At 39.8% G+C, this 49,945-nt stretch carries 47 protein-coding genes, 1 tRNA gene and 1 pseudogene; 20 read left to right on the forward strand and 29 right to left on the reverse strand.

What is annotated here, in order from left to right:
* Both V6W77_RS09825 and V6W77_RS09830 read right to left on the reverse strand, forming a co-directional pair.
* Positions 1–358 (reverse strand): annotated as a pseudogene (locus V6W77_RS09825) (factor H binding protein domain-containing protein); the annotation flags it as partial.
* A gap of 156 nt (positions 359–514) precedes the next feature.
* A complete protein-coding gene (locus V6W77_RS09830; protein ID WP_334254530.1) occupies positions 515–1,195 on the reverse strand; it encodes a CPBP family intramembrane glutamic endopeptidase in 681 nt (226 codons plus the stop codon).
* A gap of 304 nt (positions 1,196–1,499) precedes the next feature.
* Here V6W77_RS09830 and cpdA point away from each other — a divergent pair, with 304 nt between their 5' ends.
* Entirely contained in the window at positions 1,500–2,336 is an 837-nt protein-coding gene (cpdA, locus tag V6W77_RS09835) for a 3',5'-cyclic-AMP phosphodiesterase (protein ID WP_334254531.1), read from the forward strand.
* A gap of 49 nt (positions 2,337–2,385) precedes the next feature.
* Here the strand turns inward: cpdA and V6W77_RS09840 are convergent, their stop codons facing one another.
* The 7 genes from V6W77_RS09840 to napF form a co-directional block, all read right to left on the reverse strand.
* A complete protein-coding gene (locus V6W77_RS09840; RefSeq protein ID WP_025236815.1) occupies positions 2,386–2,994 on the reverse strand; it encodes a NapC/NirT family cytochrome c in 609 nt (202 codons plus the stop codon).
* Between the two features lie 10 nt (positions 2,995–3,004).
* The gene (locus V6W77_RS09845) at positions 3,005–3,433 is read right to left on the reverse strand and encodes a nitrate reductase cytochrome c-type subunit (protein WP_025236816.1); all 429 of its coding nucleotides are present in this window, start codon (positions 3,431–3,433) and stop codon (positions 3,005–3,007) included.
* 46 nt (positions 3,434–3,479) lie between these two features.
* Complete coding sequence (gene napH / locus V6W77_RS09850; protein WP_334235268.1) at positions 3,480–4,358, reverse strand: quinol dehydrogenase ferredoxin subunit NapH; 879 nt, start codon at positions 4,356–4,358, stop codon at positions 3,480–3,482.
* A complete protein-coding gene (gene napG / locus V6W77_RS09855) occupies positions 4,358–5,263 on the reverse strand; it encodes a ferredoxin-type protein NapG (RefSeq protein ID WP_334254532.1) in 906 nt (301 codons plus the stop codon). The genes napH and napG overlap by 1 nt, the downstream gene beginning before the upstream one ends.
* Before the next feature lie 204 nt (positions 5,264–5,467).
* Positions 5,468–7,966: a nitrate reductase catalytic subunit NapA gene (gene napA / locus V6W77_RS09860; protein ID WP_334254533.1), complete on the reverse strand. Its 2,499-nt coding sequence runs from the start codon at positions 7,964–7,966 to the stop codon at positions 5,468–5,470.
* Positions 7,967–8,000: 34 nt separating this feature from the next.
* The gene (locus V6W77_RS09865) at positions 8,001–8,267 is read right to left on the reverse strand and encodes a chaperone NapD (RefSeq protein WP_025236820.1); all 267 of its coding nucleotides are present in this window, start codon (positions 8,265–8,267) and stop codon (positions 8,001–8,003) included.
* On the reverse strand, positions 8,264–8,797 hold the full coding sequence (napF, locus tag V6W77_RS09870; RefSeq protein WP_334254556.1) for a ferredoxin-type protein NapF: 534 nt from the start codon (positions 8,795–8,797) through the stop codon (positions 8,264–8,266). Before napF ends, V6W77_RS09865 begins: the two co-directional genes overlap by 4 nt.
* A 173-nt stretch (positions 8,798–8,970) precedes the next feature.
* On the opposite strand from napF, the gene V6W77_RS09875 reads away from it, so the two are divergent.
* On the forward strand, positions 8,971–9,543 hold the full coding sequence (locus tag V6W77_RS09875) for an NAD(P)H-dependent oxidoreductase (protein WP_334254534.1): 573 nt from the start codon (positions 8,971–8,973) through the stop codon (positions 9,541–9,543).
* An 88-nt stretch (positions 9,544–9,631) separates the two neighbouring features.
* On the opposite strand, the gene ddc is transcribed toward V6W77_RS09875, so the two are convergent.
* The 5 genes from ddc to radC form a co-directional block, all read right to left on the reverse strand.
* Positions 9,632–11,167, reverse strand: a complete 1,536-nt coding sequence (ddc, locus tag V6W77_RS09880) for an L-2,4-diaminobutyrate decarboxylase (protein ID WP_334254535.1) — start codon at positions 11,165–11,167, stop codon at positions 9,632–9,634.
* An 89-nt stretch (positions 11,168–11,256) separates the two neighbouring features.
* A complete protein-coding gene (locus V6W77_RS09885; protein WP_334254536.1) occupies positions 11,257–12,621 on the reverse strand; it encodes a diaminobutyrate--2-oxoglutarate transaminase in 1,365 nt (454 codons plus the stop codon).
* A 310-nt stretch (positions 12,622–12,931) separates the two neighbouring features.
* Positions 12,932–13,102: a 50S ribosomal protein L33 gene (gene rpmG, locus V6W77_RS09890; RefSeq protein WP_005613503.1), complete on the reverse strand. Its 171-nt coding sequence runs from the start codon at positions 13,100–13,102 to the stop codon at positions 12,932–12,934.
* 11 nt (positions 13,103–13,113) lie between these two features.
* Positions 13,114–13,350, reverse strand: a complete 237-nt coding sequence (gene rpmB, locus V6W77_RS09895; protein ID WP_006251446.1) for a 50S ribosomal protein L28 — start codon at positions 13,348–13,350, stop codon at positions 13,114–13,116.
* A gap of 261 nt (positions 13,351–13,611) precedes the next feature.
* Positions 13,612–14,310 (reverse strand): RadC family protein, encoded by a 699-nt coding sequence (gene radC / locus V6W77_RS09900; RefSeq protein WP_283386766.1) that lies wholly within the window; start codon positions 14,308–14,310, stop codon positions 13,612–13,614.
* Positions 14,311–14,467: 157 nt separating this feature from the next.
* On the opposite strand from radC, the gene coaBC reads away from it, so the two are divergent.
* From coaBC to V6W77_RS09945, 9 genes are all read left to right on the forward strand, one after another.
* A complete protein-coding gene (gene coaBC / locus V6W77_RS09905) occupies positions 14,468–15,670 on the forward strand; it encodes a bifunctional phosphopantothenoylcysteine decarboxylase/phosphopantothenate--cysteine ligase CoaBC (RefSeq protein ID WP_334254537.1) in 1,203 nt (400 codons plus the stop codon).
* 67 nt (positions 15,671–15,737) lie between these two features.
* Positions 15,738–16,304: a hypothetical protein gene (locus V6W77_RS09910; RefSeq protein ID WP_334254538.1), complete on the forward strand. Its 567-nt coding sequence runs from the start codon at positions 15,738–15,740 to the stop codon at positions 16,302–16,304.
* Between the two features lie 24 nt (positions 16,305–16,328).
* The gene (locus V6W77_RS09915) at positions 16,329–17,072 is read left to right on the forward strand and encodes a hypothetical protein (protein WP_334229577.1); all 744 of its coding nucleotides are present in this window, start codon (positions 16,329–16,331) and stop codon (positions 17,070–17,072) included.
* Positions 17,073–17,131: 59 nt separating this feature from the next.
* Positions 17,132–17,587, forward strand: a complete 456-nt coding sequence (gene dut / locus V6W77_RS09920; RefSeq protein ID WP_334254539.1) for a dUTP diphosphatase — start codon at positions 17,132–17,134, stop codon at positions 17,585–17,587.
* 15 nt (positions 17,588–17,602) lie between these two features.
* Positions 17,603–18,208 (forward strand): nucleoid occlusion factor SlmA, encoded by a 606-nt coding sequence (slmA, locus tag V6W77_RS09925; protein WP_025236832.1) that lies wholly within the window; start codon positions 17,603–17,605, stop codon positions 18,206–18,208.
* Between the two features lie 2 nt (positions 18,209–18,210).
* Complete coding sequence (locus tag V6W77_RS09930) at positions 18,211–18,429, forward strand: YheU family protein (protein ID WP_334254540.1); 219 nt, start codon at positions 18,211–18,213, stop codon at positions 18,427–18,429.
* A gap of 62 nt (positions 18,430–18,491) precedes the next feature.
* Positions 18,492–19,166, forward strand: coding sequence for a cAMP-activated global transcriptional regulator CRP (gene crp, locus V6W77_RS09935; RefSeq protein ID WP_025236834.1), 675 nt, complete (start codon positions 18,492–18,494; stop codon positions 19,164–19,166).
* Positions 19,167–19,269: 103 nt separating this feature from the next.
* Entirely contained in the window at positions 19,270–20,301 is a 1,032-nt protein-coding gene (murB, locus tag V6W77_RS09940) for a UDP-N-acetylmuramate dehydrogenase (protein WP_334254541.1), read from the forward strand.
* An 11-nt stretch (positions 20,302–20,312) separates the two neighbouring features.
* Positions 20,313–21,074, forward strand: coding sequence for a biotin--[acetyl-CoA-carboxylase] ligase (locus V6W77_RS09945; protein ID WP_334254542.1), 762 nt, complete (start codon positions 20,313–20,315; stop codon positions 21,072–21,074).
* 67 nt (positions 21,075–21,141) lie between these two features.
* Here V6W77_RS09945 and V6W77_RS09950 read toward each other — a convergent pair whose 3' ends face one another.
* Both V6W77_RS09950 and V6W77_RS09955 read right to left on the reverse strand, forming a co-directional pair.
* A complete protein-coding gene (locus V6W77_RS09950; protein WP_025236837.1) occupies positions 21,142–21,453 on the reverse strand; it encodes a helix-turn-helix domain-containing protein in 312 nt (103 codons plus the stop codon).
* Positions 21,443–21,832 carry a type II toxin-antitoxin system RelE/ParE family toxin gene (locus tag V6W77_RS09955; protein ID WP_025236838.1) on the reverse strand — a complete coding sequence of 130 codons (390 nt, stop codon included), beginning with the start codon at positions 21,830–21,832 and terminating at the stop codon, positions 21,443–21,445. Before V6W77_RS09955 ends, V6W77_RS09950 begins: the two co-directional genes overlap by 11 nt.
* Before the next feature lie 224 nt (positions 21,833–22,056).
* Between V6W77_RS09955 and V6W77_RS09960 the strand changes: the two genes are divergently transcribed.
* Positions 22,057–23,703, forward strand: coding sequence for an ABC transporter substrate-binding protein (locus V6W77_RS09960; RefSeq protein ID WP_334237906.1), 1,647 nt, complete (start codon positions 22,057–22,059; stop codon positions 23,701–23,703).
* Between the two features lie 47 nt (positions 23,704–23,750).
* Here V6W77_RS09960 and ptrA read toward each other — a convergent pair whose 3' ends face one another.
* The 8 genes from ptrA to V6W77_RS10000 all read right to left on the reverse strand — a co-directional run bounded on the left by ptrA (position 23,751) and on the right by V6W77_RS10000 (position 34,665).
* Complete coding sequence (gene ptrA / locus V6W77_RS09965; RefSeq protein ID WP_334254543.1) at positions 23,751–26,702, reverse strand: pitrilysin; 2,952 nt, start codon at positions 26,700–26,702, stop codon at positions 23,751–23,753.
* 99 nt (positions 26,703–26,801) lie between these two features.
* A complete protein-coding gene (gene recC, locus V6W77_RS09970; protein WP_334254544.1) occupies positions 26,802–30,086 on the reverse strand; it encodes an exodeoxyribonuclease V subunit gamma in 3,285 nt (1,094 codons plus the stop codon).
* 47 nt (positions 30,087–30,133) lie between these two features.
* Positions 30,134–30,427: a DUF5374 domain-containing protein gene (locus V6W77_RS09975; protein ID WP_283386758.1), complete on the reverse strand. Its 294-nt coding sequence runs from the start codon at positions 30,425–30,427 to the stop codon at positions 30,134–30,136.
* Complete coding sequence (locus tag V6W77_RS09980) at positions 30,420–31,103, reverse strand: DUF2572 family protein (protein WP_334254545.1); 684 nt, start codon at positions 31,101–31,103, stop codon at positions 30,420–30,422. Before V6W77_RS09980 ends, V6W77_RS09975 begins: the two co-directional genes overlap by 8 nt.
* An 8-nt stretch (positions 31,104–31,111) precedes the next feature.
* Positions 31,112–31,804 carry a PulJ/GspJ family protein gene (locus V6W77_RS09985; RefSeq protein ID WP_334254546.1) on the reverse strand — a complete coding sequence of 231 codons (693 nt, stop codon included), beginning with the start codon at positions 31,802–31,804 and terminating at the stop codon, positions 31,112–31,114.
* Positions 31,764–32,285, reverse strand: a complete 522-nt coding sequence (locus tag V6W77_RS09990) for a pilus assembly FimT family protein (protein WP_334254547.1) — start codon at positions 32,283–32,285, stop codon at positions 31,764–31,766. The genes V6W77_RS09985 and V6W77_RS09990 overlap by 41 nt, the downstream gene beginning before the upstream one ends.
* Positions 32,286–32,384: 99 nt before the next feature.
* A complete protein-coding gene (gene fabA / locus V6W77_RS09995) occupies positions 32,385–32,915 on the reverse strand; it encodes a bifunctional 3-hydroxydecanoyl-ACP dehydratase/trans-2-decenoyl-ACP isomerase (protein ID WP_025236845.1) in 531 nt (176 codons plus the stop codon).
* Positions 32,916–33,027: 112 nt separating this feature from the next.
* Positions 33,028–34,665 carry an AAA family ATPase gene (locus tag V6W77_RS10000; protein WP_334254548.1) on the reverse strand — a complete coding sequence of 546 codons (1,638 nt, stop codon included), beginning with the start codon at positions 34,663–34,665 and terminating at the stop codon, positions 33,028–33,030.
* Positions 34,666–34,758: 93 nt separating this feature from the next.
* Here V6W77_RS10000 and matP point away from each other — a divergent pair, with 93 nt between their 5' ends.
* The gene (gene matP / locus V6W77_RS10005; protein ID WP_334235283.1) at positions 34,759–35,205 is read left to right on the forward strand and encodes a macrodomain Ter protein MatP; all 447 of its coding nucleotides are present in this window, start codon (positions 34,759–34,761) and stop codon (positions 35,203–35,205) included.
* Between the two features lie 63 nt (positions 35,206–35,268).
* Here the strand turns inward: matP and ompA (V6W77_RS10010) are convergent, their stop codons facing one another.
* Together ompA (V6W77_RS10010) and ompA (V6W77_RS10015) are read right to left on the reverse strand one after the other, a co-directional pair.
* Entirely contained in the window at positions 35,269–36,351 is a 1,083-nt protein-coding gene (ompA, locus tag V6W77_RS10010) for a porin OmpA (RefSeq protein ID WP_334254549.1), read from the reverse strand.
* Positions 36,352–36,568: 217 nt separating this feature from the next.
* Complete coding sequence (gene ompA / locus V6W77_RS10015; protein WP_334229563.1) at positions 36,569–37,648, reverse strand: porin OmpA; 1,080 nt, start codon at positions 37,646–37,648, stop codon at positions 36,569–36,571.
* Between the two features lie 420 nt (positions 37,649–38,068).
* Between ompA (V6W77_RS10015) and ydiJ the strand changes: the two genes are divergently transcribed.
* The 3 genes from ydiJ to yidC all read left to right on the forward strand — a co-directional run bounded on the left by ydiJ (position 38,069) and on the right by yidC (position 43,704).
* The gene (ydiJ, locus tag V6W77_RS10020; protein WP_334254550.1) at positions 38,069–41,161 is read left to right on the forward strand and encodes a D-2-hydroxyglutarate dehydrogenase YdiJ; all 3,093 of its coding nucleotides are present in this window, start codon (positions 38,069–38,071) and stop codon (positions 41,159–41,161) included.
* A gap of 336 nt (positions 41,162–41,497) precedes the next feature.
* Positions 41,498–41,923: a hotdog fold thioesterase gene (locus V6W77_RS10025; protein ID WP_025236850.1), complete on the forward strand. Its 426-nt coding sequence runs from the start codon at positions 41,498–41,500 to the stop codon at positions 41,921–41,923.
* 152 nt (positions 41,924–42,075) lie between these two features.
* A complete protein-coding gene (gene yidC / locus V6W77_RS10030) occupies positions 42,076–43,704 on the forward strand; it encodes a membrane protein insertase YidC (RefSeq protein ID WP_025218174.1) in 1,629 nt (542 codons plus the stop codon).
* A gap of 137 nt (positions 43,705–43,841) precedes the next feature.
* Here the strand turns inward: yidC and tpx are convergent, their stop codons facing one another.
* Positions 43,842–44,339, reverse strand: a complete 498-nt coding sequence (gene tpx / locus V6W77_RS10035; RefSeq protein WP_334254551.1) for a thiol peroxidase — start codon at positions 44,337–44,339, stop codon at positions 43,842–43,844.
* 146 nt (positions 44,340–44,485) lie between these two features.
* Here tpx and V6W77_RS10040 point away from each other — a divergent pair, with 146 nt between their 5' ends.
* From V6W77_RS10040 to accA, 3 genes are read left to right on the forward strand one after another with little or no spacing between them, the layout of a single operon-like run.
* A complete protein-coding gene (locus V6W77_RS10040; protein WP_334237878.1) occupies positions 44,486–45,217 on the forward strand; it encodes a 1-acylglycerol-3-phosphate O-acyltransferase in 732 nt (243 codons plus the stop codon).
* Position 45,218: 1 nt separating this feature from the next.
* Positions 45,219–46,643: a multicopper oxidase domain-containing protein gene (locus V6W77_RS10045; RefSeq protein ID WP_334254552.1), complete on the forward strand. Its 1,425-nt coding sequence runs from the start codon at positions 45,219–45,221 to the stop codon at positions 46,641–46,643.
* Positions 46,644–46,696: 53 nt separating this feature from the next.
* Entirely contained in the window at positions 46,697–47,650 is a 954-nt protein-coding gene (accA, locus tag V6W77_RS10050) for an acetyl-CoA carboxylase carboxyl transferase subunit alpha (protein ID WP_334254553.1), read from the forward strand.
* Positions 47,651–47,748: 98 nt separating this feature from the next.
* Here accA and V6W77_RS10055 read toward each other — a convergent pair.
* Positions 47,749–47,824: transfer RNA gene (locus V6W77_RS10055), tRNA-Thr, on the reverse strand.
* A gap of 115 nt (positions 47,825–47,939) precedes the next feature.
* Here V6W77_RS10055 and pdxY point away from each other — a divergent pair.
* Positions 47,940–48,800, forward strand: coding sequence for a pyridoxal kinase PdxY (gene pdxY, locus V6W77_RS10060; protein ID WP_334254554.1), 861 nt, complete (start codon positions 47,940–47,942; stop codon positions 48,798–48,800).
* Positions 48,801–48,985: 185 nt separating this feature from the next.
* Here pdxY and tuf read toward each other — a convergent pair.
* Positions 48,986–49,945, reverse strand: a 960-nt coding sequence (gene tuf / locus V6W77_RS10065) for an elongation factor Tu (protein WP_334254555.1), incomplete at its 5' end; no start/stop codon positions are given.

The following is a 49,945-nucleotide window of genomic DNA, read 5'->3' on the forward strand; positions in this document are numbered from 1 at the left end:
CCTTTTCCTTCGCTAAACGTTCTGCTTCCATTTTCGCTTTTTCTGCTTCTTTTGCCAAACGCTCTGCTTCAGCCTTCGCTTTTTCTGCTTTTTCTTGTGCTAAACGTTCCGCTTCTGTTTTTGCTTTTTCAGCCTCTTTTGCCAGACTTTCTGCTTTTTCTTTTGCTTTTTCAGCTTGTTTCTTCAAGCGTTCCGCTTCCACTTTTGCTGTATCAGCTTTATCTTTTAGCTGTTGCTTTTGTTCCGTAATCTTCTGCTCAGGCGATTTATGATTTGAACCACTACCTGAACCACCGCTACCACAAGCTGTTAAACCAATTAAGATCAAACTTGCTAAGGTTAATTTTTTAATACTCATAATTTGTTCCCTTTAATTAAACAAAAATTTAACAAAAATAACTTTCAGTTATATAGAATAACCATAAGTTATATTATAAACCCAAAAATACATTTCCATATAAAAAATAATGTTTTTTAGACATCTGGTACAATGAGTTTAAATAGGGTAATTCACTTAAAAATATGCTATCACGCTTAGCCCAAACACATCAGCGATACTGTGGGCTACCCAAAACGGAAATAGATTTTTCTCTTTTGAGCGGGAGTAGAGGAGATAAATAATTAAACCAAGCCAAATTCCTAATCCTAAGGCGGTTTCTAATCCTTGATATGTGTGAAAACTGACACGAATAATAAGTGAGTAAAGTACCGCCCACTTCAAATAATTAGGCTTAACCGCAAGGCAGATACCTAGAAAAAATATCTCTTCATAAAAGCCGTTCAGTATGGCATACAATACCGTTGAAAATCGAACCTCTCTTAATACATTTAAAAATGAGACAGAATTATCAGAAACGTAAAATCCATAAATTACAGCATAATAAAGATCCATTGCGAGTGATAGTAAGATAAATAACCCAACACCTTGTAAAACCGATTTTAAAGATGGCTCAATATGCCATGGGCTAAAGTTAAAATTCCGCCATTTTAAATAGCAAAATGCAGCTATTAATAATCCAAGTTGGGTTATAAATGCTTGATAATTTTGTGCATTCGAAAAAGTTAAATTCTCTTCTAACGTAACTGTTTCTTGACTTAGCAATAAATATTGTGAAAAAGAAGTATAAATTGCTAATCCGAAAAAGATGATGGTTAGAACAACGAGATCCAATATATTTAAGTACGCTCTTTTCATTTTTTTCTTGTTCTCCTTTGTAAATTTTTCATAAAAAAAGACCGCTTGTTAAGCAATCAGCCTTATCATCTAATGCCTCCACATAACTAATAAGAGGTAATTATCGTCCTTAAGATTTTATTAGTCAAAAATAGAAACATTAAAAAAAGTATGGATATTATACATTCAATACGCTAATTATGAAAAACTTCAAAATTTAGCTTACTTTTTTTCAAAAATGTGGCATAAACCACATTTTTCATTTTCGCTTACTGGTAAAATTTAGTGAGTTAAAATTTATGAAAATTTGAATAGGCACATAAGAATGAGCGAACAGTTTGAGTTGCCGAAAAATGGCACAGTTCGGTTATTGCAGATAACCGATCCGCATCTCTTTTCTCACACAGAGGAAACTCTGCTCAATGTTAAAACGGTTAAAAGTTTCTCAGCGGTCATTGAGCAGATACAAAAACAAATTGAGCAAACGCAACAAGGTTTTGATTTAGTTCTTTCAACGGGGGATTTAATTCAAGATCATAATATCGCTGGCTATCACTATTTTGCTCAGCTGACCGAGCCCTTGAAAACGCCAATTGTTTGGTTAGAGGGTAATCACGATGTTCAGCCAAATATGACCGAAATTTTGGGTGAATATTCACATATTTTGCCACATAAGCAAATTTTAATCGGCGAGAAATGGCAGCTTCTTCTATTAAATACACAAGTTGCCGGTATGCCTTATGGTGAACTTTGTTACCATCAACTGAAATGGTTAGAAGAAAAATTGAATGAATACCCTGAACGTTTTACTTTAATCGCATTGCATCACAATATTCTGCCAACAAATTCCGCTTGGCTTGATCAGCACAGCCTAAAAAATAGTGATGAATTAGCAAAAATTTTACAGCCGTTTAATAATATCAAAGGGATTGTACACGGACATATTCATCAACAGGTAGATGATATTTGGAATGGTATTCCTATTTATGCAACGCCTTCAACTTGCATTCAATTCAAGCCGAATTGTGATCAGTTTACCTTAGATTTATTGCCTCAAGGCTGGCGAGAAATTATACTCCACGAAAATGGTGCGATAGAAACCACCGTCAAGCGGTTAAATTCCAATGATTTTTTACCAAATCTAAATGCTCTTGGTTACTAAAAAATAATAGCCCTCAATGTTGATTTGAGGGCTATTTTCTTTTCAGAAGTTATTTTTTCTCTTCTGTTTTTTTCATTAAGTCATCAGGGATAAAGCCTTTTTGAACCGCTTCCATATGTGGAAGATTGTGAGCGATCCCTTTGTGGCAGTCGATACAGGTTTTATTTTGCTCTTGTGCCAATGCGTGCATTTGCTGTGCCACTGTTTTTTGTTGAGTGAAATCCATATCTTCAAAGTTATGGCAATTACGACACTCTTGTGAATTATTCGCTTTCAAACGCTCCCATTCACGGGCAGCCATTTCACCACGATGTGCTTCAAATTTCTCTTTGGTATCCACTTTACCGGTGTAGTGAGCATATACTTCTTTAGCTGCAATAATTTTACGTTTCCATTTCGGGAAAAATTCGTGTGGAACGTGGCAGTCTGAACAAATCGCTTTCACACCACTGCGGTTTGAGTAGTGAGCCGATGCACGGTATTCCGGCACAACATCATTCATATGGCAGCTTGAGCAAAACTCTTCCGTATTTGTGTAAGCAAGCCCTGCATTAAAGCCACTCCACGCAAAAATACCACCTAATGCAGAAAGTAGAATTACTAAGCCAATTGCCATTCTACTTGGGCGACGTAACCAGTTAAAAAATCTTCTTATCATTGCTTACTCCTTATTTACCTTGCGTTTGTCGTACAGACTCAAATTTATTTTGAACAATCGGGTTTACGTTTGTTTGTTGCACGTGGCATTGTAAACAGAAGTAACGACTTGGCGATTCAGTTTGGAGTGCCTTACCATCACGGTTAGTAAAGTGGCTCTTAGGTAATGGTGTTGCACCTGTTACTTTTGAAGGCTCAACTGCGTGGCACGCCAAACATTGGTTCACATTTTTACTCACTTGTAAGCCACGAATGCTATGTGGAACAAGTGGTGGTTGGAATGGGAAAGTGGTTGGAATATTTCCTACATCTTTTTGTGGGTTATGAAACCCGGGGGCAACACTTTCAGTTGTATCATCAATAGAGCCAGACAACTTCGGTGCTTCTGCCATTGCAAAGCCGGTCATTGCGGCTAAAATTAGGGCAAGATATTTTCTCATTTGAGGTTCACTCCATTAAAATGCTTGTTTTCAAACAAAGCTAAATTTAAATATTCTTTACATCAATACTGCCTTGAAAACGTGTTCCAAAGGCAAAAACTTTTTCGGCACAAACGTCAATACAACGTCCGCAGGTAATGCAATCTTTCGATAAAATAACAGTGCTATCTTCCGGTTTACCGTGTAACGGCACTCGAAGCACTTGTGGCTCAGGGCAAACGTTATAGCAATCCATACAATTATCACAACGATTACGATCAACCACCTTGACCTTGATTAGGCTTTTTGCACCAATTAGCGCATAAGTTGCACCAATCGGGCAAAGGTGTCCGCACCAACCGTGTTCAACCACTAATAAGTCGAATAAGAACACCACTAACACCAACCAAAGTGTTGCTCCTAAACCAAACACAAATACTCGACCTAATGCTGCTACAGGGTTAATCCACTCCCATAATAGCGTGCCGGAAATCGCACTACCGATTAAAATCACAGCTAAAATGATATAGCGTAAACCGCGTGGTAATTTTGCACTTTGGCGAATCCCTAATTTACGTCTTAGCCAAGCAGCTGCATCAGTTACCATATTCATCGGACAAACCCAGCTACAAAACAGTTTGCTACCGACAATCGCATAGAATACAACAATAATTAATGCACCAATCAGCACCGTCCATTCAGGTTGATATCCTGTTGCCAGCACTTGTGCGGTCATTAGCGGATCTGTCATCGGTACGGTATCGAGCAATAAACTGCCACTGTAGTTACCTTTTAAAATCCAAAAATTCCAAAGCGGACCACTCATAAACATTAAAATAATGCCAAGCTGAGTTAATCGTCTTAAAATCAAGAACCGATAAGCGTGCCACCAACCTAATTTCTGACGAGCTTCTAAGCCGGCATCTCTTGGTGAATTTGCTGCCATTATTTCACCCCCTTCAGATTTAAGTCTAAGTCAGGGAAATGCTCAGGTGCATCAACCGTCGTTGAATTTGGCACATAATCCTGAGTTGCACGGCTTGGCGTTGCAACTCTTGCACCCGGCTTAACTTCCATATGTTGATAAACCGGCTCGTGTAAACCTTCCGGCATTCTCGCATCGTAAGCTGGGCGTAAACCGTCCGGGTGTACATCTTCAATCAAAGATTTACCGGCATTTTGTTTTTCTTGCCAGCCTAAACGGTAATGACGACCAAGTAATCCTTTCGCTAAATCCATCGGTAATACTTTAATAGCCGCTTCTTCTAATACGCAAGCCTGTTCACATTTGCCACAACCTGTGCAAGCATCCGAATGCACGGTTGGAATTAATTTTGCGTGGATGGAGGTTCTGTCGTTATGTATTTTTTCAAGTGTAATCGCTTTATCAATTAAAGGACAAACTCGATAGCACACATCACAACGCAAACCTTGCCAGTTCAAGCAAGTTTCGTGGTCTAGCAATACGGCTAAGCCCATTCTTGCATCATCAATATCTTTAAGCTCTTCGCTCAAAGCTCCGGTCGGACACGCCTTCATACACGGAATATCGACACACATTTCGCACGGTTTATCACGTGCAATGAAATATGGTGTGCCGGCTTCCACAGGGGAAATTAATGACGCTAAATGCAGCATATCGTAAGGACACGCCTGCACACACTGCCCACAACGGGTACAAGCACTTAAGAAATCTTGCTCTGCCAATGCTCCCGGTGGACGTAATGCTACACCTTGACGAGCAAAACTTTGCTGTTGTTGCAGCCCTAAAATCACCCCAACACCACACACACCTGCTGCGGTGCGGGTAACATTTTTTAAGAACTGACGGCGATTTGGATCCAGTTTCATCGTGGGTTTCCTCTTAATTCAAGCGGTTGGTTTTCGACAATTTTTTGCAAATTTGACGATTTCTGTAGGGACTAATTGCAATTAGCCCCTACGCTAAACTTGAAATTTTGCAAATTTTTATGAAAATTTAACCGCTTGTGATGGACAAATAATAATTTGTCCCTACGGGGTATAATGTCGGGCGAAAGAATTCGCCCATTCACATTAAGCCTTAACCACTTTAACCGCACATTTTTTGAAGTCGGTTTCAAATGAAATTGGGTCTGTTGCATCAAGGGTTACTTTGTTAATTAACTGACCTGCATCGAAGAAGGTTGAGTAAATTAACCCTTCTGGACATTTATTACGACCACGCGTATCTAAGTTCGATACATACTCACCACGACGAGAAATCACTTTTACTTTGTCGCCATGACGTAAACCACGTTTTTTCGCATCTTCTGGGTGCATCCACACAAGATTGGTTGGGAATGCTTTGTGAAGTTCTGGAACACGACGGGTCATTGTGCCTGTGTGCCAGTGTTCAAGCACACGACCGGTACAGAACCATAAATCGTATTCTTCATCCGGTGCTTCCGCAGGAGCTTCATAAGGCACACCTAAAATAATCGCTTTACCATCCGGCTGACCATAGAAGTTCACGCCTTCGCCTGCTTTTACATACGGGTCATAGCCTTCACGGTAACGCCATAAGGTTTCTTTGTATTCGCCTGTTTTTTCGTCTTTCACTACAGGCCAACGTAAACCACGCACTTTATGGTACGTCTCGAAGTCTGCCAAGTCGTGTCCGTGTCCGCGTCCAAATTGAGCATACTCTTCAAATAGCCCTTTTTGAATGTAGTAACCGAAGTGATCTGCTTCATCGTTCATATAGCCCGGAATATTGGTTGGCACTTGGTAGCTATCTACTTTACCGTTGGTGTAAAGGATTTCGTATAACGTTTTGCCACGTAATTCAGGGGCTTTAGCAAGTAACTCTTCCGGCCATACTTCTTCTACTTTGAAATATTTAGAGAATTCTACAAGTTGCCAAGTATCAGAACGTGCATTTGCCGGTCCTTTCACTTGCTGACGCCAGAATTGGGTGCGGCGTTCTGCATTACCGTAAGCACCTTCTTTTTCTACCCACATACAGGTTGGAAGAATTAGGTCTGCCGCAACGGCTGAAACTGATGGGTACGGATCTGAAACCACAATAAAGGTTTCAGGATTACGCCAGCCCGGGAAGATCTCTTCGTTGATATTCGGACCACCCTGCATATTGTTCGTACACATCTGCCATAAGAATTTCATTTTGCCATCTTTTAATGCACGGCTTTGTGCAGTAGCGTGATAGCCCGGCACATCCGGAATTACACCTGCCGGCAATTTCCACGCTTTCTCAACAATTTCACGATGTTTAGGGTTTGTTACCACCATATCTGCTGGTAAACGATGGATAAATGTACCTACTTCACGAGCTGTACCACAAGCTGATGGCTGACCTGTTAGAGAGAATGGTCCACAGCCTTCTAATGAAATTTTACCTGTTAATAAGTGTACGTTGTACATCATATGGTTTACCCACACACCACGAGTATGTTGGTTAAAGCCCATTGTCCAGAATGAAACAATTTTTCTGTTTGGATCAGCATACATTTCCGCTAAGGCTTGTAACTGTTCTTTCGGCACACCCGAAATACGGTGAGCTTCATCTAATGTATAGGGTGCAACGATTTTCTTAAATTCTTCAAAATCGCTGTCATACATTTTGCCCGCTGTTTTAGCGTTAGTATTTTGCTGTAATTTATGTTCAGGACGTAAACCATAACCGATATTGGTTTCACCACGTTTGAATTTAGTGTGTTTATTTACGAAATCCCAATTTACTTTATCGTTTTGGATAATATAGTTAGCGATGTAGTTTAAAATTGCTAAGTCTGAGTGTGGTTTAAAGATAATCGGCGTATCTGCTAACTCAAATGAACGATGCTCGTAAGTAGACATCACCACTACACGCACGTTGTCATTTGATAAGCGACGATCTGATAAACGGCTCCATAAAATCGGGTGCATTTCCGCCATATTTGAACCCCAAAGCACAAACGCATCGGTTTTTTCAATATCGTTATAGCAACCCATCGGTTCATCCATACCGAAAGTACGCATAAAGGCAACCGCAGCTGATGCCATACAGTGGCGTGCATTCGGGTCAATCGTATTAGAACGGAAACCACCTTTCCAGAGTTTAACTTTTGCATAACCTTCAAAAATGGTTGTTTGACCTGATGAGAACATACCTACTGCATTCGGACCATCACTTTTAATGGTAGCTTTGATTTTATCTGCCATTACCGTAAATGCTTGTTCCCAAGAAACCGGCGTGAAATCGCCGTTCTTATCAAATTTACCGTCTTTCATACGAAGCATAGGTTCTTGCATACGGTCTGCACCGTACATCATTTTTGATAAGAAATAACCTTTAATACAGTTCAAACCACGATTTACTTCTGCATCCGGGTCGCCTTGTGTCGCAACCACTTTGCCATCTTTTGTACCCACAAGTACACTACAACCTGTACCGCAATAACGGCAAGGGGCTTTATCCCAACGAATACCGCTATCATCAGCTTGAACGCTTTTCACAGGAATCATAATCCCTGCCGCAGCAGCTGCAGCTACCGCTGCATTTGCCTTCATAAAATCTCTACGATTCAGTTCCATAATACTGTCCCACGTTTGCTTCAAAAATAACTTGTTACTGTTCATCGATATAGTTTGAGATTAAAGAGACCACAATCACACCTTTAATATCTCTTACTTGATCGATACGATCGGAAAGGGCTAAATGCACATCACTTTCGATCGTTACGACTAATTTGCCTTCTTCCGGTTTTTCCCCGTGAATTTCGGTATACGGAATATTCAGAATTTCGGCTTTAACGTCTTCCAATTTTTCCGGCTTTGCTTGCACTACTAAACTACAAACATACCAGTTTTCGTTTTCAGATAATTTTTCACTCATACTTCATTTACTTGTTGAATATGGATGGCACTTGTCGGACAAATACTCAAACAAGCCCCACAACCGTTACAGCTTTCTAAATTTAATACCATTTGAGCAATACCGCCTAAACTTGGGCGGAAGCGGATCACTCGCATTTCACAACTGTCGCCACAACTTCGGCATTCTGTTCCCAGTTTCAATAAGCAACTGTCTTGAATTTCAATTTTGTGGCTCCAAGCCTGCTCCGAAACAACTCGGAAAATATCGGCTTCGCAAGATTGCACACACTTTTCACAAAACGTACACTCGCCTTTACTAAAATCGACTTCAGGATAACCGCCCGCCCCTTTTATAATAATGTTTGTTTCACAAGCCTTAATGCAGTTATCACAAGCGGTGCATTTTTCTAAAAAATTTGCTAAATTAGCCCACGGTGGACGAATTGGTTCATAACCTTGCCGGCTGACTTTTTCACTTTTTAGTGAATCCAAAAATTGCCCTTGTAAAAAGCTACGGCGAGGAAGTGATTGATTAGGATTATTGGTCAAGAAAACACCATTTTTAATGCCATTATCATAGGCTAAATTATCCAATGTTCACTGGTTATCGTTCATTCCTCAAATGGGGTATTTGCTTAAGTATTCACCAAAACATTGATTTCCATCAAAGAAATTTTCATTGAGATCCTCTATTAGCCACTAAAAAGATAAAAGGTAAGAAAATGAAACATCTCATTATCTATGCTCACCCCAACCCGAACAGTTTTAACCACGCAATTTTAGAAAAAGCGGTTGAAGCCTCACCAAATAATGTGATAGTGCGAGATCTCTATCAGCTTAATTTTCAACCTAATTTAAGTTGGCAGGAATTTCACCAAAGCATTTCGCAGCAATACGCTGAAGATGTAACAAAAGAGCATCAATATTGGCGAGAGGCGGATGTTATCACCTTAATTTATCCGCTTTGGTGGATGGGGTTTCCGGCAATTTTAAAAGGCTATTTGGATCGGGTTTTAAGTTATGACTTTGCCTATCGTAACGGCGACATTGAAAGCATCGGCTTGCTTACAGACAAGAAAATGCAACAATTTGTAACGCTCGGTAATCCGAATGAAAAATATGAAAGAAAAGGCTTTTTGGCTGCCTTTGAACACACTTTGGGGAAAGGGTTATTTGAGTTCTGCGGCATTAGTGAAGTACAAATGCACTATTTTGGTGATGTTGGCTTGAAAGAAACCGATTATGCCGCCATCTTGCAAGAAGTGGAGCAATCTTGCAGGGAAATATTGAAATAAACTTGCAAAAAATAAGATAAAAATAACCGCTTGCAGGCTGATTTGAGGCTTACAAGCGGTCGAATTTCAAAGAAATTTTGCCAATTGTTTAATCAATCGGCGGAACGTAAGTCCCGTTCACAATGGAATCTTTAATGCGATCTGCCTCTGCTAACACCTGACCTAACAACGCTTTCACGTTCTCGAGAGTGGCAATCGGGCTTAAGGTCGTCATTTTTAACGATTGATTATTGCCGACTTTGGTTACGCCAATATTCGCCTCACCACGAGCAAACAGCTCATCAGCCACGTTTTGGTTCAATGTATCCACAAATTCTGCCGGATAGCCTTTCGGCACAACACGGAATAAGACTGAGGCAAATTGTGCCGGTACAAGCATTTCCAAGCCTTCGGTTGCGGTGATGTACGCTTCCACCTCTTTTGATAAATACACTCCGTGATCGATCATTGAGGCATAAAGATCTTCGCCTAATGCTTCCACCGTAAACCACAGTTTCAACGCATCAAAACGGCGAGTGGTTTGCAGTGATTTCGCCACTAAGTTCGGTACGCCGTGTTCTTCGTCATATTCTGAGTTGAGGTAATCTGCTTTGTAATCAATAAAGCGATAGTTCGCTTGATCTTTTAACAAGAACGCCCCACAGGAAATCGATTGGAAGAAATGCTTGTGGAAATCGAGCGTGATTGAGTCTGTTAATTCGATGCCATCAAGGAAATGACGGAAATCTTTCGATAATAATAACGCTCCGCCCCAAGCGGCATCAACGTGTAACCACGCTTGGTATTCGTCCGCCAATTTGCGGATCGCTTTCAAGTCATCAATCGCACCGGCATCGGTTGTACCTGCGGTCGCCACGATGCAAGCCACGATTTTGCCATCAGCTTTCAAGTCTGCTAAGGTTTTGGCTAACGCCTCTAAGTCCATTTGAGCATTAGCATTTGACGGCACAGTGACTACCGATTGGAAGCCCATTCCCATCATCGCCATATTTTTTTGTACCGAGAAGTGTGCATTTTCCGAGCAAACTACTTTCACATTTTTCATTGCCTCAGCAGGAATACCATTCGCTTGCACCGACCACTCAGAGCCATCTTCGTTTTTCCAACGGTTCGCAATCGCCCAATCACGAGCCAACAACACGCCCATTAAATTCGACTGCGTACCGCCAGAAGTAAACACTCCAGCAGTACCTTCGCCATAGCCGACTTTTTGGCGTAACCAGTCAATTAAATGCTCTTCCATAATCGACCCAGCCGGGCTTTGATCCCAAGAGTCCATTGATTGGTTGGTCGCATTAATCAACACTTCGGCAATTTGGCTGGTAACCATTGTCGGGCAATGCAAGTGAGCCAGCGAGTGTGGGTGGTGAACTTTAAGGCTTGGGTTGAGGAAAATCTCCACTAAATGCTCAAGAGATTTTTGCACCCCCACGCCCTCTTTAGTAGGCTTGAAGCCGTCAATCAAGGCTCGCATTTGCTTGATCGAACCGCCGGTGTACATTTTTTCATTTTTTAGCCAATTTGAAACCGCTTGCACCGCATTGTTCATTGCGGTTTCATAATCCGCAATAGATTGTGGATCGCTACAAAATAGCGATTGTCTGTGTTTGGAAATATCTGTCATTTTTATTATCTCATTCAATGCTATATACAATTCAAGCGGTCAAAATTCGCAAATTTTTTGCAAAATATGACCGCTTGCATTATCAAAAATTAACCACGTACCGCTTTCACAGCTTCGGCTACAGATTGTTTGAAGCGTTTGATAAACTCTTCACATTCTGCTTGGGTAATATTTACCGCACAAAGCACACGCACAACATTACCACCACGTCCGCCACGTTCTAGTAATAGACGGTTTTTGAAACAGTATTTTTGAATCGCTACCGCTAAATCACAATCACGTGGGTAAGCACCTGTTGCATCTTTTGACTGGCGTTCATCAACAATATCGATCCCCATCATTAAACCTTTGCCACGTACATTGCCGATACAAGGGAATTCTTGGCTTAATTCACGTAAGGCTTGGGTTAAGTATTCGCCTCTCTCTTTCGCATTTTGAGCAAGGTTTTCTTCACGCATAATTTTTAACGATACATAACCGGTCGCCATCGCTAATTGATTACCTCGGAATGTTCCCGTGTGCCCTGCCGGCTGCCACGCATCAAACTCTTTTTTGATCGCTAATACCGCTAATGGCAAACTACCACCAATCGCTTTTGACATCACCACGATATCCGGCTCAATGCCTGCGTGTTCAAAGGCGAACATTTTACCTGAACGGCAGAAACCGGCTTGAACTTCGTCCACAATCATTAAAATGCCGTGTTTTTTCGTTACTTCACGTACTTTTTGTAAGAAGCTGATTGGAGCAGGCACTACTCCACCTTCACCTTGAATAGCTTCAAGAATTACGGCTGCCGGTTTTACCACACCACTTTCAACATCTTCGATGAAATTTTCAAAATAGTGCTCAACTGCTTTTGCACCTGCTTCACCGCCAATACCAAACGGGCAGCGGTATTCGTGCGGATACGGCATAAACTGTACGCCCGGCATTAAGCCTTGCACTGCATTTTTCGCACTTAAATTACCGGTTAAAGATAATGCACCATGTGTCATACCGTGGAAACCACCAGAGAAAGCAATCACGTTGCCACGACCGGTGTAGGTTTTTGCTAATTTGATTGCCGCTTCGTTAGCATCAGCTCCTGTTGGACCGGTGAATTGCAGGATATATTGATCTTTCGGGAAAAATGAAAGTAATTCTTCCGTGAAAGCATCTTTTAATGGTGTAGTAATATCTAAAGAGTGTAAAGGTAAACCACTGTCTAAAACATCTTTAATCGCTTGGATTAATTTAGGGTGGTTATGCCCTAATGCAAGCGTTCCTGCACCTGCTAAAAAATCGAGGTATTCATTGCCTTCAACATCGGTTACCCAAACGCCCTGTGCTTTTTGGTAAGCAAACGGCAATTTACGTGGGTAACTACGCACATTTGATTCCATTGCATCTTGGCGATCTAAAAAGTACTGATTTGAAGCCAGAACGGCTTGAATAGGAGTTTTAATTGTCATTGAAATAAACCTTCTAAAAGAGGTGAAAAAAATAAGTCGGGTGCCTTGCGGAGGAAGCCTAAGCTCTCGAATCCTGAAAGACTCGGTGCCTTGGGGCATTTGACTCGCTACTTATTAAAAAAAGCGTTTCAGCTTTTTTGTTTTTACCCTATATACCCGAAAGAAAGGATGGGATAGGTTGGAAACAGACTTAAAATGTAGGGCTACATTTAAGAGGCGTAATAATACCTTTTTTTTCTGAAAAGGGAAGGTATTTTTCTCTAAAAGTAAAAAACCCAGCATTCGCTGGGTTTTAAATCTTAAAGCAAAATTATTTGATTTTTGCTTCTTTGTAGATAACGTGTTTACGCACAACTGGATCAAATTTTTTGATTTCCATTTTTTCAGGCATATTACGTTTGTTTTTATCTGTTGTGTAGAAATGACCTGTTTCTGCTGTAGAAACTAAACGGATTTTTTCACGAGCACCTTTAGCTGCCATTTGTTAGCTCCTTAGATTTTTTCGCCACGAGCACGGATTTCAGCTAATACTGCATCAATGCCTTTTTTATCAATAATACGCATACCTTTCGCTGTTAAGCGTAAAGTTACGAAACGGTTTTCGCTCTCAACCCAGAAACGGTGAGTGTGAAGGTTTGGTAAGAAACGACGTTTAGTCGCGTTCATTGCGTGTGAGCGGTTGTTACCAACTGCTGGACGCTTGCCGGTTACTTGGCAAACTCTTGACATTTGAATTTCTCCAATAATTTTAAGCTTAAAAATGGTTCGGGCTATCTCACAAAAGGCGTTGCTCAACCAACCCCTCCGATTTTGATTGCCTCGTCAGGCATTAACCCGACCACAGTCTATGTAATAAAGACTGCGGATTATACAGTCTTCATTTGTTATATTCAAGCAGAATTTATATGCGTATCTTTTTACTATATTCAGAAAAAATGTTCAAGTTCGAACAAAACAAGCGGTAATTTTGTAACAAAATTTTGCAAAAACTTAATGAGTTTGAATATCTAACTTTTCTTCCTCGAACGAAAAATAATCCCCTTTACCCACAATAATATGATCCACAAAACGAATATCGACCAGCTCACACGCCATTTTTATCTTTTTGGTTAAACTTCTATCCGACTCGCTAGGTAAACAAGAACCAGAAGGGTGATTATGTGCCACAATAATTGCCGCTGCATTATATTTCAAAGCTCTTTTAATAATTTCTCGCGGGTGAACCGCTGTTTGGTTGATCGTACCAAAAAACATCTTTTCTTTATAAATCAAACGATTTTGATTATCCAAAAACAATACCATAAACACTTCACGCTCTTCTTCCTCCAATTCCGTTTGAAAATACATTATTGCCATATAAGGGGCTTGAATCATCTCACTAAATTCCATTTGTTGAGCCAAATAGCGTTTAGTCATTTCTTTGGAAGCTTGTAACTGAATATATTTCGTTTTACCTAATCCATAAATTTTACAAAATTCATCAATATCGGCATTGAGTAATTGACGCAATGAACCAAACACCATTAATACGCTTTCTGCCAATGTCATTACAGGAACATCTTTTGTACCTGTCCGTAGGAAAATTGCTAATAATTCCGCATCTGTTAAAGCTGCTGCCCCGTGAGTTAATAATTTCTCACGCGGCATTATCGTTGGCTCTTGAGAATCTTCATCAAAAAAATCGTTCATTTTTTCCTCCATCAATTTCGTTAAGCATAAAAGAGCCAACCTTTACAGACAAAAGGATTTATTCAATTTTTCGAGCCAGATCGCAAAAATAGTTTTGTTGTGAGCAATTACTTATTCCGTTAAAATAGGCAAAAAATCCAAGTCAAAGGAAATTAGGATGTTACAAAATAAAAAAATTTTAGTGGGCATTACAGGCGGAATTGCCGCTTACAAAACCATTGAATTTATCCGCCACTTAAAAAAGGCAAATGCGGAAGTACGAGTAGTCTTAACCCCTGCCGCAGAGGCTTTTGTAACGCCTTTAACCTTACAGGCAATTTCAGGTAATGCCGTTTCTACTTCCCTTCTCGACCCTCAAGCCGAGCTGGCAATGGGGCATATTGAATTAGCAAAATGGGCGGATTTAGTGGTAATTGCCCCTGCAAGTGCTGATTTTATCGCTCGGCTGCGAGTGGGAATGGGAAATGATTTGCTCTCCACCATTTGCCTTGCGACTGCAAGCCCTATACTGCTTGCCCCTGCAATGAATCAACAAATGTATAAACAACTGGCGGTACAAGAGAATATCACTACGCTCATCTTTCGCGGGATGCAATTTATCGGTCCTAACAGTGGCTTCCAAGCCTGTGGTGATGTAGGAGCCGGGCGTATGTCTGAACCCGAAGAAATCTACCAAGCCGTGCTGGCTCACTTCGCCCAAAATCAAGATTTACAAGGCTTGAACGTAACTATTACCGCAGGTCCGACTCGCGAAGCTATCGACCCTGTACGTTATATCAGCAATCATAGCTCCGGCAAAATGGGCTACTCCATAGCCAAAGCCTTTGCTGAACGTGGGGCGAACGTAACGCTGATTAGTGGACCGGTGAATTTACCGACACCCGATAATGTTGAACGCATTGATGTGCAATCCGCTTTAGAAATGGAGCAGCAAGCGGTCAAATTTGCTCAAAAATCTGCAATTTTCATCGGCTGTGCGGCGGTGGCAGATTATCGAATGGCGGAAGTTTCCAACCAAAAAATCAAGAAAACCGATGACAGTAATGAACTCACACTCAAACTAGTCAAAAACCCCGATATTATCGCTAATGTCGCCAATCTTGCTGAAAATCGTCCGTTTGTGGTGGGCTTCGCCGCCGAAACGCAAAATGTTGCAGAATATGCCAAATCGAAGCTCGAACGCAAAAACCTCGATATGATTTGTGCCAACGATGTGTCAGGTGGGCAGGTGTTCGGGCAGGATCAAAATGCGTTGCACTTGTTCTGGAAAAACGGCGAGAAAACCCTCCCGCAGGCAGATAAAGGCAAACTGGCGGAAAATTTGGTGCAGGAGATTGTGGAACGCTACCAAAGCAAATAAATGTATTTTATACAAGCGGTCAAAAACCACTAAAAATTTGCAAATTGAATAAAGATGGGAGCTTCAAATGGCGAAAAAAATATTGATAACCTTAGGCGTTATTTTTGTCTTGGTGGCACTTGCTGTGATGGTATTTTTCCACCTGATTGGGCAAAGTTTGGGGAAAGTTGATCCAACCCCGAAATTTATCACGACTGAGCCGATGACAGCCAAACATCTGCCATTGCCTGTGGAAACGACAATTTTCTATGATGGCAATAAAACAAGGGCGAAATATGAGCAGGAAAAGCCCTTAAAAGAGAGTGCGATTATAAGTATCCATTTACCTGAACCCTTGATGTGGGGCGAAATGCCCGTGACAGACTTCTCAGATTACAATACGCATCTACTTATCAGCCCGATTTGGGAAGCTAAGATAAAGCCAAACCACCGCTTTTTTGAGCTATGGCGTGAATGCAATTATCATCTTGCCTTTCGTGTGAAAGACAATGAAAGCTGGCAGTTTAACCCTCACAACTTTGAGGTTTCACCTGACTTTGGCTGTGGCTTTAGTGAAAATTTCAAGGCTGGCTCGCCGAAAATGCAGGAAATGATCGAAGCGTGGCAAGATTTGCAAAAAAACACCAAAAAGTAACCGCTTGTATCAGGAATATCATCAATGAAAAAAATCATCAGCATTGCACTACTTATGCTTTCATCAACGGGGTTTGCGAATAGCCCGATTAAAGCCCAAACAATGAAATTGGTGGATAACGAGGCGAAAAGTTTGGAGCTTTGCCGCCAGTTACCGAAATGTGGGAGTTTAGTGAGGTTATACCAAGCAGCAAATGGCGACCTCTACTTGAGCGATGGCACACCTCAGTTAGCCCTTTTCCCGAAAAGTAATGGCTATAAACTGAAAAATCATTGGGATTTTTCCAATTATCAACATCGGGCAGGTAATTTTGCTGAGCTAGAAGCAGAACCCCATTATAGCATTGCTCCTGCTCTTTACCCTTTGGCAGAGGGGAAATGGGCAATAGCGTTAGAGAAAGCCTGGTCTGAAATGTATTCGGGCGGTTCTCGTAGTGCCAGTTTTGCCGATTTCTTACAAATCAATGAAGACAACAGTTACCAACTCGCATTACAAGCCATTTACTTTTATGAAGGCGAGATGATTAGAGCCTGTTTTAGTGAAGAAGATGTGCAAAAATTACACCAATGCCACGATACAGCAGATACGATTTTGAAAATCCGCTATCAAGATGTCGGCAAACCTTACTACCAATGGCATTTAACCTATACGCAAACAGAGCAGCATTCTACAGACAAAAAGCCGCGTAAGCTCAAAGAGTGGACGAACACCGTAATGCCATTTGATAAATGTAATGTGCAAGCATTATGCGATGATGAGGAAGATTAGAAAATTTGCTTTTATCGCAAGCGGTCAAAAATGAACAAAATTTTACAAAAGGACAAATAATGAAACAGATCGATTTAAAAATTTTAGACAGCCGTATCGGCACGGAATTTCCTCTCCCGACCTATGCAACAGAAGGCTCCGCAGGCTTGGATTTACGAGCGTTAATTAATGAACCGCTTACGGTTAAAGCAGGCGAAACGGTTTTGATCCCAACAGGAATTTCAATTTATATTGCCGATCCAAACTTAGCAGCAGTGATCTTACCCAGATCGGGCTTAGGGCATAAAAACGGGATCGTGTTAGGCAACTTAGTTGGCTTGATTGATAGCGACTATCAAGGTCCGCTAATGGTTTCGCTTTGGAACAGAAGCCAAGACGATTTTACCGTGAATGTGGGCGACCGTATCGCTCAGCTTGTTTTCGTCCCAGTAGTTCAGGCAAATTTCAACATCGTGCAAGATTTTGAGCAAACCGAGCGTGGTGAAGGTGGTTTCGGGCACTCCGGCAAGCAGTAAGTAGTAGGGTGAGCAATGATAGAACCTAAAATTAAAATGCCGAAAAAATCGGTAGTGGAACGTCGCCAGCAGGTACTGGAAGTGTTAATCGGTTTGTTAAATTCTGAAGATGGGATGCAACGTGTAACTACCGAGCGTTTAGCTGCGGCGGTGGGCGTATCGGAAGGAGCGTTGTATCGCTATTTTCCAAGCAAAACAAAAATGTTTGAAGCACTTATCGAGAAAATCGAGCAAACGCTAACCAGCTACATTCACGCCAATAAACGCCAAGATAGCAGTGCAAATTCAGTACGTGCCATTCTTTACACTATTTTGGAATTTGCTCGTAAAAATCCTGGCGTAACTCGCATTCTGACAGGGCACGCCTTAATGTTTGAAGATGATATTCTGAAAGTTCGTGTCGCCAAATTCTTTGATAATTTGGAATTACAATTTTCCAATATCTTGCAACTCAGCAAGCTGCGTGAACGTAAATCCTTTGAAGATGAAAGAGCGTTGGCAGGTTATTTGGTAAATTTCTGCGAAGGGCAATTTTTACGTTTGGTTCGCTCAAATTTCAGCTATAACCAGCATCAACATTTTGAAAAACAGTGGGCATTTATCAAGCCTTTATTTGATTAATTATGATTATACCTTGGCAAGACTTAGAAGAATCCACATTGCATAATGTGCTGGATTCTTTCATTTTACGAGAAGGCACAGACTACGGTGAAATTGAGCTTTCTTTGGCAGAAAAAAGAGCTCGCTTACTCGCCCAACTAAAGGCAGATAAAGTGGTCATCGTTTGGTCTGAATTGCACGAAAGCCTTGATATTAAAGACAAAAAATCTTTCTTAGGCTAATAGTTAATTTCGTGCTAGAATCTCGAAAATTTAACCTAGTATAAAGAGTTATAGGAAATACTATGCAAGATATGACGCTCTCAACAGCACCACTTGAAAATGTAACACCTCCGCCCTCGATTCACGATCCTGCGGTTGAGTGGTTTTTAACACATTGTCATATCCATCGTTATCCTGCGAAATATACACTAATCCATGCAGGAGAAGATGCTCAATCACTTTTTTACATTGTTAATGGTTCGGTATCGGTTTACATTAAAGATGATGAAACCAAAGAGATGCTTTTAACCAACTTAGGTACGGGTGAATTTGTAGGCGAATTAAGTCTGTTTGAAGAAAAAGTGCAACAACGCACCGCTTATGTTCGAACTAAAGGAGCGTGCGAAATTGCGGAAATTTCCTATAAAAAATTCAAACAACTTGTGCATTTAAACCCTGATATTTTGATGTATTTATCGGCACAAATGGCTCGCCGTTTACGCCAAACTTCACGCCAAGTGGGAAATCTCGCCTTTTTAGATGTGGCAGGACGTATTGCTCAAACATTACTCAACTTAGCCAAAATGCCTGATGCAATGACTCACCCACAAGGTATGCAGATCAAAATTACCCGCCAAGAAATCGGGCAAATGGTCGGCTGCTCGCGTGAAACTGTTGGACGCATTATGAAAATGCTGGAAGACGAAGGTCTAATTTCTGCACACGGCAAAACCATTGTCGTATTCGGAGCAAGGTAATACTAAATGTAGAGGTGGGTCCTGTGCCTGCCTCAAATCTCAATTGCAAAATTTGATAAAAATATTACCGCTTGTAATTCCCACTTCTTAACGTAACCTAATAATGATGAAACACAGTTTAAGCTCTTTTCACACGTTCCACTTGCCTGCAAACGCCACGCAAATTATTGAATTTACCAGCGTTGAACAACTACTCACAGAATGGCAAAAAGCTTTTAATGCTCAAATGCCGATTTTAATTCTAGGGCAAGGTTCTAACGTCTTGTTTTTAGAAGATTTTGACGGTGTAGTCTTAGTTAATAAACTAAAAGGGATCGAACACCGTGAAGATGAACAATTCCACTACTTGCACGTTCAAGGTGGGGAAAATTGGCACGAATTAGTGAAGTGGACATTAGCACGTAACATTGCAGGCATTGAAAATCTTGCGTTAATTCCTGGTGTGGCAGGCTCTGCCCCAATTCAAAACATCGGAGCTTATGGCGTAGAGTTTGAGCAAGTATGTGATTTTGTCGAAGTGATAAATTTACGTACAGGCGAACGCTTTACGCTTTCAAAAGAAGAATGCGGTTTTGGCTACCGTGAAAGTGTATTTAAACACCAATATCGTGATGAATTTGCGATTATTTCCGTTGGTTTAAAATTTGCTAAAGCGTGGCAGCCTGTACTGACTTACGGCTCGCTTACTCAATTTGATCCGCAAACCGTTACGCCCCAACAAATTTTTGATGAAGTTTGTGCCGTTCGCTCCTCAAAACTACCGAACCCGGATGAATTTGGTAACGCAGGCAGTTTCTTTAAAAACCCGATTATTTCACCTGAGCAATTTGCAGATGTACAAGCAAAATTCCCAACTATTCCAAGCTATCTACAGCCCGATAGCTCAATCAAATTAGCCGCAGGTTGGTTAATTGACCAAGCAGGCTTAAAAGGCTTACAAATTGGCGGTGCAGCGGTGCATACTCAGCAAGCCTTAGTCTTAATCAACAAAGAAAATGCCACAGGAAAAGACGTTGCGGAATTGGCAAAAACCGTTCGCCAACGTGTGCGTGAAAAATTTGGAGTGGAAATCCAGCCTGAAGTACGTTTTATTGGCAAAAATGGCGAAGTGGATAGCGAGCAAATCACTCGCTAAGAGAGGTAAGAATGAAGCTCAACCAAGCCCAAATTCAAGAAGCACTACTCTGTGGACAAGCCATTGTATTTGATGAAATTGGTTCAACCAACGAGTATTTACTCACTCATCATCAAACATTAGAAAATGGCTCAATCTGCCTTGCCGAAAAACAGACTGCCGGGCGTGGTAGACGTGGGCGAACGTGGTATTCTCCGGCAAGCGAAAATCTCTATTTTTCCATTTTATGGCATTATCCAAATGAAGAAGCAGCAAATCTGCCATCACTTAGCCTTGTAGTAGCGTTAATTATTGCCGAAAGCCTCTGTGCACAAAATGTGGATGATATTCAAATCAAATGGCCAAATGATATTTACTATAAAGGTAAAAAAATGGGTGGTATTTTGCTGGAAAGCCAAGCCACTCGCAATAGCTTAAATTTAGTGATTGGCATTGGTTTAAATTTGGGTATGACAAAAGTGGACGAAACCATTGTTACCCAAGCGTGGGCGGATTTATCACAATATCATTTCGACCGCAACAAACTAGTCTGCCATTTAGCCTTTGAGTTGCAAAAAAATCTCAAAATTTACCCGCTTGTCGGCTTCTCTCACTACGCTGAACGCTGGCAAAAATTCGATATTTTCTACAATAAACCGGTGAAATTAGTAACAGAAACCAGCGAAATTCACGGCACCTCACTCGGCATTAACGAACAAGGCGAGTTAATCCTCCGACAAGGCGAAACCATTCAATATTTCGGTATTGGAGAAATGTCGCTTCGGGCAGATTAGCTTCTTACAAGCGGTTAAATTTTCCATATTTTTTGCAAAAAATAGGAGAAATATGACCGCTTGCAATTCAAAGAATTGCTATAATCCCTTTATTTTGAACAATCGTAAGTAGCTTTAATGCTGCACCACTCGGTTTTTTGATCCCTCTTTCCCAATCTGAAACCAGATTTTTGCTTACATTTAAATAATGAGCAAAAACACTCTGAGAAAAGGCTTCTCTCTCCCTAATTTGTCGAATTTCTTCAGGTGCAAGAGGTTTAATCGGCGTTAAGCATAATTTATCAAAACTTCTCATTGTTTTTTTAGGAATAATACCTACCTCGTGTAGATCACTTGCATTATCGTGCAGCATTTCTAATATATTACTTTTATTCGTCATCTGATATTTCCTGTTTGATTTCAATCAGCTTATTATTTTGTAGCAATAAGTTTAGTTCATCATCTGTTAATTGTTGATATATTTTTGATAGGGCTTTCAACGCTATAAATTCAGCAGCAGACAAATTTTCTTGCTGATTTTTCGCAAAACCTGCAACAAAATAACTGCGATTATTTATTTGATAAAAAATAATCATTCTATAGCTACCTGAACGTCCACGCCCGTTGGTGGCTATTCGTTGCTTAATAATGAAATGCCCTAAATCAGCATCAATAAGTCCTTGATTTGCTCGATATATAGCCTCCAGCAATATTTCATCACTAATTTGAGCTTTTCTCGCAAATTTTTCAAAAGCTTTTGTCTTAAATATTTTTTGCATATATTGTCATCTTTAGAATGATATTTCAATCTAATTTAATAATGCAGAAAATCTTTAACAAGTACAATTAACTTATTTCTATTTTTCGATGCAGATCGCAAAAACAGTTATTGGCATCTTCTCTCTTTAGAATTATTAGTTATAACAACACACCTTTTGTTCTTTACTCTCAATATAAGAAAAGGTACTCTTTGTCGGTTAGCTCTAAGATAACGGAGAAAAATATGAAATTTTCAACTTTAACGAAAGTAAGTGCAGGCGTATTTGCAGCTTTAGCATTAGCCGCTTGTGATGATAAAAGCGAAAACAAAGCAACTACGACTGTAGCAGCAAAACCGGCTGTAGAGAAAACTTTTGTAAACTGTGTGAGCCGTTCGCCAACTGGCTTTAGCCCTATTTTAATGATGGACGGTTTATCTTATAACGCCAGCTCGCAACAAATTTATAACCGCTTAGTGGAATTTGTACCGGGCACAACGGATATTGAACCAGCATTGGCTGAAAGCTGGGAAATCAGCGAAGATGGTTTAACTTACACCTTCAAATTACGTCAAGGTGTGAAATTCCATTCAAATAAAGATTTCACCCCAAGCCGTGAGTTAAACGCAGATGATGTGGTGTTCTCATTCAACCGCCAACTAGACAAAAATCACCCATATCACACGGTTTCTAAAGGAACTTATCCGTACTTCAATGCGATGAAATTCCCAACGTTATTAAAATCGGTAGAGAAAGTGGACGACAGCACGGTGCGTATTACCTTAACCAAACGTGATGCCTCGTTCTTATCGAGTCTTGGTATGGATTTCACTTCGATTTATTCTGCGGAATATGCGGATAAAATGATGAAAGCCGGCATGCCTGAAGCAGTAGATACCACACCAATCGGCACAGGTCCGTTTGTATTTAGTGGCTATGTGTTAGACCAAGCAAGCCGTTATGTGGCAAACAAAGAGTATTGGAAAGGCAAGCCGGATATCGACCGCTTAATTTTTGAGATTGTGCCGGACGCAACCGCTCGCTATGCGAAATTACAAGCTGGTCAATGCGATTTAATGGACTTCCCGAATGCCACCGACATCGAGAAAATGAAAACCGATCCGAAGGTCAATTTATTATCTCAACCGGGCTTAAACATTGCTTATGTGGCGTTCAACACCGAAAAAGCTCCGTTTGATAACGTGAAAGTTCGCCAAGCATTGAATTTAGCGGTAGATAAAAAATCAATTATTGATGTGGTTTATCAAGGCAACGGCTTTGCGGCAAAAAACCCTCTTCCACCAACAATCTGGGGATATAACGACAGCTTACCTGAGTCTGAATACAACATCGAAAAAGCGAAACAATTATTAGCAGAAGCAGGATTCCCGAACGGTTTTGAAACCGATTTATGGGTGCAGCCTGTAGTGCGTGCTTCTAACCCGAACCCACGCCGTATGTCAGAAATTATCCAAGCGGACTGGGCAAAAATCGGTGTGAAAGCAAATTTAGTAACCTACGAATGGGGCGATTACATCAAACGTACCAAAGCAGGTGAATTAACTGCGGGGACTTACGGTTGGTCTGGCGATAATGGCGATCCGGATAACTTCTTATCTCCACTGTTCGGCACGCCAAACGTGGGTAACAGCAACTATGCACGCTTTAGCAATCCAGAGTTAGATGCGTTATTGGAAAAAGCATTAGGCTCATCTGATAAAGCAGAACGCACTAAGTTATACGAACAGGCTCAAGTGATTTTAAGAGAGCAAGCACCTTGGATTAACGTAGCTCACTCAATTAACTTTGCCCCAACCAGCAAACGTGTTGAAGGCTACAAACAAAGCCCATTCGGATATACTTACTTATATCCTGTGAAGATTGTAGATTAATGAAATCAGAGATAAACAAAAGCCACCGAAAGGTGGCTTTTTTCTACTTAGTAGTCTTTAATGTCAAATTCTCGTTGTAGCTTTTCAATGCTTTCAACTTGTTCGAAATCGTTAAACTTCGCTACATCTTCTGCTTTGGTTTTTGTGCCGACAGCTTGGCTAACGAATACTAAACCTTTCTGATCGATGACCGCTTTTTTGTAAAACGCCACAATATCTGCCTTAGTTAGCCCTTTAGTTAGCTCAATCACTTGTTGCAAGCGGTCAAATTTCGCATTATTTCTGCTAAAGTCTGAACCAAATTCGGCAAATTCTTCTGCTAGAGATTCTGGCTTATATTGCAGTTTTTCAACCAAGCTATTGCGATATTTTACAAATTCATCATCAGATAAATTCTGTAAACGCTCGAAGCTTTCTTTAAAGAAACGCTTGTTATGTTCTAAAATCCCTGCCGGCGTAGTATTCGGACTTTGCACCATAAACTGAATGCCTGAGGTTTTACCAACAGCCGTATGAGTTGCATACACCACATAACCAAGTTGTTTGTCGGTACGCAAATCATCGAAATACCAGCGAGACACAATATCCCTAATCAGTCTTGCTCTTACTACACCCTCTAACTCTGCATAGCCATTTGGCAAGAATGCCATTAACAATGCGTTGTCTTCATTCGGTACGTTTTTAATGAAATTGATCTTACGATTGCTTTCATTAATATCAAGATACTGCCCTGTTGCATTTGCAGATTTTTGATTTTTTATAACCGCTTGTACTTCGTTTGAAAGTGCAGCAACCTGATCATTCGACAAATTCCCAACGGAAAGTAACTTAAAGCCTGTCGCATCATTTAAAATACGCTGACGTAATTTTTGCACATCATCAAGCGTGATTTGGTCGATCATCTCACGTTGTTTCGCTATCTCAAAATACGGATAGCTTGCAAAAGAGGTTAATGCCGCATTCGCTTGATTAAGGCTATTTTCTTTCTCGCTACGATCTAAAACTTGGTGTAAACGTTGTTTAGCCTGAGCTAATACGTCTTCATCAAGCTCAAAAGTGCTGAATTGTTTGATACTGTCTAAAATCAACTTACTTAGATTTTGTGTATAACCTTCTGCACTCGCCACCAGACCATTGGCTGCCGGGGCTAAACTTAAATTCATTCCTGCTGTGGAAGATTGAAAATCCAGCTTCGTTTGTGCCAAGTTATTCATATAACCCAAAATTGATGCCGCAATCGCGTTTTTTAAATCATCCAGTCTTGGGCGAATGTTATATGTCATACTGATTTTCGCTTTCGGATCGGTAGCAAAATTCACACTCGGCATCGCATAAATCAGCTCGCCTTGTTTTTCAGCTAATAATTTTGGCTTAGTCAGCCCTTTTTCTACCTCATTTAACGAGAAATCTGTGGTGAAATAAGGATTTAACTCAGGTAAATTGAGCTGTGGATTTTGGCTGAAATCAAACCATTTTTGCTTTTGTCCGTTTGTGATTTTTGCCACAGAATAGCCAGCCTCAAAATGTGGCGTTTTCTTATCCGTTACGGCATTATCGCTCACGAGTATAATGCGAGCATTGTCGATATTCATTTCCGCCAATTTCGCTTTAATTGCCTCATTATCCATCGTTTCCGCCACATAAGGTTGGTCGATAACGTGTTCTAACGGAAAATAGAGCATTTGGTCGGTAATGAACTCCACAAAGTCCATATTTTTCTCAACTTGTAGATGTTGAAAATCTTGCTTCAGGCTCTCTTTTACCTCATTGAAATAGCTTTCTTGAATGCCCTCTTGCTTGATTTTTTCAATTTGTTGGAACACGAGAGAAATCACTTTATCTTGCTCAGCTAAGCCTTTATCCGTTAGCTCAATATAAATATCAAACGAACTGCGATCACGTCCAATATTAGCGGAACTGACTGCTTCAATGCCACCATCGGATAAGCCTTGCTTAATTAAATAATCTGACAATGTGCCATCGGTATTATTATTCAGCACATAAGCGATATACTCGCCTGTTTTGTGCTTAAAGTGCATTTCATCATTTGGGAAATCAAAGCCAATCACAAGCATTTTAGTGGATTTCACCGGCTTATATTGAATGAAAACAGATTTATCTTCCGATCGGTAACGTGGTTCAGCCGTTTGAGGCACACTTAGATTTTTGTTTTCCATTTTGCCTAACGTATTTACTGCCAATTTCGCCATCTGCTCAATCGACTGATTTGAATAAAGCACCACTTTAAACAAATTCGCCGAATAACGCTCTTTGTAGAATTTCTCCAGCTCGGTTTGTAGTTTGCTATCCGGCTTATCAGATAATGTATCTTTGTTTCCAACCGCAAATTTTGTGGCAGGGTGAGCCGGGTTTGCAGTGGCTAAATTCACACTGTGCAATAAATGTCCATCGTGGGATTTCGCACGCACCATCTCGGCATTCACCGCATTCACCTCTTTTTTCGCATTCGTTTCCAGCAATAATGGGAAGGCAAGCGTATCCGCCAAACGAGTAACCGCCTCACTAAACGCCTCATTATTCACTTGTAAATAATAAGCGGTGCGGTGAGGGGCGGTAGACGCATTATTCATTCCGCCATTTTGGGTTAAAAAGCCGTCTAAACTGTTGGTTTCAGGGTAGTTTTTTGAGCCCATCAAAATCATATGCTCAAGATAGTGAGCTAACCCTTGCTGAGAAACCGGGTCATCCATCGAGCCAATCGGAATAATGGCGGACATTAGCGATTTATTCGCTTGGCTATCTGAAATAAGTAGTACCTCCATACCATTATTCAGTTTGATACCTTGATAAATCGCCTTATCATTCGGGCTTTTATTAATGCTTTGCTTAATTAACTCAAAGCCTTGCTGGCTATGGGATTGCATTTGACTAGCGGTCGTTTTTTCCGCATTTTTTGCAACATCTGCAAAGGCTGGATAAGTCATTACATTAGCAGCAAAAGCGGCTGCCAGTAATTTAGTTAGAATAGATAATTTCATACATCTCCTTTTGAAATTAAAATTTGTCGTAATTTATTGACAGTAAAATGAAAGAAAAATTCTATTTGCAAATTTATCAACAAAAACAACCGCTTGTATTTAACTATTTATCCTCATTTTCTCATTCATCAACCCAAACCAATTTATGGTACGTTGATAAATGTTATCTGTATCTAGCTCTATTGTTTGTGAAAGAACACGGTTGATATAACTGCCTTCTCGATCTTCTGCAAGGAGAGAAAGTGCCTGTTCGCTGTTTTCACTGCCTTTTTTGAGATACTCTTCAATTCCTTGATAAATCACCAGCTGAGCTTGCGATAAGCCTGCCAAGTAATCCTTCACATAAACAGTTAATTGAGCTAAAGCATCTTCCGGTAAAAGTGTTTCAAAACTCAGCTGCCCTGTTTGCTCGCCTTCACGATAATAAAACTTCACGGTTTTTTGAGGGAAATAAGCACAAAGTAATAAATGATAAATCCAGATTTCAATCTTATCTTTATCTCGTAATCCGCCCACTCGCCACAGCACCATTTCATTACTATATAAATTTGGCATATTGCCGTTAAGTTGGAGCACTTTCTCATCAATGACAATGCTGTGGTTTAGCGTTAAAATTGTGCTTTCTCTTGCTAAATAGTCCGCTAAAGTCGCTCGCATATCACTGATTTTACCGATTAAATCTTGCTTGGTTGTTGTAGCAAAATTAGATGCCGGTAAGTTGCCTTTAAGCTGTTCTTGCTCAAAAAATTGCTCTTGCTGTTCGGGCTTAACACTTAATAATTCATTTAAGATAGCGTAATTATCCAGCCCAGACATCGTAAAAATTTCGCTTTCATCAATCGTATCATCGTAAGTGTTAAAAGAGATACCTAGTACATTAACGAAGAAAAATTTAATCGGGTTCTGCACAAAGCGAATGAGGTTTTCGATCTCAATATCAGTTACCATTTCCGTACTTAAGGGCTCACTCAAGAAATCTTGTACGGAATTGTTTGAGTTAATAATCCACTCTGCGTTGTAGGCATAATCTCTTGGGTGAGTGAAGTTCTTTTTGCTAAACACTGTAAGCGGTTGTTTTCTTACTAAGGTTTGCTCAACTTCCGCTCCGAACATTGATTTAAATTCAGGTGTTAAATAATCGCTAATGGTATCAAGCAGCTGAGAAACCAAAATAGAGGGCAGCATCTCTTTGCCGTCTTTTTGCGATTGCCCGATGTAACTGATGTAAAACACATTTTGTGCAGAAAGTAAGGCTTCCAAAAAGAGATAGCGATCATCATCTCGTTTCGCACGGTCGCCTTTTTGTGGGGCATATTGCATTAAATCAAAGCTGTTGATTTGCTGCTGACGGGGGAAATCCGCCTCGTTCATTCCAAGCAAACAAACCACTTTAAATGGAATGGCTCGCATTGGTAAAAGTGTGGCGAAATTGACTCGCCCAACCAAGAAATTGAGCTGCTGGGTATGTTGATTTAATTGCTGGTTAAATAACAACGCTAAAATCTCAATGTGGAGATCTTCAGCAAAATGAGTTGCGGAAATCAATGATAAAATTTCATCATTTACCGTATTGAGTAGCAAAATAGAGGCGGCATTTTCAGCATTTTCTTGATATAAATCTGCAATCAGCATTTTTACCGCTAAATGCCATTGCTCTAAAAATTGTGGCGACTGAATCAGCTTTACCCATTCCAATAAAGCTGAAATAAACGACGCCAATCGCCCAACCAGCTCTGCATTTAAGCCGTAGCTATCACCAAATGCTAATGTGTTTTCCCAAATGCCGTGAGCCTCTTTTAAGCTTGAGCCAAGCAGTAAACGATTTAAACCGTTTTCCCACGAGTTGTAGTTCTGCCAATGAGGCTGTTGAATATCAATGCCTGAACGTACTCCTGCATTTTTCGCCCATACTCGTAACGTGTGAATATCTTCCGCACTAAAGGAAAAACGGGATTGAATTGCCCCAACCTCCAATAAATCAAATAGATCTTCGGCATTAAATTGACTCTCTTTCATCGCAAGCAGTTGCAAAAAACTATTGATGATTGGATCAATTTTGGTAAACGACTGATCCGATAACGAAAACGGAATATAGCGTGGATCTCGGCTACCTTTATTGCGAGAAAACACCGCATCAATATAAGGAGCGTATTTATTAATATCCGGCGACATCACAATGATGTCTTTCGGCAGTAAGGTTTTGTCTTTCTCAAACAAATTCAGTAGTTGGTTATGTAACACTTCTACTTCACGCATTGGGCTATGGCAGGCGTGAATTTGAAGAGAGTGATCGTCGGTTAAATCATCAATAGTGGCATTATTTACGGAGCTAAAAATCTGCTTTTTGAGCTTGTTGAGGTTACTGTCTTCTTCAGGTTCAATAAATACATCAATAGTGTTTGGCTCAAATTCCATTAGCTGTGCTAAAAAATCACGCCCCTGTTTTCCCCAAAGGGCGAGTAGTTTATTGCTCTGCTCTGCTAACAAATTTTCCAGATCTTCAGGCGAAATTTTATGTGTTAAGGCGAGCTTTTGCCATACTTTGTCTTCTACGCTATCGCCCCAATATTTTTCGCTTGGGTTGAAAAAAAAGATGTGAATATCGCAATGCTCACTTAATTTTTTAAACACCGCTAACTGCAACGGCGAGAACGCAGAAATACCAAAAATAAAAATACGCTTTGGCAGTTTTGCTTTTTCCGCTTCGGTGAGATTATCTAGCTTTTCAAAATAATTTTGTTGCAAATACGCACGATGCGAGGTGGTGAATACCCGATCATCTGCCCCCTCCTGCAGATCTTGAATAATCTGCAACCATAATTGGCTTTGCCATTTAATATCGTTTGAAATCAAATTCAGATCGACATTCTTTGCAGAAATTGCAATTTTTAGTTCATTTTCGACCGCTTGTAAGTTTCCCTCTTCCCAATGCACCAGCCAATGCGGGCGATAAACCAAGTATTGGTCGAACAATTCGGCAATTTTTGCAGAAAGTTGATAGAGTTTAAGTTGATACTGCTCCTCGTTTGGCTGATTTGCCAAATACCGCTGAAGGGGCTTAAATTCACCTTGATTTAAGCAATCCGGGAGCAAACGCATAATCCGCCAAGTCATTGAATGGCGTTCAAAAATATTCTCTTTCGGTAATTCAGGAAACAGTACACGATACTGCTGCCACAAAAAAGTGGTTGGATAAAGAAAATTGCAGTTGCCCATAATGCCATTGAATTCTGCAATCTGCATTTGCAACCATTGTGCCATTCCTTGACTTTGGATCAAAACCGTTTCCGGTTCAAATGGATCTTCAAGCGGATTAACTTGCTGAACTTTCACCAGCATTTCCGCCAGTGAAGAAATTTGGTTGGATTGGTAAAGTGTAAACATAATAACGCCTCGCTAATGAATTATTGTCCAATAAAGCGAGGGGGGATTCAATCATTATTCAGCTCAATTTTGCCAAGTGGAAAACGGATACTGAGCTTATTCCCTGAGCACTGAATGTCATAGCGAATGTTATTTTGCTCTATCTGCCGTTCACAATCTAAACCCGCCAACTGTAACGCAATTTGATTTTCTAATATCACCGCTGCCTGTTGTTGCTGAAAATGGATATTCACTCGCCTATTTTGCTCAGATTGCCAATGGCTAAAACTCAACACTACAATCGTAAATAAAGCTATAGCCACTAAAAGTGAAATAGTACTTTCCGCCTTATATTTATTCATCAATTGCCCCTATGGTATTTTCGGAATGAGGTAAATATTGCCAGTAGGAATATTTCGCTTCAAGCTGGGCGATAACCTCTTTCTTAAAGGTTAAATTGCGTTCTTCTCTTGCGTTATCAAAAGAGGAATACAAAGTACCATACATTTTTTTGCCTGTAATATCAAAGAGATAATCAGTAATCACAATACCATAAAAATCCTGTGGGAGATTTTCATTAATCTCATTTTGAGCAATAACAATTTTCGGATTATCTTCGCTACTAGAAGGCAATTCTGATAAGCTGCGAATAGTATAAATCTCTTGTGCCGGTACATTTGCTAAATCTAAATAATCTGAAAGCTGTGTAAATGGTATATATTTCTCTTTACTTGGTTTTTTATCTTTGAATAAACTGTTAAATTGGCATTCAAATTGATATTGCAAAAAGTTTAATTTCTGAGGCGAGAAATCAGACTGAACAATCATATCTTTTTTTAATTTTTGGCAAAGTTTATTTTTATCTTCCTTGTACAAAGTGAGAAAGTGATATTTATCTACAAGATATTTTTCACCATAAAACTGAGAAATATTCTGCTGGCTAATCCATTTCTCTTTTGTTAAAAATAATATAGCCAAAATAGAAGAGATCAATATTAATGAAACTAATAATGCACTGGCATTTTTCTGAAATTTCATTTTTACCTCTAATGGTTTAGCAGAAAAATATAACTTTTTGCAGAATAAATTAAATTACGATCTTTTATCGACTCTAATTCTATTTCCACTTCAAGTAATATATCTCTCTTCTTCCAATTAAAATTTAATTTATTTACTCTAACGCTATTTATTTCAGTAAACTTACTCCAAGCACCATTACAATCTTCTAATAATTTTGAGCAATTCTCTTTCACACAAGTATCTAATTTCTGCGAGAAAGTATAAATTTCATTATTCTCTAGCTTAAAAGCAAATATCTCTTTTAATACATCACGGGTATTATTCAGATCGCCCAACTTACAAGCGGTCGTTTTTGTTCTACGTTTTCCCAAACAGCCGTCTTGGTTTACATCATAAAAACTAATCAAACAATGTTGATTTGGAATATTCAAACTTTTCCCATTAGTCTGAAATAAATCAAAGTTACTGTCTGCTCGCTTATTACCTTGATAGCCACTATGTTGAAAGTGTTGTTGAAAGTAGTTTATTATCTGGTGAGCATCTGCTTGCAGAGCAGATAGCTCACGTTGTTTGGTTTGAGAACGGTAAAAATCAGCATAACTAGAAGCAAAAGCAAATAATATAAAAGTGCCTAGTGCGGTAGTAATTAAAATCTCAAGTAAACTAAATGCCGATAACTTAATCTTTACAGGTACTACGTTTATTTTTCGCTGCCACATAAACTCGTCCTAGTTGTTCAAACTGTAAAATCTCACTCTCTTTATTTAAACTTAGGTTAATACATTTAGATTCTAGCTGACCGCTTACCCCATCAATATTAATAAAAGATTTTGGATATAAACTTTTATTTTTCAAAATAATATTTTGATTACTCGGATTATAAATATGATACTCTTCAGTTGAAGAACAACTCTTTTTATTTAAACAATCGCAAATAATTTGCTTAGTATTATTTATTGGTTTGATTGCTGCCACTATACACCACTGATTATTCCGCTGAGAAATAGTTAAGGTATAGTTTCTTTTACTATAACGAGCTTTTGTTTGAATTTGATAAATAAAAGATTGGATATTTTCAATTTCACTATTGAGTGAAATTCTATCTTGAAAAGTAAAAATAATCGGGGAGATAAAATAAATAGCAATCACCATAATCGCTATAGCCGTTAGCATTTCAATTAATGTTATTGCTTTATACATAAAAATACCCTCTTTAACAGAGGGTATCTTATAATTTAAGAGGATTTTGTAAATAAAAAAAATTTAATTTTTCGACACAGATCGCAAAATCAGCTTTTATTAGAATGATGTTGTATCTTGGAATAAGCCCACTTTTAAATCTGTTGCGGTGTAAATTATACGCCCATCAACTTCTACTTCACCATCAGCTACGCCCATCACTAATTTACGATTTACAACACGCTTCATATGAATACGGTAGGTTACTTTTTTTGCTGTTGGCAAAATTTGACCGGTAAATTTTACTTCGCCCACACCTAATGCACGACCTTTACCTTCGCCGCCAATCCAACCAAGATAGAAACCAACTAACTGCCACATCGCATCTAAGCCCAAGCAACCCGGCATCACAGGATCATTGATAAAATGGCAGCTGAAAAACCATAAATCCGGCTTAATATCAAATTCCGCCTCAATATAGCCTTTTTCGAAATTCCCTTTCTCTGCATTCATTTCAACGATACGATCCATCATTAGCATTGGTGGGGCAGGTAATTGTGGACCGTTTTCCCCGAATAATTCTCCTTTACCTGAGAGTAGAAGCTCTTCATAAGAGTAGCTTGGTTTAATAATTGGTGTACAGTTGTTCATTGTTTTTAAAATCCTATAAATGGAGGGAAACCTGTTATATCAAAGGCTATGAAATATTACTGATAGTAACAGACTTTTAATTCAGTGAACAGTTGTACACTAACTTGTCGGATCAGTCAAGTTTTAATTTTTTGCAAAGTTTTCTCAAAAATGAACCGCTTGTTTCTTCGTTATTGCATTCATCTAATTGCTGATGAATCAATGTAAATAATGATGATTTATTACTTTTTACCGCTTTTTCATCGTCGTAGAACTCACGCCCGAAAAGAATTTCTAATGCATCAAATACATTTTCTACCGCCCAAATTTTAAATTGATTTTGTTCGACTGCCTCGATCACATCTGCTCTTAAACTCAAATGGCTTAGGCAAGCGGCTGGAATAATTACGCCTTGTTGTCCGCTTAATTGGCGAGCGTGGCAAATATTGAAGAAACCTTCAATCTTCTGATTAACCCCACCGACACTCAACACATTACCAAATTGGTCAATCGCTCCCGTTACCGCAATAGATTGCGGCAATGCCAATTTGGATAAGGCACTCACCAGCACGCTAAAAATCGCTAATGAGGAGCTGTCGCCGTCAATTTCACCATAAGACTGCTCAAAGGCAATAGAGGCGGAAAACGGTAATTGAGTGGGAAGTTCTAACAAATTCGCCAAGCAGGATTGAGCAAGAATAATCCCTTTGGAATGAATATTGCCCCCCAGCTCCACTTTACGTTCAATATCGTGAATTTCCCCATCGCCATATTGCACATTACAGCTGATACGCAAAGGTTCGCCAAAGCTATGTGGAACACCTTCAAAATCAATGACTGATAAACCGTTTATTTGCCCAATTTCTTCGCCTTCTGTTTCAATATAGAGTTGATTACTGAGAATATCTTCTACGGTATATTCATTTAGAATTGAAGATTGTTGCTCCAAATAATCAAAATAACTTTTTACTTCATTAATTTCTACTGTATTTGCATAGAAATTCTGAATACCTAATAAATGCTTTCTTAATAATGTAGGTGAAATAGAAATTAAATCCCGGCTCTCGCTTTCTCGAATATAAGCCTGTAAAAATTGATTAAGAGCAGCAGGTGTTAATCTTTTATTAATTATATTTTCTGCATAAGTCTGAATATAATTCGCCCATTCCTCTACATTATTATTTAAGGATAAATATGATTTAATTTCAGTATATTGTGCTACTTGATATAAGCTGTCATCATAAGCCGAAAGAGTTGAAATATCTTCCCTTTCACCAATCAAAATTAACTTAAATGAGGATTTTTCTTTAGCTAGAAAATGAGGTAGTTCATTAATAGAATGAGATTCATATTCGCCAAATAATAATGCCTGCTTTAATTTATCCCATTGCGTAATATCCAATAATAATGAATTAATATTTACAATTAAAACACCATTATTAGCTTCTTGAATTGCTCCTGTTACATATTCTGTTTTCTGTTCTCTTTCTAAAAACATATAATAACCAAACAAATTATTTTTATTAAAATCCATTTTGGTTACTATAGAAATACTTGAATTATCTTTTTTTAAATAATCCGTCAGCTCATTAATAAATTCAGGAAAAAGCTCAGATTTAAGCACTAGCAAAGATCCAAACTTCGCTTGCATAAATTGATCTAGAGCTTGTTTTGCTTTAGGTTGGAAATCTAAAAAATTGACTTTCTTATCTAAATCAGAGAAAGGGTATTCCACAGTTAATGCCGGGCTATTAAGTAGAAAAATGGTCACAGATATGCCTCTTTATCGAAAATTTGGTTTATTATACAGAATTCCGCTATACTTGCTAAATATAGCTTATCTTTTTCAACATTATTTACGATTATGCGATACCAAAAACTCATCACACAAGAAACTACTTGGAAATGGCAATATCTTCTCAAAAAGCATCGGGAAGGGGAAAACATTACTAAACACGAAGAACAAAGTTTAGTTGATTTAAAGGTTCAATTTCTTTCCACCTTACAAGAGTCCCCAGAAGAAGTAGAAAAATGGATTAAGTCAGAAATGACAGCTGAGCAACGAAAAAAAATGCGTCAGTCTATTCGAGCAAAGCGAAAACGCTTTTTTAATGCTGAAAAACAAACAACCAAGAAAAAATCTATTGATTTAGAATACGCTAGCTGGTTAAGACTCTCTAAATATGCAAAAAGCCAAAACCTCACATTATCAGAAGCTATTATTAAATTAACTGATGAAGTTGAAAACAAACAGCTTTATTTAGAGCAAGTCGCAAAAATGAAATCAAGTTTAAAAGATTTATTAAAGTAAAAAAGGAAAATGCCCGCTAACAAGCGGGCATTTTTTTATTCAATTTTACAATTGAAGAAACTATTACATAGTTACTTCTTTTGAACCTTGAACTTGGATTTCAACACGACGATCCGGTGCTAAACAAGCGATTAACGCTTTACGACCTTTAACTGCATCACAAGTGTTGCCAGTTACCGGGTTTGCTTCACCGTAACCTACAGCTGTTACGTTAGCTGGATTTGCACCTTTAGAAACGATGTAGTTAGCTACAGTTTCAGCACGGCGTTGTGAAAGTTTTAAGTTTGCTGCATCTTTACCGATACGGTCTGTGTAACCATTAACTTGGATAGCTGGGTTAGCTAAACCTAAGTTAGAGATTTCTGTGTGTGCTGCATCTAAAGCTGCTACTGCATCCGCTTTTAAGTTTGATTTACCAAAAGCAAATAAAACGTCTGAGCTAAATGAGAAATTTTTAGTTTCAACGGTTGGTTCAACTGGAGTTGCACCTTGACCAAAGCGGTACGATAGACCTGCAGATACAGAACTGATATCAGGGCGATAGTCTGATGCTCCCATACGTCTTAATGTAGCATAACTTGCTTTACCTGCATTGTTTAGCCATTGATATTCAACACGAGCTGCTAATTCCGGAGTGATAGCGTACTCTACACCAGCACCTAATACTAATGAACTTTGGAAACGTTTAGTTTTTGTAGGAACTTTAGTTGTAACATTTACTGTTTTGTAGTTGTTATTTACTAATGCAATACCTACTTTACCATAAACATCTAAGTTAGGAATAATTTCATAGCTTGGTTTTAAACTAATTACTGCACCATGAGCCGAATGGCGGAAGGTTTGTTTCTCACCACCAACACGGGTTTTCTCAATACCACGAACTCGACCAAAGTAGTCATAGCCTACTTCTGTTGCTAAGCCAAATTTATTTTCGTTCAGAATTTGGTAACCACCAAAAACACCGTAAGTTACAGAGTTACGGTTAATTCCATATTTACCAGCTTTAGCAGCATCTAACTGAGTAATACCATCGTGAAATGATGCCCAACCTGCTTTAGCACCTGCATAGAAAGTATTAGCTTGTGGTGCTGCTTGAGTAACTGCAGCAGCTGATAATACTGCTAATGTAACTAATGTTTTTTTCATTTAATAATCCTTAATTTGAAATTAATCTAATATATTGAAAATTTTATCTGAAACAATCCTTATTTCCGCTAAAATTTGAGCAAAGAAATAATATTTTTTATTCTATCAAATAGCAAAAAAAATGCAATAAAAATAAATAGTTTAGGAATTACCTAGTTCAAACGAAATACCCACCTGAGTAGGTGGGTATTTAAATCGTGTTCTAAGAACAACTATATTACATAGTTACTTCTTTTGAACCTTGAACTTGGATTTCAACACGACGATCCGGTGCTAAACAAGCGATTAACGCTTTACGACCTTTAACTGCATCACAAGTGTTGCCAGTTACCGGGTTTGCTTCACCGTAACCTACAGCTGTTACGTTAGCTGGATTTGCACCTTTAGAAACGATGTAGTTAGCTACAGTTTCAGCACGACGTTGTGAAAGTTTTAAGTTAGATGCATCTTTACCGATACGGTCTGTGTAACCATTAACTTGGATAGCAGGGTTAGCTAAGCCTAAGTTGCTGATTTCTGTATGTGCTGCATCTAAAGCTGTTGCTGCTGCAGGCTTTAAGCTTGATTTAGCAAAATCAAATAAAACATCTGAGCTGAATGCGAAGTTTTTACTTACAACTTCTGGTGCTTCAACTGGTGCTGCACCTTGACCGAAACGGTATGTTAAACCAGCAGATACTGAGTGGATTTTTGGACTATATTGTGCATCAATCCAATCAAGGTTTGCTTTTTGACGTGCTTTGTCTAAGTTACCCGCAGCCTGTAAGTATTGGTATTCAACACGAGCAGCTAATTCTGGAGTAATTGCATACTCAAGACCTGCACCTAATAATAATGAAGTCTTTAAGTTGTGAGCACGTTGATCTTTATAACCGTTGTAACCTTTGTAGTCGTTACGAACTAATGCAGCACCTACTTTACCGTAAACATCTAAGTTAGGAGCAACTTCATAGCTTGGTTTTAAACTTAAGTGAGTACCGTGAGCAACGTGTTTAATTGCTTTATCTTCGCCTTCGTTACCACGAACACGACCAAAATAATCATAACCTAATTCTACTGCTAAACCAACATTGTTTTGGTTTAAAATTTGGTAACCACCGAATACACCATAAGTTACAGAGTTACGGTTAATACCAAAACCTTCACCTTTGTTGTCTTTAGCATCGAATTGAGTTAAACCGTCGTGAAAAGATGCCCAACCAGCTTTAGCACCTGCATAGAAAGTGTTAGCTTGTGGAGCTGCTTGAGCTACTGCTGCAGTTGATAATACTGCTAATGCAACTAATGTTTTTTTCATTTTGATGATCCTCTTAAATATTGTCATCGATTAAAATAAATTCTTAATACTTTTTATAAAGTATTAAAACTTTAACTTTATGCTTCAACAATTAAGAAGCAAGAGAGCTAATGTCAGCGATATTATACAACAAAAAACACCCTAAAAAAGCACTTTTTGTATAAAAATTATCTTCTGAGTAACATTCTTGTTCTAAATTTAGTTTGAGCAAGAATGTTCTAATTATCTTTCTTCGTTTTCTAAAAATCAATTATTTTTTCCTAAGGAAATGTATAGAAATGTATATTTTAGATCGTTTTTTAATCAAAAAAGGTAATTATGAACAAATTTCAAACCATCTACTTCCATTTTAAATTGTTTGAATTCTTGCTAAGATAACCAAAGTTTAATCTTATTATTTTTATCAAATCAAACACAACTATGATACCTAGACTTTCTAAAGTACCCCAATTAAATACCACCGCACAAGCGTATTTAGACGAGCTGGTCCGCCAACATTTTAGTGGTGATATTGCCTCCAGCTATGCTGATCGCTTATCGCTGGCAACTGATAACAGCGTTTATCAACAAATTCCGCAAGCACTTCTGTTTCCGAAATCGGTTTCTGATGTAGTAATCCTTACCAAACTTGCCCAAAAAACAGAATACCAAGATTTAACTTTTACCCCTCGTGGTGGTGGCACAGGCACGAACGGGCAATCGCTTAACAATAATATTATTGTTGATCTCTCACGCCATATGAACCAAATTTTAGAGCTCAATGTGGAAGAACGTTGGGTGCGTGTGCAAGCCGGCGTGGTAAAAGATCAACTCAACCAATTTCTAAAACCGCACGGCTTATTCTTTTCGCCGGAGCTTTCCACCAGTAACCGTGCAACACTAGGTGGAATGATTAATACAGATGCCTCCGGTCAAGGTTCACTACAATATGGGAAAACTTCTGCACATATCCTTGAGATCAAATCGGTCTTAATTAACGGCGAAATTTTAGAAACACAAGCGGTCAAATCTGAGGATTTTTTTGCAAATTTAGAAAAGTTAAATCTTTCCACTTTAGGCAAAACCCTGCACAGCGAAATTTTCACTCGTTGCAAAACCTTACGCCCAACCGTTTTAAGCGAATTGCCACAGCTTAACCGCTTTATTACCGGCTACGATCTAAAAAACGTTTTTAACGATGATGAAAGCGAATTTAACCTCACTCGAATCCTGACAGGCTCAGAAGGCTCACTTGCTTTTATTTGCGAAGCGAAACTGAATTTACTCCCAATTCCAAAACATCGCACCTTAATTAATATTAAATATAACTCCTTTGATGCCGCTCTTCGCTCTGCCCCTTTTATGTTAGAGGCAAAAGCCTTGTCGGTGGAAACGGTGGATTCCAAAGTATTGAATCTCGCCAAGCAAGATATTGTGTGGCACTCTGTATCAGATCTCTTAACCGAAGATCCAAACAATCCGATTCTCGGTATTAATATTGTGGAATATGCCTCGAACGACCAAGCTCAGATTGAGGCTCAGGTCAAAGCCCTGTGTGAAAGTTTAGATCAAAAAATTGTAAATAACGAGGCAGGAATTATCGGCTATCAGCTTACTAATGATGTCAATTCCATCGAAAAAATCTACGCAATGCGGAAAAAAGCGGTGGGCTTGCTTGGCAACGCCAAAGGTTGGGCAAAACCGATTGCCTTTGTGGAAGACACCGCCGTGCCACCGGAAAATTTAGCCGATTATATCGCAGAGTTCCGTGCATTATTAGATAGCTACAATTTGCCTTATGGTATGTTCGGACACGTGGATGCCGGCGTGCTACACGTTCGCCCGGCATTGGATTTATGCGACAAAACCCAAGTGGAAACCTTTAAGCAGATTTCCGACCAAGTTGTCGAACTCACCGCCAAATACGGTGGCTTAATTTGGGGCGAACACGGCAAAGGGATGCGTTCTTATTATGGCGAGTGTTTCTTTGGCAAAACCTTGTGGCAAGAACTTCGCTACATCAAAACCTTATTCGATCCGCAAAATCGCTTGAACCCCGGCAAAATTTGTACGCCATTAGAGAGCGAGGCAAGTCTCTACCCGATTGATTCCCAAATGCGAGCCGATTTTGACCGCCAAATTCCGATTCAAGTACGAGAGGAATTTAAAGGTGCGATGAATTGTAACGGTAACGGCTTGTGCTTTAACTTTGATGTACATAGCACAATGTGTCCGTCTATGAAAGTGTCGGGCAACCGCCTCTATTCACCGAAAGGGCGGGCCTCTTTGGTGCGGGAATGGTTGCGTTTATTAGCGGAGCAGAAAGTTGATCCGAATGATTTGATCTTCAACACTAACAACAAAACCACCTCGCTTACCGATTTTGTCGCCAAAGTGCGGAACTCGCTCAACAAAAAGAAAGAGTACGATTTCTCCCACGAAGTGAAAGCGGCAATGGATACTTGCCTTGCTTGCAAAGCCTGTGCCAGCCAATGTCCGATCAAAATTGATGTGCCGACTTTTAGATCGCAATTTAATGAGCTTTACCACAGCCGCTATTTGCGTCCGCTGAAAGATTATGTGGTGTCGAATTTGGAATTTGTTGCTCCGATAATGGCGAAAAAACCGCAGTTCTTTAACTTTTTCAGCACATCGAAACTAGCGGAAACCACGGCAAATAAAACGTTAGGAATGACTTACCTGCCAGCACTGTCTGTGCCAAATCTACAACATCAGTTGGTGGAAATCGGCTATCAAGGCGAGAGTTTGGAAAGCCTTGAACAGCAGGCTGCAAGCGGTCAATTTTCTGCAAGAAATCGCAAAATGCTATTTATCGTGCAAGATCCGTTTACCTCTTATTACGATGCCAAAGTGGTGACGGATTTTGTTGCCCTCACGCAACAACTCGGCTTTAAGCCGATTGTGCTGCCATTCAAGCCAAGCGGCAAAGCTCAACACGTTAAAGGCTTTTTGGCTAAATTTGCTAAAACCGCCAAAAACCAAGCGGATTTCTTAAACCGTGTGGCAAAACTTGGTGTGCCGATGGTGTCGGTCGATCCAGCCTTAACCCTCATTTACCGCCAAGAGTATAACGATATTCTCAAAGCACAACGGGGCGATTTCAAGGTATTATTAGCTCACGAGTGGCTGAAAGAGGTAATACAAAAAGGCGAGTTGGACAGTTGCAAAAAATCGACCGATTCCGACCGCTTGCAATGGCATTTATTTGCTCACTGTACCGAATCCACCTCACTCCCCAACTCAATGAACGAGTGGAAAACGATTTTCGCCCATTTTGGCGAAACATTAGTGGCGGAAAATGTCGGTTGCTGCGGAATGGCAGGCACATTCGGGCACGAAACCAAACATTTAGCGATGTCAAAAGCGATTTATGAACAATCGTGGCAGAAAAAAATCAACGGCAAACCGCTTGAACGCTGCCTAGCGACAGGTTATTCTTGCCGCTCACAAGTGAAACGCTTTGAGCAACAGGGGATTAAGCACCCAGTTCAGGCGTTATTGGAAGTGATTTAAGGTTGAAATATCAGCAGAAAGGGCTTAGAATAAAAAGTGAGGCAGGTAGCTATCCTGCCTCTGTCTAGTACATATAGGTTATTTAGCTAATAACCCAGCTAGCAAATTAAGTACAGCTAATACTTTAATGCTAGCGGATGTTGCTATTAAGACTAGCAACGCAACCAGAAAGAAAATTTCTGATTTTCTCACATAAATCACCTCCTTAGTGCTATCTGACTAAGGCGACCAGACAAATGTGCTATTGGCGTAGCACACTGTTCGCCCATAGCACGGGAAGGATTATACAAAAAAGCTGTCTATTTAGACAGCTTTTTTATTAAACAGGAAATGATAATGACCATTTGGAAACAAACTGCAACTTGCGAACAATTAAATGCTCTTAGCCAAAAATCAGCGGTAGCACACTTAGGTATCGAATTTACGGCTATCGGTGAAGATTGGATTGAAGCACAGCTGATGGTGGATGAACGTACCCAACAGCCGTTTGGCGTGTTGCACGGTGGCGTTTCTGCCGCTTTAGCAGAAACAACCGCTAATGCGGGGGCGTTAATGGTGTGTGAAGCTCATCAAATTGCGGTCGGAATGGAGCTGAATATCAGCCATTTAAAATCAATCCCTGCCGGAACAAAAGCGATTGCACGGGCAACACCGCTGAAATTAGGGCGTGAAGTGCAGGTGTGGAATATTGATATTAAAGACGAACAAGGCAACCTGTGTGCGGTGGCTCGTCTTTCCACCAAAACCTTAGATAAACGTTAATTTCTTATCCGCAACAAGCGGTCGGATTTTCAGAGAATTTTGCAAAACTTTGATTAAATCCGACCGCTTGTTTATAAAAGGCGTTTGGAAAACACGCCAACCTATTATAAAATACCTTTCTTTTTATCCATTACTAACAAGAGAACTTCAAAATGAATAATCGTGGCTTACTGCTAATGGGTTTGCTTCTTGTGTCTGTGCTTATTTTTACGCAATGGCAGCAAGATTTTAACCCTGAAATTCAAGCTCAAAAACAGGCTCAAGCGGCAGCTCAAACCCAACAACAGGCGGGTGATGTTCCAGCGGCTTCTAATGCTAATAATCCAATTGCAGACAGCATCACGCAAGGTAAAACCATTACGGTGGAAAGCGATGTGTTACGCCTAACCATTGATACCTTAGGTGGCGATGTGGTAGGTTCAGACTTATTGAAACACAATGCGGAATTAAACTCTAATACTCCATTCAAATTATTGCAGCAAGACGGTACTAAAACCTATGTGGCTCAAAGTGGCTTAGTAGGTAAAAATGGGATTGATACCAATGCTGGTCGTCCACAATATGCAGTAACGGCGGACAGTTTCAAATTAACTGATGATCAAAACGAACTTTCTGTACCACTAACATTTGAGAAAGATGGTGTAGTTTATACCAAAACTTTCACCTTAAAACGTGGTAGCTATGATGTTGGCGTAAATTTCAACATTAAAAATAACACCGCAGAAGCGATTGAAGTTCAACCTTACGGTCAGTTAAAACACTCCGTCATTGAAAGTTCTGGTAGTTTAACAATGCCAACTTATACAGGTGGTGCGTACTCTTCTTCAGAAACTAACTACAAAAAATACAGTTTCCAAGATATGGAAAAAGCGAACTTAAGTATTGATACCAAAGCAGGTTGGATCGCAGTATTACAACACTACTTCGTGTCTGCTTGGGTACCAAACCAAGATGCGGATAATAACCTTTATTCACGTACCAACAACGGTGTTGCAACCATTGGTTATCGTGGTCCATTAACAACCATTGCCCCAAATTCTGAAGCAAATTTAAGCAGTAAACTTTGGACGGGCTCTAAAGACCAAAAAGAGATGGAAGAAGCTGCAAACCACTTAGACTTAACCGTAGATTACGGTTGGGCGTGGTTTATTGCTAAACCATTGTTCTGGTTATTAACCGCAATTCAAAAAATTGTCAGCAACTGGGGCTTAGCGATTATCGGTGTAACCATTGTCGTAAAAACCATTCTTTACCCATTAACCAAAGCACAATACACCTCAATGGCAAAAATGCGTATGCTACAACCACGTATTACAGAAATGCGTGAGCGTTTTGGCGATGACCGCCAACGTATGAGCCAAGAGATGATGAAACTCTACAAAGAAGAAAAAGTAAACCCGATGGGTGGCTGTTTACCGATCCTAATCCAAATGCCGATTTTCATCGCGTTATATTGGACATTTATGGAAGCAGTAGAACTCCGCCACGCACCATTCTTCGGTTGGATTAAAGACTTATCGGCACAAGATCCGTACTACATTTTGCCTCTATTAATGGGTGCATCAATGTTCTTGTTGCAAAAAATGTCGCCAACACCGGTGGCTGACCCAATGCAACAAAAAGTGATGAACTTTATGCCGGTGATCTTTACCGTATTCTTCTTATGGTTCCCATCAGGCTTAGTACTTTACTGGCTAACCTCTAACTTAATTACCATTGCCCAACAGTGGTTAATTTACCGTAACTTAGAGAAAAAAGGCTTACATTCTCGTAAGAAATAATTTACTTATAACCACACCGTAGGGGCAAATTGCAATTTGCCCCTACATTATGGTTTCTTGGCAAAAAGCCCGTTGATTTCACTCAACGGGCTTTTTTCTATTTCACAAGCGGTGATATTCCACCAAAACTTTGCAAATTACAATACCGCTAATGCCGCATCGTAATCCGGCTCTTGCTTGATTTCCGGCACTAATTCGCTGTGTAAGACTTTGTTGCTCTCATCTAAAATAATCACAGAACGAGAGGCTAAGCCAGCGAGTGGACCAGAGGTAATATCCACGCCAAGTTTGTTATGTAATTCACGGTTACGGAACGTTGATAATACTTTCGCATTTTCAATGCCTTCTGCTCCGCAGAAGCGTGCTTGAGCAAAAGGTAAATCTGCTGAAATACATAACACAACTGTGTTATCTAAACTTGTTGCTTTTTCGTTAAACACACGCACAGACTTCGCACAAATACCTGTATCAATACTTGGGAAAATGTTTAACACTTTGCGTTTACCGTCAAAATCAGACAGTGAAACGTCCTCTAAATCACTGTTTACCAGCGTAAAATTTGCAACCACATCGCCTTGTTGTGGAAATGCACCTGCAACCTCAATCGGGTTTCCTGCTAAAGTTACTTTACTCATTCTTTTCTCCTTATGAATAAACAAGCGGTCTAAATATACCGATTTTTTGCAAAATAGGAAACTATCAATTTAATTATGATAATCTTTAGAAACTAACCTGATTTTGCTATACTCATAGACATCTCATTTTTAAGGTTATCATTATTATGTTAAAAATTTTTCGTGTTTTTTTAGTTGCAATAGCGGCTATTTTAATTTCTCTTGTCGGTACACTTTATGCGTTAGTGCGTTTACGCCACCCGAGCAGTGTGGGCGTTGTGGCACGTTGGTTCGGTTTATTACATAAATTGATGGGTGTAAAACTGATTACTCGTAAAAAACCTGAAATCAACTATCCGGTTATCTACATCGGCAACCATCAGAATAACTATGATATGGCAACGATTTCTTCAATGGTAGCAGAAAACACCGTGAGTATCGGCAAAAAAAGCTTGATTTGGATTCCGTTTTTCGGCTTAGTTTATTGGGCAACAGGTAATATTTTTATTCATCGTGAAAAACGCTCAAGTGCGATTGAAACAATGAACAAAGCAGGGGAAATTGTAAAAGAACGCAAGGTATCGGTTTGGATGTTCCCAGAAGGCACTCGCAGCCGTGGACGTGGTTTACTGCCGTTTAAAACCGGAGCTTTCCATTTGGCAATTTCCGCAGGTGTGCCGATTGTGCCTGTTGTTTGTTCTAACTTACACAATAAAATTGATTTGAACCGTTGGGATAATGGCGTTGTGATCTGTGAAATGCTTGAGCCTATTGATACATCGGGTTACAGCCGTGAAAACGTGAAAGAACTAATGGAAAAGTGCCACCAAATTATGCTCGCTAAATTTGAAGAGCTTAATCAAGAAGTTGAAGAACTAGAAAAAACGAAAAACGCCTAATATGAAAAAAGCGATAACCCGACGCCAATTTTTACAAGGTTCAATCCTAGCAGGTGCATTAGCGACATTGCCTCACGCTGCATTAGCAGCTGATCGCTCTGCCCTTAATATTCCACCCCTTATGGATATTGGGCGTGGTAGACCTGTTCGGCTTGATTTACGCCCTGCTCAGACCCAATTTGATAAAGGTAAGTTGGTCGATGTTTGGGGCGTGAACGGACAGTATCTTGCTCCTACTGTACGGGTAAAATCAGGAGATTTTGTTAAATTAACTTATCTCAATAATTTGCCACAAAAAATCTCAATGAATATTCAAGGGCTACAAGCCTCAAGCGATATTATCGGCTCGGTGCATCGTTCTCTTGAACCCAAAAGCAGTTGGTCGCCAATTGTTTCAATTAATCAATCCGCTTGTACTTGTTGGTATCACGCCGATACGATGCTCAATTCAGCGTTCCAAATTTATCGAGGATTGGTTGGATTGTGGCTGATTGAAGATCAACATAGCAAAAATACCTCTTTACCGAATAAATATGGTGTGAATGATATTCCACTGATTTTGCAAGACCAGCTTCTCAATAAAGAAGGTGTACAAGTTTTAGATAAAAACACGCCACAATTTTTAGGAAAACGCCTGTTTGTAAACGGGCAAGAATCGCCTTATTTCAATGTGCCTCGTGGCTGGGTAAGATTACGTGTCCTCAACGCTTCCCTCTCCCGAGCTTATGACTTAAGACTAGATAATGACCAACCACTTAGACTTATTGCAACAGGTGTAGGAATGTTAGCCGAACCTGTGGAGATGGACGTTATCCGCCTTGCTCCAAGTGAGCGAGTGGAAGTTCTGGTTGATTTAAGCGACGGCAAAACAGTTTCACTGATAAGCGGTCAAAAAAGAGATATTTTTTACAAAATCGGGCAAGTTTTCTCAAGTGATGATGAATTAATCGACAATGTAATTTTAGAACTCAGACCTGAAGGAATGGCAGCGGTACTCAATACAAAACCAAGTTTACCTGCCTTTTCATTAGATGAATTTAATTTGAAAATCAGCCAAGAACGCCGATTTATGCTTAGTCCGTCTGATTACTTAATCAACCAAAAGCGATTTGACCCAAAACGAATTGATTTTACCGCTCAAAAAGGCAGTGTTGAGCGTTGGTATTTACACAGCACACAAGCGGTCGGATTTACACTGCAAGGTGCAAAATTTATTATTGAGACTCAAAACCGTAAACCATCCCCAATTAAGCAACTTGCTTGGCGAGATACGGTTTGGTTAGAGGCTGAACAAGAGGTAACTCTTTTAGTTCGCTTTGACAATACCGCTTCTGAGCAATTGCCTTTTACCTTTGGCGTGAGCGATTTTATGTTGCGTGATAGAGGTACGATGGGTCAATTTAGTGTAATTGAAAATGGACAATAACCCTTCGATAGGCGATAATGCCCCATAATTTTGCCCATAAAAAGGAAAAAATAATGAGCCAAGAATTTTTAGATTTTGAAATGCCGATTGCCGAACTTGAAGCTAAAATTGAGTCTTTAAGAGCGGTCAGTCTGCAAGATGACAAAATTGACCTTGATGATGAAATCAAGCGTTTACAAAAGAAAAGCGAAGAATTAACCAAAAAAACCTTTGCAAATTTAGATGCGTGGCAAATTTCCCGTATGGCACGCCACCCAAACCGCCCATACACTTTAGACTATATTGAACATATCTTCACTGAGTTTGATGAATTAGCAGGTGATCGTGCATTCGCTGATGATAAAGCCATTGTCGGCGGTATTGCTCGTTTAGACGGTCGCCCGGTGATGATTATTGGTCATCAGAAAGGTCGTACGGTAAAAGAGAAGGTAAAACGTAATTTCGGTATGCCTGCACCGGAAGGTTATCGTAAAGCATTACGCTTAATGGAAATGGCAGAACGTTTTAATATGCCGATTATTACCTTTATTGATACACCGGGAGCTTATCCGGGTATTGGGGCTGAAGAGCGCGGTCAATCAGAAGCGATCGCTCGCAACTTGCGTGAAATGTCGCAACTCTCTGTACCGGTAATTTGTACCGTAATTGGCGAAGGTGGTTCAGGCGGTGCATTAGCTATCGGCGTAGGTGATAAAGTCAATATGTTGCAATATTCAACCTACTCGGTTATTTCTCCTGAAGGCTGTGCCTCAATTCTATGGAAAAGTGCCGATAAAGCCTCAACTGCGGCAGAGGTAATGGGCTTAACTGCTCCACGTTTAAAAGAGTTAGAACTGATCGATAACATCGTGCCGGAACCATTGGGTGGGGCTCATCGAAATGTTGAGGAAATTGCACAAAATCTTAAACAACGTATTGTGGAAGATTTAGCGGAGTTAGATCAACTCAGCAAAGACGATTTATTAGAACGTCGTTATCAACGCCTAATGAACTATGGCTACGTTTAATCGGTTTTAAATAGAACAAGCGGTAAGATTTTTGTAGAAATTTGCAAAATCTTGCCGTTTTGCATTAAGAGAATAAAAAGATAAAAGAGATTTGAAAGTGGTGCCGACTACCGGAATCGAACTGGTGACCTACTGATTACAAGTCAGTTGCTCTACCTACTGAGCTAAGTCGGCATATAGAAAAGTTTTAACGAGGGAGAATTATAGCAATTTCTTTCCCGCCTTCAACCCTCAAGCCATTCAAATGACTAAAAAATAATACACATTAAGCTTTTAAAGGAGCAAGCGAATGAAAAACATACTCTCTATTCAATCCCACGTTGTCTATGGCTACGCCGGCAACAAAGCGGCAACCTTTCCAATGCAGCTTTTAGGAGTGGATGTTTGGGCATTAAACACAGTGCAATTTTCTAACCATACTCAATATGGGAAATGGGGCGGAATGGTAATGCCAAAAGAACAGATTGGCAGCATTGTAGAGGGAATTCACAATATCGATGAACTTCATCGCTGCGATGCGGTATTATCAGGCTACATTGGCTCTGCAGAACAAGTTGAAGAAATCATCAATGCATTCCATAAAGTAAAAGCGGAAAATCCTAATGCGATCTACATTTGCGACCCAGTAATGGGACACCCCGATAAAGGTTGTATCGTAGCAGATGGAGTAAAAGAAGGCTTAATCAATCTAGCGATGGCACAAGCTGATATCATCACACCAAATTTAGTGGAATTACGAGAGCTCACAGGCTTAACCGTAGAAAATTTCGAGCAAGTCTTAGAAGCCGTAAAAGTGATTTTAACTAAAGGTCCGAAAAAAGTGCTAGTAAAACATTTAAGCCGTGTAGGTAAAGATAGCAACAAATTTGAGATGCTTTTTGCCAACCAAGAGGGTATTTGGCATATCAGCCGACCGCTCTATCATTTCGACAAAGAACCGGTAGGTGTAGGTGATTTAACCGCCGGCTTATTCGTGGCAAATTTATTAAACGGCAAATCTGATCTCGATGCTTTCGAGCACACTGCAAATGCCGTAAACGAAGTGATGGAACAAACCTCAAAATCAGGCTTGTACGAACTCCAAATTATTCGCTCACGGGATTTAATCGTTAATCCACAATGTAATTATAAAGCTGTAAAAATTGCTTAATTGAAATTGTAAAATATTGATAAAATTCGACCGCTTGTAAAAATAAATTTACAAGCGGTTGTTTTTTCTCAAAACTTTGCAAATCGGTTTTGCCTTCTGAAATAAAGGCAATAAAAAAGAGGCATATCTTTCGATATACCTCTCTTCTTTTTTAGCTTATCGCTTCAAATAATGCTTTCGCTTAATTATTTGATGATTTTCGCAACAACGCCCGCACCTACTGTACGACCACCTTCACGGATAGCGAAGCGTAAACCTTCGTCCATCGCGATTGGGTGAATTAAGCTTACTACCATTTTGATGTTATCGCCAGGCATTACCATCTCAACACCTTCCGGTAATTCGATAGTACCTGTTACGTCTGTTGTACGGAAGTAGAACTGTGGACGGTAACCTTTGAAGAATGGAGTATGACGACCACCTTCTTCTTTTGATAATACGTAAACTTCTGATTCGAAGTCTGTGTGTGGAGTGATTGAACCCGGTTTAGCAAGTACTTGACCACGTTCGATTTCTTCACGTTTAGTACCACGTAATAATGCACCAACGTTCTCACCCGCACGACCTTCGTCTAATAATTTACGGAACATCTCAACACCGGTTACTGTTGTTTTCGTTGTATCTTTGATACCTACGATTTCAACTTCATCACCAGTACGGATGATACCACGCTCAACACGACCTGTTACTACTGTACCACGACCAGAAATTGAGAATACGTCTTCGATTGGTAATAAGAATGGCTTATCAATCGCACGCTCAGGCTCTGGGATATAAGTATCTAAGTGGTTTGCTAACTCAAGGATTTTCTCTTCCCACTCAGCAACACCGTTTAATGCTTGTAATGCTGAACCACGTACGATTGGAGTGTCATCGCCCGGGAAGTCGTATTGAGAAAGAAGTTCACGAACTTCCATTTCAACTAATTCTAATAACTCTTCGTCATCAACCATATCGCATTTGTTTAAGAATACGATGATGTATGGAACACCTACTTGGCGACCTAATAAGATGTGCTCACGAGTTTGTGGCATTGGACCATCTGTTGCTGCTACTACTAAGATAGCACCATCCATTTGTGCCGCACCGGTAATCATGTTTTTAACATAGTCCGCGTGTCCCGGGCAGTCAACGTGTGCGTAGTG

Origin of the sequence: Mannheimia indoligenes (genome assembly GCF_036880405.1) — a bacterium.
Lineage (GTDB): Bacteria > Pseudomonadota > Gammaproteobacteria > Enterobacterales > Pasteurellaceae > Mannheimia > Mannheimia indoligenes.

Bases quoted from the DNA above. Each gene is read 5' to 3' on its own strand.
- murB (WP_334254541.1), top strand. From the start codon at position 19,270: ATGATGAAACACAGTTTAAGCTCTTTTCACACGTTCCACTTGCCTGCA.
- V6W77_RS09910 (WP_334254538.1), top strand. From the start codon at position 15,738: ATGGCGAAAAAAATATTGATAACCTTAGGCGTTATTTTTGTCTTGGTG.
- yidC (WP_025218174.1), top strand. From the start codon at position 42,076: ATGAATAATCGTGGCTTACTGCTAATGGGTTTGCTTCTTGTGTCTGTG.
- pdxY (WP_334254554.1), top strand. From the start codon at position 47,940: ATGAAAAACATACTCTCTATTCAATCCCACGTTGTCTATGGCTACGCC.
- V6W77_RS09915 (WP_334229577.1), top strand. From the start codon at position 16,329: ATGAAAAAAATCATCAGCATTGCACTACTTATGCTTTCATCAACGGGG.
- rpmB (WP_006251446.1), bottom strand. From the start codon at position 13,350: ATGTCAAGAGTTTGCCAAGTAACCGGCAAGCGTCCAGCAGTTGGTAAC.
- V6W77_RS10040 (WP_334237878.1), top strand. From the start codon at position 44,486: ATGTTAAAAATTTTTCGTGTTTTTTTAGTTGCAATAGCGGCTATTTTA.
- V6W77_RS09875 (WP_334254534.1), top strand. From the start codon at position 8,971: ATGAAACATCTCATTATCTATGCTCACCCCAACCCGAACAGTTTTAAC.
- ptrA (WP_334254543.1), bottom strand. From the start codon at position 26,702: ATGAAATTATCTATTCTAACTAAATTACTGGCAGCCGCTTTTGCTGCT.
- V6W77_RS10025 (WP_025236850.1), top strand. From the start codon at position 41,498: ATGACCATTTGGAAACAAACTGCAACTTGCGAACAATTAAATGCTCTT.
- V6W77_RS09840 (WP_025236815.1), bottom strand. From the start codon at position 2,994: ATGATAAGAAGATTTTTTAACTGGTTACGTCGCCCAAGTAGAATGGCA.
- fabA (WP_025236845.1), bottom strand. From the start codon at position 32,915: ATGAACAACTGTACACCAATTATTAAACCAAGCTACTCTTATGAAGAG.
- tpx (WP_334254551.1), bottom strand. From the start codon at position 44,339: ATGAGTAAAGTAACTTTAGCAGGAAACCCGATTGAGGTTGCAGGTGCA.
- V6W77_RS10045 (WP_334254552.1), top strand. From the start codon at position 45,219: ATGAAAAAAGCGATAACCCGACGCCAATTTTTACAAGGTTCAATCCTA.
- V6W77_RS09990 (WP_334254547.1), bottom strand. From the start codon at position 32,285: ATGTATAAAGCAATAACATTAATTGAAATGCTAACGGCTATAGCGATT.
- napG (WP_334254532.1), bottom strand. From the start codon at position 5,263: ATGAAACTGGATCCAAATCGCCGTCAGTTCTTAAAAAATGTTACCCGC.
- V6W77_RS09930 (WP_334254540.1), top strand. From the start codon at position 18,211: ATGATTATACCTTGGCAAGACTTAGAAGAATCCACATTGCATAATGTG.
- dut (WP_334254539.1), top strand. From the start codon at position 17,132: ATGAAACAGATCGATTTAAAAATTTTAGACAGCCGTATCGGCACGGAA.
- napA (WP_334254533.1), bottom strand. From the start codon at position 7,966: ATGGAACTGAATCGTAGAGATTTTATGAAGGCAAATGCAGCGGTAGCT.
- ydiJ (WP_334254550.1), top strand. From the start codon at position 38,069: ATGATACCTAGACTTTCTAAAGTACCCCAATTAAATACCACCGCACAA.
- V6W77_RS09950 (WP_025236837.1), bottom strand. From the start codon at position 21,453: ATGACGAATAAAAGTAATATATTAGAAATGCTGCACGATAATGCAAGT.
- V6W77_RS09830 (WP_334254530.1), bottom strand. From the start codon at position 1,195: ATGAAAAGAGCGTACTTAAATATATTGGATCTCGTTGTTCTAACCATC.
- V6W77_RS09985 (WP_334254546.1), bottom strand. From the start codon at position 31,804: ATGTGGCAGCGAAAAATAAACGTAGTACCTGTAAAGATTAAGTTATCG.
- V6W77_RS09885 (WP_334254536.1), bottom strand. From the start codon at position 12,621: ATGACAATTAAAACTCCTATTCAAGCCGTTCTGGCTTCAAATCAGTAC.
- coaBC (WP_334254537.1), top strand. From the start codon at position 14,468: ATGTTACAAAATAAAAAAATTTTAGTGGGCATTACAGGCGGAATTGCC.
- ddc (WP_334254535.1), bottom strand. From the start codon at position 11,167: ATGACAGATATTTCCAAACACAGACAATCGCTATTTTGTAGCGATCCA.
- V6W77_RS09980 (WP_334254545.1), bottom strand. From the start codon at position 31,103: ATGAAATTTCAGAAAAATGCCAGTGCATTATTAGTTTCATTAATATTG.
- recC (WP_334254544.1), bottom strand. From the start codon at position 30,086: ATGTTTACACTTTACCAATCCAACCAAATTTCTTCACTGGCGGAAATG.
- crp (WP_025236834.1), top strand. From the start codon at position 18,492: ATGCAAGATATGACGCTCTCAACAGCACCACTTGAAAATGTAACACCT.
- V6W77_RS09975 (WP_283386758.1), bottom strand. From the start codon at position 30,427: ATGAATAAATATAAGGCGGAAAGTACTATTTCACTTTTAGTGGCTATA.
- cpdA (WP_334254531.1), top strand. From the start codon at position 1,500: ATGAGCGAACAGTTTGAGTTGCCGAAAAATGGCACAGTTCGGTTATTG.
- slmA (WP_025236832.1), top strand. From the start codon at position 17,603: ATGATAGAACCTAAAATTAAAATGCCGAAAAAATCGGTAGTGGAACGT.
- ompA (WP_334229563.1), bottom strand. From the start codon at position 37,648: ATGAAAAAAACATTAGTTGCATTAGCAGTATTATCAACTGCAGCAGTA.
- V6W77_RS09845 (WP_025236816.1), bottom strand. From the start codon at position 3,433: ATGAGAAAATATCTTGCCCTAATTTTAGCCGCAATGACCGGCTTTGCA.
- radC (WP_283386766.1), bottom strand. From the start codon at position 14,310: ATGAACGATTTTTTTGATGAAGATTCTCAAGAGCCAACGATAATGCCG.
- V6W77_RS09955 (WP_025236838.1), bottom strand. From the start codon at position 21,832: ATGCAAAAAATATTTAAGACAAAAGCTTTTGAAAAATTTGCGAGAAAA.
- rpmG (WP_005613503.1), bottom strand. From the start codon at position 13,102: ATGGCAGCTAAAGGTGCTCGTGAAAAAATCCGTTTAGTTTCTACAGCA.
- matP (WP_334235283.1), top strand. From the start codon at position 34,759: ATGCGATACCAAAAACTCATCACACAAGAAACTACTTGGAAATGGCAA.
- V6W77_RS09865 (WP_025236820.1), bottom strand. From the start codon at position 8,267: ATGAGTGAAAAATTATCTGAAAACGAAAACTGGTATGTTTGTAGTTTA.
- V6W77_RS09960 (WP_334237906.1), top strand. From the start codon at position 22,057: ATGAAATTTTCAACTTTAACGAAAGTAAGTGCAGGCGTATTTGCAGCT.
- V6W77_RS09945 (WP_334254542.1), top strand. From the start codon at position 20,313: ATGAAGCTCAACCAAGCCCAAATTCAAGAAGCACTACTCTGTGGACAA.
- accA (WP_334254553.1), top strand. From the start codon at position 46,697: ATGAGCCAAGAATTTTTAGATTTTGAAATGCCGATTGCCGAACTTGAA.
- ompA (WP_334254549.1), bottom strand. From the start codon at position 36,351: ATGAAAAAAACATTAGTTACATTAGCAGTATTATCAGCTGCTGCAGTT.
- napH (WP_334235268.1), bottom strand. From the start codon at position 4,358: ATGGCAGCAAATTCACCAAGAGATGCCGGCTTAGAAGCTCGTCAGAAA.